This window comes from uncultured Pseudoflavonifractor sp., assembly GCF_944387805.1.
Taxonomy (GTDB): Bacteria; Bacillota; Clostridia; order Oscillospirales; family Oscillospiraceae; genus Pseudoflavonifractor.
Genome location: NZ_CALXGI010000015.1, coordinates 1 through 50,023, shown reverse-complemented (window position 1 = coordinate 50,023; position 50,023 = coordinate 1). Strand labels below are relative to the sequence as shown.

44 protein-coding genes and 1 other annotated feature are annotated in these 50,023 nt (G+C 61.7%); of the genes, 29 read left to right on the top strand and 15 right to left on the bottom strand.

Annotation, left to right across the window (positions count from 1 at the left end):
* From feoB to Q0K06_RS06115, 3 genes are all read right to left on the bottom strand, one after another.
* The coding region (feoB, locus tag Q0K06_RS06125) for a ferrous iron transport protein B (protein ID WP_294549953.1) at window positions 1–2,168 on the bottom strand (2,168 nt) is incomplete at its 3' end.
* An 85-nt stretch (window positions 2,169–2,253) separates the two neighbouring features.
* Window positions 2,254–2,475, bottom strand: coding sequence for a FeoA family protein (locus Q0K06_RS06120; protein WP_294520151.1), 222 nt, complete (start codon window positions 2,473–2,475; stop codon window positions 2,254–2,256).
* A 13-nt stretch (window positions 2,476–2,488) separates the two neighbouring features.
* On the bottom strand, window positions 2,489–2,701 hold the full coding sequence (locus tag Q0K06_RS06115) for a FeoA family protein (protein ID WP_294535224.1): 213 nt from the start codon (window positions 2,699–2,701) through the stop codon (window positions 2,489–2,491).
* A gap of 464 nt (window positions 2,702–3,165) precedes the next feature.
* Here Q0K06_RS06115 and glnA point away from each other — a divergent pair, with 464 nt between their 5' ends.
* From glnA to Q0K06_RS06090, 5 genes are all read left to right on the top strand, one after another.
* Window positions 3,166–4,503, top strand: coding sequence for a type I glutamate--ammonia ligase (glnA, locus tag Q0K06_RS06110; protein WP_294549949.1), 1,338 nt, complete (start codon window positions 3,166–3,168; stop codon window positions 4,501–4,503).
* 248 nt (window positions 4,504–4,751) lie between these two features.
* Entirely contained in the window at window positions 4,752–5,294 is a 543-nt protein-coding gene (locus Q0K06_RS06105) for an ANTAR domain-containing protein (RefSeq protein WP_294549947.1), read from the top strand.
* Between the two features lie 84 nt (window positions 5,295–5,378).
* Entirely contained in the window at window positions 5,379–6,176 is a 798-nt protein-coding gene (gene dapF, locus Q0K06_RS06100; protein WP_294549944.1) for a diaminopimelate epimerase, read from the top strand.
* A gap of 132 nt (window positions 6,177–6,308) precedes the next feature.
* On the top strand, window positions 6,309–7,526 hold the full coding sequence (locus Q0K06_RS06095; protein WP_294549940.1) for an LL-diaminopimelate aminotransferase: 1,218 nt from the start codon (window positions 6,309–6,311) through the stop codon (window positions 7,524–7,526).
* A gap of 298 nt (window positions 7,527–7,824) precedes the next feature.
* The gene (locus Q0K06_RS06090) at window positions 7,825–8,439 is read left to right on the top strand and encodes an NUDIX hydrolase (protein WP_294549937.1); all 615 of its coding nucleotides are present in this window, start codon (window positions 7,825–7,827) and stop codon (window positions 8,437–8,439) included.
* Window positions 8,440–8,492: 53 nt separating this feature from the next.
* On the opposite strand, the gene Q0K06_RS06085 is transcribed toward Q0K06_RS06090, so the two are convergent.
* The 4 genes from Q0K06_RS06085 to Q0K06_RS06070 form a co-directional block, all read right to left on the bottom strand.
* Window positions 8,493–9,875 (bottom strand): TrpB-like pyridoxal phosphate-dependent enzyme, encoded by a 1,383-nt coding sequence (locus Q0K06_RS06085; RefSeq protein WP_294549934.1) that lies wholly within the window; start codon window positions 9,873–9,875, stop codon window positions 8,493–8,495.
* A 442-nt stretch (window positions 9,876–10,317) separates the two neighbouring features.
* The gene (locus Q0K06_RS06080; RefSeq protein WP_294549933.1) at window positions 10,318–11,601 is read right to left on the bottom strand and encodes a helix-turn-helix transcriptional regulator; all 1,284 of its coding nucleotides are present in this window, start codon (window positions 11,599–11,601) and stop codon (window positions 10,318–10,320) included.
* 176 nt (window positions 11,602–11,777) lie between these two features.
* Complete coding sequence (gene alr, locus Q0K06_RS06075) at window positions 11,778–12,926, bottom strand: alanine racemase (protein ID WP_294549932.1); 1,149 nt, start codon at window positions 12,924–12,926, stop codon at window positions 11,778–11,780.
* A gap of 1 nt (window position 12,927) precedes the next feature.
* Complete coding sequence (locus Q0K06_RS06070; RefSeq protein WP_294549931.1) at window positions 12,928–13,176, bottom strand: hypothetical protein; 249 nt, start codon at window positions 13,174–13,176, stop codon at window positions 12,928–12,930.
* Window positions 13,177–13,342: 166 nt separating this feature from the next.
* Between Q0K06_RS06070 and Q0K06_RS06065 the strand changes: the two genes are divergently transcribed.
* Window positions 13,343–14,491 (top strand): VanZ family protein, encoded by a 1,149-nt coding sequence (locus Q0K06_RS06065; RefSeq protein ID WP_294549930.1) that lies wholly within the window; start codon window positions 13,343–13,345, stop codon window positions 14,489–14,491.
* Window positions 14,492–14,536: 45 nt separating this feature from the next.
* Here the strand turns inward: Q0K06_RS06065 and clpB are convergent, their stop codons facing one another.
* Window positions 14,537–17,167 carry an ATP-dependent chaperone ClpB gene (gene clpB / locus Q0K06_RS06060; RefSeq protein ID WP_294549929.1) on the bottom strand — a complete coding sequence of 877 codons (2,631 nt, stop codon included), beginning with the start codon at window positions 17,165–17,167 and terminating at the stop codon, window positions 14,537–14,539.
* Window positions 17,168–17,357: 190 nt separating this feature from the next.
* Entirely contained in the window at window positions 17,358–17,786 is a 429-nt protein-coding gene (locus tag Q0K06_RS06055) for an Hsp20/alpha crystallin family protein (protein WP_294549927.1), read from the bottom strand.
* A gap of 405 nt (window positions 17,787–18,191) precedes the next feature.
* On the opposite strand from Q0K06_RS06055, the gene Q0K06_RS06050 reads away from it, so the two are divergent.
* Window positions 18,192–19,583 carry an MATE family efflux transporter gene (locus tag Q0K06_RS06050; protein WP_294549924.1) on the top strand — a complete coding sequence of 464 codons (1,392 nt, stop codon included), beginning with the start codon at window positions 18,192–18,194 and terminating at the stop codon, window positions 19,581–19,583.
* Between the two features lie 115 nt (window positions 19,584–19,698).
* The gene (locus tag Q0K06_RS06045) at window positions 19,699–19,971 is read left to right on the top strand and encodes a hypothetical protein (RefSeq protein WP_294549922.1); all 273 of its coding nucleotides are present in this window, start codon (window positions 19,699–19,701) and stop codon (window positions 19,969–19,971) included.
* A gap of 65 nt (window positions 19,972–20,036) precedes the next feature.
* Here the strand turns inward: Q0K06_RS06045 and Q0K06_RS06040 are convergent, their stop codons facing one another.
* Together Q0K06_RS06040 and Q0K06_RS06035 are read right to left on the bottom strand one after the other, a co-directional pair.
* Window positions 20,037–21,344: a HAMP domain-containing sensor histidine kinase gene (locus Q0K06_RS06040; protein WP_294549919.1), complete on the bottom strand. Its 1,308-nt coding sequence runs from the start codon at window positions 21,342–21,344 to the stop codon at window positions 20,037–20,039.
* Between the two features lie 51 nt (window positions 21,345–21,395).
* Window positions 21,396–22,073 (bottom strand): response regulator transcription factor, encoded by a 678-nt coding sequence (locus Q0K06_RS06035; protein WP_294549917.1) that lies wholly within the window; start codon window positions 22,071–22,073, stop codon window positions 21,396–21,398.
* A 390-nt stretch (window positions 22,074–22,463) separates the two neighbouring features.
* Here Q0K06_RS06035 and Q0K06_RS06030 point away from each other — a divergent pair, with 390 nt between their 5' ends.
* The 16 genes from Q0K06_RS06030 to Q0K06_RS05955 all read left to right on the top strand — a co-directional run bounded on the left by Q0K06_RS06030 (window position 22,464) and on the right by Q0K06_RS05955 (window position 42,125).
* On the top strand, window positions 22,464–22,958 hold the full coding sequence (locus Q0K06_RS06030) for a small multi-drug export protein (protein ID WP_294549959.1): 495 nt from the start codon (window positions 22,464–22,466) through the stop codon (window positions 22,956–22,958).
* A 73-nt stretch (window positions 22,959–23,031) separates the two neighbouring features.
* Window positions 23,032–23,376 (top strand): hypothetical protein, encoded by a 345-nt coding sequence (locus Q0K06_RS06025; RefSeq protein ID WP_294549914.1) that lies wholly within the window; start codon window positions 23,032–23,034, stop codon window positions 23,374–23,376.
* A 54-nt stretch (window positions 23,377–23,430) separates the two neighbouring features.
* The gene (locus tag Q0K06_RS06020) at window positions 23,431–25,647 is read left to right on the top strand and encodes an ATP-dependent RecD-like DNA helicase (RefSeq protein WP_294549911.1); all 2,217 of its coding nucleotides are present in this window, start codon (window positions 23,431–23,433) and stop codon (window positions 25,645–25,647) included.
* An 89-nt stretch (window positions 25,648–25,736) separates the two neighbouring features.
* The gene (locus Q0K06_RS06015) at window positions 25,737–25,910 is read left to right on the top strand and encodes a hypothetical protein (RefSeq protein WP_198286291.1); all 174 of its coding nucleotides are present in this window, start codon (window positions 25,737–25,739) and stop codon (window positions 25,908–25,910) included.
* Window positions 25,907–26,569 carry a ComF family protein gene (locus Q0K06_RS06010; RefSeq protein WP_294549908.1) on the top strand — a complete coding sequence of 221 codons (663 nt, stop codon included), beginning with the start codon at window positions 25,907–25,909 and terminating at the stop codon, window positions 26,567–26,569. The genes Q0K06_RS06015 and Q0K06_RS06010 overlap by 4 nt, the downstream gene beginning before the upstream one ends.
* 181 nt (window positions 26,570–26,750) lie before the next feature.
* A complete protein-coding gene (mreB, locus tag Q0K06_RS06005) occupies window positions 26,751–27,773 on the top strand; it encodes a rod shape-determining protein MreB (protein WP_294549906.1) in 1,023 nt (340 codons plus the stop codon).
* 221 nt (window positions 27,774–27,994) lie between these two features.
* Window positions 27,995–28,912, top strand: a complete 918-nt coding sequence (gene murB, locus Q0K06_RS06000) for a UDP-N-acetylmuramate dehydrogenase (RefSeq protein ID WP_294549903.1) — start codon at window positions 27,995–27,997, stop codon at window positions 28,910–28,912.
* Between the two features lie 28 nt (window positions 28,913–28,940).
* Window positions 28,941–29,801 carry an RNase adapter RapZ gene (rapZ, locus tag Q0K06_RS05995; RefSeq protein ID WP_294549901.1) on the top strand — a complete coding sequence of 287 codons (861 nt, stop codon included), beginning with the start codon at window positions 28,941–28,943 and terminating at the stop codon, window positions 29,799–29,801.
* A gap of 16 nt (window positions 29,802–29,817) precedes the next feature.
* Complete coding sequence (locus tag Q0K06_RS05990) at window positions 29,818–30,834, top strand: gluconeogenesis factor YvcK family protein (protein WP_294549898.1); 1,017 nt, start codon at window positions 29,818–29,820, stop codon at window positions 30,832–30,834.
* Window positions 30,835–30,876: 42 nt separating this feature from the next.
* Window positions 30,877–31,806, top strand: coding sequence for a DNA-binding protein WhiA (gene whiA / locus Q0K06_RS05985; RefSeq protein WP_294549895.1), 930 nt, complete (start codon window positions 30,877–30,879; stop codon window positions 31,804–31,806).
* Window positions 31,807–31,859: 53 nt separating this feature from the next.
* Complete coding sequence (locus Q0K06_RS05980; RefSeq protein ID WP_294549892.1) at window positions 31,860–32,000, top strand: helix-turn-helix domain-containing protein; 141 nt, start codon at window positions 31,860–31,862, stop codon at window positions 31,998–32,000.
* 211 nt (window positions 32,001–32,211) lie between these two features.
* Window positions 32,212–35,697 carry a DNA polymerase III subunit alpha gene (locus Q0K06_RS05975; protein WP_294549889.1) on the top strand — a complete coding sequence of 1,162 codons (3,486 nt, stop codon included), beginning with the start codon at window positions 32,212–32,214 and terminating at the stop codon, window positions 35,695–35,697.
* A gap of 130 nt (window positions 35,698–35,827) precedes the next feature.
* Window positions 35,828–37,279 (top strand): cardiolipin synthase, encoded by a 1,452-nt coding sequence (cls, locus tag Q0K06_RS05970; RefSeq protein ID WP_294549956.1) that lies wholly within the window; start codon window positions 35,828–35,830, stop codon window positions 37,277–37,279.
* A gap of 83 nt (window positions 37,280–37,362) precedes the next feature.
* A complete protein-coding gene (locus Q0K06_RS05965) occupies window positions 37,363–38,805 on the top strand; it encodes an aldehyde dehydrogenase family protein (protein ID WP_294549886.1) in 1,443 nt (480 codons plus the stop codon).
* 193 nt (window positions 38,806–38,998) lie between these two features.
* Complete coding sequence (locus Q0K06_RS05960; protein ID WP_294549883.1) at window positions 38,999–39,601, top strand: helix-turn-helix transcriptional regulator; 603 nt, start codon at window positions 38,999–39,001, stop codon at window positions 39,599–39,601.
* A 70-nt stretch (window positions 39,602–39,671) separates the two neighbouring features.
* A complete protein-coding gene (locus Q0K06_RS05955; RefSeq protein ID WP_294549880.1) occupies window positions 39,672–42,125 on the top strand; it encodes a UvrD-helicase domain-containing protein in 2,454 nt (817 codons plus the stop codon).
* A gap of 77 nt (window positions 42,126–42,202) precedes the next feature.
* Here the strand turns inward: Q0K06_RS05955 and Q0K06_RS05950 are convergent, their stop codons facing one another.
* Entirely contained in the window at window positions 42,203–42,832 is a 630-nt protein-coding gene (locus Q0K06_RS05950) for an HAD family phosphatase (protein WP_294549877.1), read from the bottom strand.
* A gap of 59 nt (window positions 42,833–42,891) precedes the next feature.
* On the opposite strand from Q0K06_RS05950, the gene Q0K06_RS05945 reads away from it, so the two are divergent.
* The 4 genes from Q0K06_RS05945 to Q0K06_RS05930 all read left to right on the top strand — a co-directional run bounded on the left by Q0K06_RS05945 (window position 42,892) and on the right by Q0K06_RS05930 (window position 47,127).
* Window positions 42,892–43,815: a DMT family transporter gene (locus Q0K06_RS05945; RefSeq protein ID WP_294549874.1), complete on the top strand. Its 924-nt coding sequence runs from the start codon at window positions 42,892–42,894 to the stop codon at window positions 43,813–43,815.
* Between the two features lie 487 nt (window positions 43,816–44,302).
* Window positions 44,303–45,337, top strand: coding sequence for an ABC transporter substrate-binding protein (locus Q0K06_RS05940; RefSeq protein WP_294549871.1), 1,035 nt, complete (start codon window positions 44,303–44,305; stop codon window positions 45,335–45,337).
* A gap of 40 nt (window positions 45,338–45,377) precedes the next feature.
* Window positions 45,378–46,325: an ABC transporter permease gene (locus tag Q0K06_RS05935; protein WP_294549868.1), complete on the top strand. Its 948-nt coding sequence runs from the start codon at window positions 45,378–45,380 to the stop codon at window positions 46,323–46,325.
* A 1-nt stretch (window position 46,326) separates the two neighbouring features.
* Window positions 46,327–47,127 carry an ATP-binding cassette domain-containing protein gene (locus Q0K06_RS05930; protein WP_294549865.1) on the top strand — a complete coding sequence of 267 codons (801 nt, stop codon included), beginning with the start codon at window positions 46,327–46,329 and terminating at the stop codon, window positions 47,125–47,127.
* 46 nt (window positions 47,128–47,173) lie between these two features.
* Here the strand turns inward: Q0K06_RS05930 and Q0K06_RS05925 are convergent, their stop codons facing one another.
* The 3 genes from Q0K06_RS05925 to Q0K06_RS05915 all read right to left on the bottom strand — a co-directional run bounded on the left by Q0K06_RS05925 (window position 47,174) and on the right by Q0K06_RS05915 (window position 49,168).
* On the bottom strand, window positions 47,174–48,289 hold the full coding sequence (locus Q0K06_RS05925) for an SLC13 family permease (protein ID WP_294549861.1): 1,116 nt from the start codon (window positions 48,287–48,289) through the stop codon (window positions 47,174–47,176).
* A 74-nt stretch (window positions 48,290–48,363) separates the two neighbouring features.
* Window positions 48,364–48,612, bottom strand: coding sequence for a TIGR03905 family TSCPD domain-containing protein (locus tag Q0K06_RS05920; protein ID WP_294549858.1), 249 nt, complete (start codon window positions 48,610–48,612; stop codon window positions 48,364–48,366).
* A gap of 121 nt (window positions 48,613–48,733) precedes the next feature.
* Window positions 48,734–49,168 carry a hypothetical protein gene (locus Q0K06_RS05915; protein WP_294549855.1) on the bottom strand — a complete coding sequence of 145 codons (435 nt, stop codon included), beginning with the start codon at window positions 49,166–49,168 and terminating at the stop codon, window positions 48,734–48,736.
* Between the two features lie 153 nt (window positions 49,169–49,321).
* Window positions 49,322–49,536 (top strand) — a binding site (T-box leader).
* A gap of 68 nt (window positions 49,537–49,604) precedes the next feature.
* On the opposite strand from Q0K06_RS05915, the gene Q0K06_RS05910 reads away from it, so the two are divergent.
* Window positions 49,605–50,023, top strand: a 419-nt coding sequence (locus Q0K06_RS05910) for a class I tRNA ligase family protein (protein WP_294549852.1), incomplete at its 3' end; no start/stop codon positions are given.

Below are 50,023 nucleotides of genomic sequence, written 5' to 3'. Positions count from 1 at the left end.
GTCCACTTCCAGTTGTTCATCTCCCGCTTGATGGCGCCCATGGCGGCGAAGCAGGGGGCGCACAGCAGGTTGAAAATCATAAAGGAGTAGGCGGCAATCGGCGTGAAGGCAGCGGCCATATCCAGGGTAAGGTTGCCCGGGAACAGGACGCCGAAGGTGGAGACCACCTCCTCCTTGGCGATGAGGCCGGTGACCGTGGCCACGGTGGCCTGCCAGGTGCCGAAGCCCAGCGGCGCGAAGATAAAGGCAACGGTATGGCCCACGGCGGCCAGCAGGGAGTCGTTGTTGTCCTCCACCATCTGGAACACGCCGTCCACAAAGCCGAAGCCCTGGAGGAACCAGAGGATGATGGAGGAGAGGAGGATGACGGTGCCGGCCCGCTTGATGAAGGACCAGCCCCGCTCCCAGGTCGCCCGCAGCACGTTCACGGCGGCGGGGGCGTGATAGGCGGGCAGTTCCATGACAAAGGGGGCGGGGTCGCCGGCGAAAATTCTGGTCTTTTTCAGGATAATGCCGGAGACAATCACCGCTGCCACGCCGATGAAGTAGGCGGACACGGCCACCAGGGGGGATTGGCCGAACAGAGCCCCGGCGAACAGGCCGATGATGGGCATCTTGGCGCCGCAGGGGATGAAGCCGGTGGTCATGATGGTCATTCTCCGGTCCCGCTCCTGCTCAATGGTGCGGGAGGCCATGATGCCGGGCACGCCGCAGCCGGTGGCCACCAGCATGGGGATAAAGCTCTTGCCGGACAGGCCGAAGCGGCGGAAAATCCGGTCCATGATAAAGGCGACGCGGGCCATGTAGCCCACATCCTCCAGGATGGACAGCAGCAGGAAGAGAACCAGCATCTGGGGCACAAAGCCCAGCACCGCGCCTACGCCGCCGATGATGCCGTCCAGAATCAGGGACTGAAGCACCTCGTTGCAGCCGATGGCGGTCAGGCCTTTTTCCACCAGAACGGGCAGGCCGGGCACCCAGGTGCCGTAGTCGCTGGGGTCGGGTTCGGCCACGGTAAGGGCGGCCTGATAGGTCTCCTCATTGACCGCAAGGGCCGTGGTCTCGCCGGCTTCGTCATCATAGAGATAGGCCTCGGACTCGCCCGCGTCGTAGGCCGCGATAATGGCGCTGGCCTCCTCCCAGGCGCCGGAATCCTCCTCCCAGGCGTCCGTGTCGGCGGTGAAGGGGACAAACCAGCCGTCGCCAAACAGGCCGTCGTTGGCCCAGTCAGTGAGGTGGGTGCCGATTGAGACGGTCCAGCCGCCCATGGAGATGGCGTAAACCAGCAGCATGACAGCCACAAAGATGGGCAGGGCGGCGATGCGGTTGGTGACCACCCGGTCAATCTTGTCGGAGATGGACAGGCTGTGTGCCGCCCTCTTCTTTTTCACTGCTTTGTCTACTACGGAGCTGATGTAGGAGTAGCGCTGGTTGGTGATGATGCTTTCGGCGTCGTCATCCAGTTCGTGCTCACAGTCGGCGATATGCAGTTCCAGGTGCTTTTTCAGCTCGGGGGACAGGCCCAGCTGCTCCAGAACTTTGCTGTCCCGCTCAAAAACCTTGATGGCGTACCAGCGGAGATACCGGTCGTCCACCTTGCCCTGGATGGACTCTTCAATATGGGCGATGGCGTGCTCCACGCTGCCGGTGAACACATGGGGCAGCTCGCCGGTCTTATGGGTTTTGGCCAGCTCCAGGGCCTTCTCCGCGGCGGCCATGCCGCCCTCGCCCTTCAGGGCGCTCATCTCCACCACCTGGCAGCCCAGGGCGCCGGCCAGCCGGTTCAGGTCGATCTTATCTCCGTTTTTGCGGACCAGGTCAATCATGTTCACCGCAACCACCACCGGGATGCCCAGCTCGATGAGCTGAGTGGTCAGGTATAGATTGCGCTCAATGTTGGTGCCGTCCACAATGTTGAGAATGGCGTCTGGCTTCTCACCTACCAGATAGTCCCGGGCCACCACCTCCTCCAGCGTGTAGGGGGAGAGGGAATAAATGCCGGGCAGGTCCTGAATGATCACATCTTTGTGACCCTTCAGCCTGCCCTCCTTTTTCTCCACTGTGACACCGGGCCAGTTGCCCACATACTGACTGGAGCCGGTCAGGGCATTGAACAGCGTGGTTTTGCCGCAGTTCGGGTTGCCTGCCAGCGCGATTTTGTACTCCATCTTGCTACTCCCTTCCAATTAGCGTTTGCTAACTATGACCTCAAAAAACAGGCGGCATCTGCCGCCGGTGCTGAGGACGCACACATCATTGAATTTCGATCATCTCCGCGTCCGCCTTGCGCACGCTCAGCTCATAGCCGCGCACGTTCAGCTCCATGGGGTCCCCCAGCGGGGCCACCTTCCGCACATGGATGACCACGCCCTTTGTGATTCCCATGTCCATAATGCGGCGCTTGACGGCTCCCTCGCCGTGGAGTCTGGCGACAGTGACAGTGTCGCCCACCTTTGCATCTCTGAGTGTTCTCATATCCCTGCTCCTCTCAAATCATGATTCGGTTGGCCATGGTCTTATCCAGGGCAATCCGGCTGTCCTTGACCTGAAGAATCAGATTGCCGGCAATTTCACTGACCACCGTGACCGTACCGTCCACCACAAATCCCAGCTCCGCCAGATGCAGACGAACCTCATCCTTTCCGGTGATTTTCCGGATGGTGACTGTCTCACCGGCCTTTGCCATTGTAAGCGGCATCATAAACGCACCTCCCGGCTGAATTTCTCTGCTTATCCCGGAGATTAGCGAATGCTAACCTCCTTGACGGCATGAGTTTACAACAGCTAACTTAATTTGTCAAGAGGAAACTGGAAAAATTTCCGGCGCGGGGCGTCCGAGCCTTGTCAACAAGGACGGAAACTTTGGATATCTGATAAAAAAAGCAGATGAATTTGCCGATTGTCAACTTCCTTCGGGTGTGGTAAGATAAAAAAGAAAACTTGCGGGACAAAGTCGTCCTGCTGTCCGCTGGGGGAAAGAGGAAAGACTCCCACAGGCGCCGGCCTGACTGGAGGACAATACAGAAAGATAATCGGCGCCGAAGTGCTGATCCGCATATCATTGGCTGAGAACGAAGGCGTTCCGACCCCCCTTGGGGGACCGGAGCGCCTTTTTCGATTGGACGCAGAAAAACGATTTTTTGAGGATGAAAGGGGACGCGCACCATGACCCACCTTCAAACGAAGGAAGACATCATTCGTGCTGTTAAGGAGGAGGACATTGAGTTCATCCGCCTCCAGTTTACGGACATTTTCGGCCAGCTGAAGAACGTGGCCATTACGGCCTCGCAGATTGAGAAAGCTGTCAACAACCAGTGCATGTTCGACGGCTCCTCCATCGATGGCTTTGTTCGTATCGACGAGTCTGACCAGTATCTGTATCCCGACCTGCGGACCTTCCGTGTGTTTCCCTGGCGGCCGGGCCACGGCAAGGTGGCGCGGCTCATCTGCGACGTGTACAATACCGACGGCACCCCCTTTGTGGGCGACCCCCGGGACGTGCTGAAGCGGGCCATCCAGAAGGCCCGTGATATGGGCTTTGACACCTTTAATGTGGGCCCCGAGGCAGAGTTTTTCCTGTTCCAGACCGATGACGACGGCAAGCCTACCACCAAGACCAACGACGAGGCCGGCTATTTTGACCTGGGTCCTCTGGACCACGGCGAGTCTACCCGCCGGGAGATCTGCATGGCTCTGGAGCAGATGAACTTTGAGATTGAGGCCAGCCATCACGAGTGCGCCCAGGGCCAGCATGAGATTGACTTCAAGTACGCCGAGGCGCTCCACGCCGCCGACAATATCATGACCTTTAAGCTGGCGGTTAAGACCATTGCCCAGAAGAACGGTCTCCACGCCACCTTCATGCCCAAGCCCATCTTCGGCGTGGCCGGCTCCGGCATGCACACCAATATGTCTCTCTTCCGGGACGGCAAGAACGTGTTCTACGACCCCAACGACGAGCGGGGCCTGTCCCGGGAGGCATACAGCTTTATCGCCGGCCTGCTGCGCCATGTGCCCGGCATGGCCGCCATCACCAACCCTCTGGTCAACTCCTATAAGCGGCTGGTGCCCGGCTATGAGGCTCCCTGCTATCTGGCCTGGTCCGCGTCCAACCGCTCCGCCCTCATCCGCATCCCTGCCTCCCGGGGCCAGTCCACCCGGGTGGAGCTGCGTTCCCCCGACCCGGCCTGCAATCCCTATCTGGCCTTCGCTGTCTGCCTGACTGCCGGCCTGGACGGCATTGAGAAGGGCCTGGTGCCGCCGGCGGAGATCACGAAGAATATCTACGCCATGGACCCGGCTACCCGGGAGGCTCACGGCATCGCCAGTCTGCCCGGCTCTCTGGAGGAGGCTATCCGCCTGATGGAAGGCGACCGGCTGGTGCTGGACACCCTGGGCGAGCACGTGGCGAACAACTACATTGAGGGAAAGAAAAAAGAGTGGGACGAGTACCGTACCCGTGTATCCTCCTGGGAGCGGGAGAAGTATATCATCAACTATTGAGCCAACGGAACTGGTTCTCCCGGAAGGAGCGGCGCGGGCGCACAGCGCCGCATTTTCCGCAGAAAATGCCTGCCCCGAGGAGCAGCGTACCCGTGTGTCCTCCTGGGAGCGGGAGAAGTACATCATCGATTATGGAGTAAAATAAAATCAGAGCTCCGGCACTGCCGGCAAAATCGGGGGGACGGGGCGTTATGAGACGCGCCGTCCCCCCGGCGCATACTCCCCCATGAGAAGGAGAGGGGTGAAACATGGAAAAAATAATTGTGGCCTTTGCAAAGGAGGAGAGCGGCCGGCGCATCCGGGAGATTCTGGAGAGCTCGGGCACCGCTTCCTGCGTGGTCTGCCACAGCGCCGCTGAGGTAAAACGTGTGGTGAGCAAGCAGCATATTTCCGCCGTGGTCTGCGGCTACAAATTCCATGACGAGTCCGCCGAGCAGCTGTTTGAGGACCTGCCACCGGCCTGCGCCATGCTGATGGTGGCCAACCAGGGCATGCTGGACCTGTGCGAGAGTGACGACATTTTCAAGCTGGCCTCTCCGGTGTCCCGGGGAGATCTGATTGCGTCAGTGCGGCTGCTGCTCCAGGTGGGGCACCGGCTGGAGAGAATCACCCGGCCCCGCCGCAGCGAGGAGGAGAAAGCGGTGGTGGAGCAGGCCAAGGCGGTTCTGATGGACAGCCGCGGCTTTACTGAGGAGGAAGCCCACCGCTACCTTCAGAAGCGGAGCATGGACAGCGGCTCCCGCCTGCTGGAGACTGCCCGGCGGGTTCTCAGCGAGGACTGCGGCGCATAGGAATAAGGGGTACGGCCCCGCTCCGGGGGGCGGCCCCCGCAGGGCGTCCCGCCGGAAATCCGGCGGGGCGGCGGGGAGAGAGCCATGCGCTTTACGAAAATGCAGGGTCTGGGCAATGATTATGTGTATCTCAACTGTACCGGCGGCGTGCCGGACAATCTGCCTGAGCTGGCGGTCCGGCTGTCCGACCGCCACTTCGGCGTGGGGGCAGACGGGCTGATCTGCGTCTGCCCGTCGGAGCGGGCGGACTTCGGCATGCGGATTTTCAACGCCGACGGCTCGGAAGGCGCCATGTGCGGCAACGGCATCCGCTGTCTGGGCAAGTATGTGTACGACAAGGGACTGACCAGAAAAACCTCCCTTTTGACAGTGGAGACAGCTTCCGGGGTGCGCTACCTGGAGCTGTTTCTCCGGGAAGGGAAGGTGCAGTCGGTACTGGTGGACATGGGGCGGCCGGAGCTTTCACCGCCGGTGAAGCTGATGGCCGCAGGGAAAACCTGGCAGGCAGTCCCCGTGTCGGTGGGAAATCCCCACGCGGTGGTGTTCTGCGGCGAGGTGGACGCCCTGAATCTGTCTGAGCTTGGCCCGGCTCTGGAGCGGCATCCCGCCTTTCCGGACCGGGTGAACGTCGAATTTGCCCAGCTGGATGACCGGGGCGGCCTGAAGGTGCGTGTGTGGGAGCGGGGGAGCGGCGAGACCCTGGCCTGCGGCACCGGCGCCTGCGCCGCTGTGACTGCGGCCGCCCAGGCTGGGCTGGTGTCCCGCCACACCACCGTCCGCCTGCCCGGCGGTGAGCTGGAAATCCGCTGGGCGGAAGAGAACGGCCATCTCTACATGACCGGCCCGGCGGTGACGGTTTTTGAGGGAGAAATTTCCCTGTAACAGCAAAATAACCATTGTAACAGGCGGGAAAAAGCGATACAATAATGCAAGCATGTGTACTGCGTCAACAGTACCGCAAGAAGAAAAAGTCCGGCCCGGAGAACCGGGACGGAGCAGATACGGAGGATGCATATGACCACCATTAACCGCAACTACCTGAAGCTGCCCGGCAGCTACCTGTTTTCCGAGATTGCCCGCCGGGTGTCGGTGTACGCCGACGCCAACCCGGACAAGAAGCTCATCCGCCTGGGCATCGGCGACGTGACCCGTCCTCTGGTGCCCGCCGTCACCGCCGCCATGCACGCCGCTGTGGACGAGATGGCCACAGTTGAGGGCTTCCACGGCTACGGCCCTGAGCAGGGCTACGACTTCCTCCGGGAGGCCATTGCCGCCCATGACTACCGCGCCCGGGGCGTGGAGATTGAACCCTCGGAGATTTTTGTGTCCGACGGCGCCAAGAGCGACTGCGGCAACATCGGCGATATCTTCGGCACTGACAACGTGGTTGCGGTGTGCGACCCGGTGTACCCCGTATATGTGGACACCAACGCTATGGCCGGCCGCGCCGGTGACTTCAGCGAGGAGACCGGCAAGTGGAGCCGCCTGGTCTATATGCCCTGTGTGGCGGAGAACGGCTTTTCCCCCGCTATCCCTGCGGAGAAGGCGGACCTGGTCTATCTCTGCTTCCCCAATAACCCCACCGGTGCTGTGGCCACCCGCGCCCAGCTCCAGGCCTGGGTGGACTGGGCCAACGCCAACGGCAGCGTGATTCTCTTCGACTCCGCCTATGAGGCGTTTATCTCCGACCCGGAGATTCCTCACAGCATCTTTGAGATTCCCGGCGCCAAGACCTGCGCCATTGAGTTCCGCTCCTTCTCCAAGACCGCCGGCTTCACCGGCACCCGCTGCGCCTATACCGTGGTGCCCAAGGCTCTGGAGCGGGACGGCGCCAGCCTGAACGCCCTGTGGAACCGCCGTCAGTGCACCAAGTTCAACGGCGTGCCCTATGTGGTCCAGCGGGGCGCCGCGGCCGTCTACACCCCTGAGGGCCACGCCCAGGTTATGGAGAATATCGCCTTCTACAAGCGCAACGCCAAGGTTATCTATGACGGCCTGAAGGCGGCCGGCCTGACCGTGTCCGGCGGCGAGAACTCCCCCTATGTCTGGGCCAAGACCCCCGACGGCATGGGCTCCTGGGCGTTCTTCGACAAGCTGCTCCACCAGGCCAATGTGGTCACCACCCCCGGCGCCGGCTTTGGCCCCAGCGGCGAGGGCTATATCCGCCTCACTGCCTTTGGCGGCGCGGACGCCACCAAGGAGGCTGTGGAGCGCATCTGCAAAGTGCTCTGAACAGGACAAAGAAAAGTTACAATGAGGCCGGCGATGGATTCGCCGGTCTCAATTTTTTGTGTATTGATGTCATTTGGAGATAAAACACCAAAAATAGTACATTTTTTACATAGATATTTCTAAAAGAATGTATTATCATAAAATAAGAAAAACTTGGGAACAAAACAGCAAAAAACGTGGAAACACAGAGCTGGCCCCCTGCTCCTTTGGGACAGCCGGCGATGGCAGCAAAAGGACGTCCTGTGTCTTGGGGAGAATTCTATGAATGCCGCGCATTGCGGCGGAATGGGGGATTTTTATGCGCGAACCCTGGATCGACTGGGCCCGTGAACTGCAGTTCCTGGCTCAGGCTGGCCTGGCTTATTCCAAGGACCCCTACGATTTGGAGCGGTTTCAGCGTATTCGCGATATTGCCGCCGAGATAGTGAGCTATCAGGCCGATATTCCGCTGAGCAAAGTAACAGAGCTGTTCTGCTGTGAGACAGGCTACCAGACCCCAAAGCTGGAGACTCGGGCGGCGGTATTCCAGGGGGAGAAGATCCTCCTGGTGCAGGAGAACAACGGCCTGTGGTCCCTGCCCGGCGGATGGGTGGATGTGGACCAGAGCATTCGGGACAACACGGAGAAGGAGGTCCGGGAGGAAGCCGGGCTGACCGTCATGGCGGAGCGGATCATCGCGCTCCAGGACCGGAACCGGCACAATACCCCTGCCTTCCTCAACGGTATCTGCAAGGTGTTTGTGCTCTGCCAGCTGGTAGGCGGCGAGTTCCGGGACAATCTGGAGACTGTGGCCAGCGGCTGGTTTGACCAGGACAGCCTGCCGCCTCTGTGTGAGGACAAGACCACGGCGGAGCAGATTGCCCTGTGCTACCGGGCTGCCGCGGACGAGTACTGGCAGACGGAATTTGACTGATATGATGCAGAAAATCCCCTGGGCCGCAGCGCGGCCCAGGGGATTTTCTGTGCTCAGATGTTCTTGTTCTGGGGGATGTCGGGCAGGGAGTCGAAACCTTTCTGGAGCTCCTCGTCTGTGGGCACGTGGTCATTCATGGAGCCGTTGAGGTAGGACTCGTAGGCGGTCATGTCAAAGTAGCCCGTTCCGGTCAGACCGAAGAGAATGGTCTTTTCCTCGCCGGTCTCTTTGCACTGCAAGGCCACATCCATGGCACCCTTGATGGCGTGAGCCGACTCGGGGGCAGGGAGAATGGTCTCCAGCTTGGCGAAGCGGACGGCGGCCTCAAAGACTTCGGTCTGTTTGTAGCTTACCGCCTCCATATATCCGTCGTGGTAGAGCTTGGACAGAATGGGGCTCATGCCATGGTAGCGCAGGCCGCCGGCGTGGTTGGCGGAGGGGATGAAGCCGCTGCCCAGGGTGTACATCCGGGCCATTGGAGTGACCTTTCCGGTGTCACAGAAATCATAGGCGTATTTGCCGCGGGTAAAGGAGGGGCAGGAGGCGGGCTCCACGGCCACAATGCGGGGGTTTCTTATGCCGGTCAGCTTATCCCGCATGAAGGGGGCGATGAGACCGCCCAGATTGGAGCCGCCGCCGGCGCAGCCCACCACCACGTCGGGGTACTCGCCCAGCTGCTCCATGGCCAGGGCGCTCTCCAGGCCGATAATGGACTGATGGAGAAGCACCTGGTTGAGCACGCTGCCCAGCACATACCGGGAGTTGGGCGTGGAGACGGCGGACTCCACCGCCTCGGAGATGGCGCAGCCCAGGCTGCCGGTGGTGTCCGGGTTCTCGGACAGAATTTTCCGGCCCGCCTCGGTGGTCATAGAGGGGGAGGGAGTTACCCTGGCGTCAAAGACCCCCATCACCGCTTTGCGGAAGGGCTTCTGCTCGTAGGAGCACTTGACCATGAATACGTCCAGATCAATGCCGAAGTAACTGCACGCCTCGGCCAGCGCGGTCCCCCACTGGCCGGCGCCGGTCTCGGTGGTGAGTCGGGTGATGCCCTGTTCCTTGGCGTAGTAGGCCTGGGCCACGGCGGAGTTGAGCTTGTGAGAGCCGGAGGTATTGTTGCCCTCAAACTTGTAGTAGATTTTGGCCGGGGTGCCCAGGGCCTTCTCCAGGTTGTAGGCACGGATGAGGGGAGAGGGGCGGTACATCTTGTAGACCTCCCGGACCGGTTCCGGGATGTCAAAAAAGCGGGTCTGGCCGTCCATCTCCTGCCTGGCCAGGGCCTCGCAGAAGATAGGGTATAGCTCCTCGGTTCTGAGAGGCTCCAGGGTGCCCGGGTTCAGAAGGGGATCGGGCTGTTCCTTCATGTCGGCCCGAAGATTATACCACTGGCGGGGCATCTGGTCTTCGGTGAGATACAGGCGGTGAGGAATCTTTGTCATGGTAATCGCTCCTTCTCAGTGTTTTTCGCTGGGGCTGTTCTGGAAGAAGGCAACAAAAAAGACCCTCGTCCCAGAACTTCTGTTCTCTGGGACAAAGGCCGAAGACCTCTGCGGTACCACCCGGATTGACATACGGCGCGCCGTATGCCCGCTCACTTTCCCACGTCCAAAAACGCAGGCTCCCCTGATAACGGGCGGAGTCCCCGTCGCGCTACTGAGGCCGCGGCCTGTTCGCTGTGCCCTCGGAAGTCCATTCACCCGGCGTCCACCTGCCGCGATCCCACCATCCGCAGCTCTCTGGGAGGCTTTCCCTCCGGGCTACTCCTCTTCGTCATCGGTTTATCAATTTGACTTGCTAAATTATAAGCATAAAATCAGACAAATGTCAAGCATAAATTTCAGGGCGGGCGGAAATATTTTCCGCCCGCCCAAATGGGAGCGATTAGGTGTCTATGTTTGCGTGCTGGACCGGCACCGCCGCGCCGGCCAGGTGACGGAGGGTGAGGGCGGCGGCCAGGAGCAGATCGAACAGGCCGATCACCACCACAAAGAAAAAGTTGGCGGCGTTGGTGGCGTCAGGCGGACCGTTTACCTGAAGTGTTCCATAAAAGGGAGCTAGCCTAAACCAGAAGTCAAAGCAGCCCAGCACCAGGCCGGGGATGGCCAGATTGGCCAGACCGCACACCACGCTGCGCAGGTCCCGGCGGCGGACCATCCAGAACAGGTTGAGCAGGGCGCAGACCCCGATGCCGCCGAAGAGCGCGGGGGCCACGCCGGGCAGGCCGTACTGGAGGCCAGACACCAGGTAGTTGAGGTAGTCATAGCCGAGGAGCAGGCTGCTGTCCTCCCCCAGGTCGGGCAGGGGAGGCCGCTGGTACAGCCCCTGCTCCACCGCGTCCCACAGGAAACGGATCAGCAGGAGGGCGGCGGCCACGGTCGCAGCGGCGGTGAGCAGGGTGACGGCCATTTCCAGCCGGTCCGGCCGGTCGGGCCGCCGGTCGCCCCACCGGCGGATGGCCAGGTTGGCGGCAGCCAGCACGCAGGCGGCCACAATGGAGAGGTTGATGGTGCTGGATTTGAGGACAAACAGGTTTTCACCCTTGGCGTTGAGCACACTGCTGCCAACCATGGCGTCCAGGGTCAGGCTGGACAGCAGGAACAGCGCGGTGAGGGCGAAGAGCAGAACATAGGGGGAGAGGGTGCGGCTGTCGGTGAGGCCGGACATGGCGCGGTACTGCCGCCGGGAGGCGGAGAACTGCCCGGAGGCCAGAAACAGGAGCACCGCCCCTGCGATGCCCAGCAGGGCAGCGGCCCCGGGAGCCAGCCAGGGGAAGAGGACGCCCTCGCTGAGGCTGTTGCCGGAGAAGGCGTATTTGACCACAAAGGCCAGCACGGCCAGCAGCCAGGCCAGCAGGGCGCTGCGGGCGGCCTTCTCCCGGACGTTGTCCATCAGGAGGGGATAGAGGGATTGCTCCGGGGCACGGACGGGTTCAGGGGAGCCTGCGGGGGGCTGGGGCTTCCGCTCGCCCGCCATCAGCTCGTCGGCGGTGACGCCCAGAATGGCGCCTAGGGCGGGAAACAGGGTGACCTCGGGGTAACTCTCGCCACGTTCCCACTTGCTGACGGCCTTGTCGCTGACGCCCAGCAGGGAGGCCAGCTCCTTCTGGGTCATGCCTTTTTCCCGGCGGAGGGTGGCGATGAAGCTGCCGGTTTGAATGCTGTCCATATGTGGCACCTCCTTCTTTCTGTCTCCAGCATAGCGGAGCGGAGGAAATTTGGCAACCGCTTTGTGGTGGGAGGAGGTAAACCAACGGTAGAATTCCTGTATTTCCAATGGTTTGCGGGGTTAAAAGGGTCAAAACTCTGAGTAGTTTTCGACTGGAGACCGAGCAGTAAGAACGCTTATTCTTGTTGGATATATTTCTTAGGAATGCGATCCTTTAGCATGGTAAGTACTTCGCAGGGGTGTCCTCCATACAAATCAGCATAGTCCCAAACGGTGGGGCAGTCATTCCCAGAGCCAAAAACTGTTACAACATCCCCAACCTTTGCCTCGGGTACGGATGTAATATCAATTGCGGCAAAGGTCATAGAGAGTTTTCCTACCACCGGAACACGCTTTCCACATACGCTCATTTCCGCGCCTGACATGAGAGAGCGGACCAGACCGTCTCCGTAACCAACGCCTGCAATGCCTATCTTCATATCGCGGGGCGCGACGTAGCTCATCCAGTATCCGATGTTCGTGCCCTTGGGAACGTGCTTGACCTGAAGTAGCCGTGCTTTCATTGCGGCAACGCCCCGCAGTGAAAGAGATTCGCCGCCTTTTTGTATACCCAGCAGGACAGATGTGAGCCTGACATAGTCCATGTGGTACTCGGGATGAAGGAGAAAGAGAAGGCTGCTGGCACAGTGCTTTTTCAGGTGCCTCCCCGCTTCGCCCAAACGCGCGACGAATCCTCTGAAAAGCTCGGCCTGGCGGATATTCAGATAGTCCATCTCCGGCTCCATCATGCCGGAGATATGGGTAAAAATACCCTCGTTGGAGAGTCCGGGAAGGGAGAGAATACTGCGGACCTCGTCTGCAGCCTCTGCCTCTCTGCCGGGGATTGGTATCCCCAGCCTGGTAAGGCCCACGTCGAGCTTGATATGCGTCCGCAGGCGAAGGCCGCGGACGGAGGCCGCCGCTGACAGCGCGCGCCCATGGGTGGCGTCGGCAACCGGGACAATCACGTTCTCTTCCGCGGCAATGGCCGCGTCAGACGGCCCGATTGGACTCAGAAGAAAGAGCGGCGAACGGATGCCCGCCTGACGCAGCTCTAGCGCCTCCCCCAAATCGGCGACAGCAAAAATGGAACAACCCGTCTTTTCCAGCTCCTGGGCGATCCGAACAGCGCCAAGGCCGTACCCGTTGCATTTTACTACCGCCATAGGCTCGCAGTCCTTGGCGCAGCAGGAACGGATATGCGCCCAATTCCAGCGCAAGGCATTCAGGTCAATTTCCAGCCAGCAGCGGCTCTGCGGGCGCGGACTCATCCCGGACTTGTGCATATCAGCCCGCTCCGCTGTCCGTGGATTCTTCCAAGGGCGCTTGCTCGTCCGGAGCGATTGGAACACTGCTGTTTTGCTCAGACAGCTCCGCCACCTTCATCTCCAGATATCCATTGTAGATATTCATAAACTGCAGCGCCATATCCAGCATATCACTGTTCAGGCTCTGGAAGAACATCCGGTCGCGATCTTCCCAGTCTTGGTGGCGCAGGCGGTGCTGTTTAAAAATCTCCCGGCCATAGGGTGTCAAACGGTAATAGATCTCCTTCTGGTTGCTGGGCAATTGGTAGGACTGGATGGCGCCCTTGGAGACAAGCCGCCGCAAAATCTTGAAAAAATAATGTCTTTCTTAAGGATTCCTTGAATTTTTTCTGCTAAGCTGAGAGGCAAAGAAAAGAAGAGAGAAGGTACGTTTCATGAGCAGCTATCTGGAAGCGCTCCGGCAGGCGGCCATTCTGTTCCCCATTCTGGCGGTGCTGTTCACTGTCCCCTACATCGCGTTCAACTACCATAAGTACGGCTCCGTGCTCAGCATGCGCATCCTGGTGGTGTACTCCTTTGTGCTGTATCTCCTGTGCGTATATTGTCTGGTGATCCTGCCCCTGCCCAGCAGCGAGACGGCGGCCACACTCCATGGACATAAGGCCCAGCTGATCCCCTTTGCTTTTGTGGGAGATATCCTCCGCACCTCCCACGTTGTCTGGAACCGTCCGGAGACCTGGGTTTCCCTCTTCACCTGCGGGGCCTTCCTGACCACGGCGTTCAATCTCCTGATGACCATGCCCTTTGGCATGTATCTGCGCTACTACTTCCGCTGCGGCTGGAAAAAGACGCTGGTACTCTCCGCGCTGCTGTCCCTGTTTTTTGAGCTTACCCAGCTCACCGGGCTCTACTTCATCTATCCGGGCAGCTACCGCATCTTTGATGTGGACGACCTGATGGTCAACACCTGCGGCAGCATGATTGGATACCTGATTGCCGGAGCGGCGGCCAAAATCCTGCCCACCCGGGAGAAGATAGACCGGGCCAGCTTTGACCGTGGGCGGCGGGTCTCCTTTCCGCGGCGGCTGGTGGCGCTGCTGTATGACGGCGTTGTCCTGGCGGTGGCCGTGGTGCTGGCAAATCTGGTGTCCACAGCATTCCGCTGGCAGGTCCATCTGCCCGAACCGGCGGCGGAGCTGCTCTGCCTGGCCTATTTTGCCCTCTGCCCCCTGCTGCTGGGCGGCAGCACAGTGGGGCACCGCCTGACCAGAATGAGACTGGTCACAGCGGGAGGACAGCCGCCCAGGTGGTATCAGTACCTCCTCCGCTATGGGTTCCTGCTGGCCGCGGTTCGCTGGAGCCTCCCAGCGCTCCGGTGGCTGCTGGACCGGCTGGAGGGCTGGGGGCTGATGCCGGAGCTGGCGGGGCTGGTCATGGGCGGCGCTGCCGTGGTAGGGTATGTGGTGTTTTTGTTCCTGACTCTGGCCCAGATGATGGGGGGCGAACCGGCGTTTTATGAGCGCTGGTCCGGGACCCGGCTTGTAAGCACAGTGCCGGAGAAGGAACAGTCCTCAGGAACATAAAAAACGGCGGCAGCGCATTTCATGCGCTGCCGCCGTACTGCGGTGTTATTCGGTTACAACCTCGCCGGTGAGCACCTGATGGGCGTCCACCGTGAGCTCGCCGTTCCGGCAGTCCACGGTGATGGTGTCGCCCGGGGAGACCTGATCGGCGATGATCTTGCGGCTGATAAGGGTCTCTACCGTGTGCTGCACAAAGCGGCGCAGGGGCCGGGCACCGTAGACAGGATCGTAGGAGCTGTCGATGACGAAGTCCTTGGCAGCCGGGGTCAGCTCCACGGTGAGCTGCTTGTCGGACAGGCGCTGGTTCAGGTCGGCCACCAGCAGGTCGATGATGTGGGTGATGTTGTCCTTGGTCAGGGGCTTGTAGAACACAATCTCGTCCAGCCGGTTGAGAAACTCGGGGCGGAAGGAGTGTTTGAGCAGGTCGTTGACCTGGTCCCGGGCGGTCTGGCTGATCTCGCCGTTGGCGTCAATGCCATCCAGCAGGAACTGGCTGCCCAGGTTGGAGGTGAGGATGATGATGGTGTTCTTGAAGTCCACGGTGCGGCCCTGGCTGTCGGTGATCCGACCGTCGTCCAGCACCTGAAGGAGCACGTTGAATACGTCGGGATGGGCCTTCTCCACCTCGTCGAAGAGGACCACGGAGTAGGGGTGGCGGCGGACGGCTTCAGTCAGCTGGCCGCCCTCCTCATAGCCCACGTATCCCGGAGGCGCGCCGATGAGACGGGAGACCGAGAACTTCTCCATGTACTCGCTCATATCGATACGCACCATGTTCTTCTCGCTGTCGAACAAAGCCTCTGCCAGGGTCTTGGCCAGTTCGGTCTTGCCCACGCCGGTGGGGCCCAGGAACAGGAAGGAGCCGATGGGCTTATTGGGGTCGGCGATACCGGCGCGGCTGCGCAGGATGGCCTCGGACACCAGGCGCACAGCTTCGTCCTGGCCGATAACCCGCTTGTGGAGAATGTCCTCCAGGTGGAGCAGCTTCTCCCGCTCGCCCTCCATCAGCTTGGCCACGGGGATGCCGGTCCAGCGCTCAATGATGCGGGCGATCTCCTCCTCGGTGACCTTGTCCCGCAGCAGGGAGTCCTCTTTGCCCTGCTGGGCCAGAGCCTCCTCAGCCTCCAGCTGCTTGCGCAGCTCGGGGATCTTGCCGTACTGCAGCTCGGCGGCCTTGTTCAGGTCGTAGGAGCGCTGCGCCTTTTCCAGCTGGGCGTTGGCCTGCTCCAGCTCCTCGCGGAGCTTCTGCACCTTGCCGATGGCGTTTTTCTCATTCTCCCACTGGGCCTTCTTGGCCTTGAACTCCTCCCGCATGTCGGAGAGTTCCTTCTGGATCTCGGCCAGATGCTCCTGGGAGATCTTGTCGGTCTCCTTCTTCAGGGCGGCCTCCTCGATCTCGTGCTGGATGATCTTCCGCTGGATCACATCCAGCTCAGTGGGCATGGAGTCGATCTCGGTGCGGATCATGGCGCAGGCCTCATCAATGAGGTCAATGGCCTTGTCGGGGAGGAACCGGTCGGTGATATAGCGGTTGGACAGCGTGGCGGCGGCGATGATGGCGCTGTCGGTGATTTTTACGCCGTGGTACACCTCGTACCGCTCCTTCAGGCCGCGGAGAATGGCGATGGTGTCCTCCACGCTGGGCTCGTTGACCATAACGGGCTGGAACCGGCGCTCCAGGGCGGCGTCCTTCTCAATGTACTGGCGGTACTCGTTAAGGGTGGTGGCGCCGATGCAGTGGAGCTCGCCCCGGGCCAGCAGAGGCTTGAGCAGGTTGCCGGCGTCCATGGCGCCTTCGGTCTTGCCGGCGCCCACGATGGTGTGCAGCTCGTCGATAAAGAGGATGATCTTGCCCTCGCTCTTCTTTACCTCGTTGAGGACGGCCTTCAGCCGCTCCTCAAACTCGCCCCTGTACTTGGCGCCGGCAATCAGGGCGCCCATGTCCAGGGCAAAGATGGTCTTGTCCTTCAGGGAGCCGGGCACATCGCCCTTGACGATACGCTGGGCCAGGCCCTCGGCGATAGCGGTCTTGCCTACGCCGGGTTCGCCGATGAGGACGGGGTTGTTCTTGGTCTTGCGGCTGAGAATACGAATTACGTTTCGGATCTCATCGTCACGGCCGATGACCGGGTCCAGCTTGTTCTGACGGGCCCGCTCCACCAGGTCGGAGCCGTACTTCTTCAGGGCGTCATAGGTCTCCTCCGGGTTGTCGCTGGTGACCCGCTGGTTGCCCCGGATGGAGGAGAGGGCCTGAAGAATGCTCTCCCGGGTAATGCGGTAGGTCTGGAAGAGGTGCTTCAGACTGCTGTTGGCGCACTCCACCAGGGCCAGCAGCAGGTGCTCCACGGAGACGTACTCGTCCTTCATGGAGGCGGCCACCGACTCGGCGGTGTTCAGCGCCTTGTCCACATCCTGGGCCACATAGATCTTGCCCTGCTCCCGGCCGGAGCCGGACACCCGGGGCAGCTTCTGGACCTCATTCTTTACAGCTGCGGCAAAGGAGGGGACGGTCAGGCCCATCTTGGTCAGCAGCTGGGGGATCAGGCCGTTTTCGGTCTGCAGCAGGGCCAGCATCAGGTGGGGCTGCTCAATCTGCTGGTTGCTGTACTCTGTGGCGATGGCCTGGGCCTCCTGGATGGCCTCCAGGGATTTCTGGGTATATTTGTTGGCGTTCATATAGTAAGTCACATCCTCTCAGGGGGTAAAACAAATTCTGACTGGGGAGGTGGAAGGATTCTCCGCATCCTGTCACTAATCTACTATTTTTCGCTCCCAAAGTCCATAACTTTTTCTGGGACCGGGGTGAAAAAGAAGGAAGAGAAAGGGAGCCGGTCAGCTTTGGCTGACCGGCTCCCGGGGCTTGCCGTTACTCAATGGCGATTCTCCGCGCCTCGGGAACCACGGGCTGGGCCTTGGGCAGGTTCAGCTCCAGCACCCCGTTGTTATAGGCGGCGGTGATGCCGGCTTCGTCAATACCGGTGATGTCAAAGGAACGGGAGAAGGAACCATAGCGGCGCTCACGGCGCAGGTAGTTGCCCTTCTCGTCCTTCTTGTCGCTGTCCTCCTTGTGCTCGGCGGTGATGGTGAGAATGCCGTCCTTCACGTCCAGGGTGATATCCTCTTTATTGAAACCGGGGAGCTCAGCCTCCAGCACATATTTGTCGTTGACCTCGCGGATGTCGGTGCGGAAGGCGGGCAGGGAAGTGTTGCTGCTGCGGAAGAAGTCACGGGCAAAGCTGTCAAAAGCATCGAACATATTGTCATTGCTGCGCTCAAAAGGAAGCATACCAAACATAGAAATCTCTCCTTTGGATTTAAACTTGGAATTCTGTCTTTGGGGACCATAGGACTTTGGCAGTCGTACTATTACTCTGCTAATCACGGGTACCACGCATACTGCAAAACCCCTTTCAGAGGGCTGAGCCTTATTCCGCTCAACGCTCTATCTCTTTTTCTGTCCCTAAGTATACTGCCGGTCTATGAACAAATATACAATAATTTATGTCTAAATTGTAAATGTTAGCACTCTTTTATCGAGAGTGCTAAAACGGGATAAAGAAGAAAAATGAGTGCTGATAGAAAAAGAAGAGAGGAGAAAACAGAGAAAAATGAGGAAAATTCCCCTTTACGGCGGGGAGAGTATCGATTATAATGAGGCGGAATGAGCCTGTCCGTGGGGACAGAGAAGGGGAGAGATAGCGTGCGGCATCAAAACGATCTGGGAAAGGACCCTGTCGGTCCTCTGCTTCTCCGACTGGCTATCCCCACCATGCTGGCCCAGCTGGTGAATGTGCTGTACAGCATTGTGGACCGGATGTACATCGGCAATATCCCGGATATCGGCACTGTGGCCCTGGCGGGCGTGGGGGTGTGCGGACCCATTGTGACGCTGCTCTCCTCCTTTGCCACTCTGGTGGGCCTGGGGGGGTCTCCGAACCTGGCCATGCGCATGGGGGAGGGCAACCGGGAGGAGGCACAGCGGGTGCTCAACAACGGCTTCCTGATGCTGACGGTACTCTCAGTGGCCCTCACCGCCCTGTTCCTTCTGCTGCGGGAGCCGCTGCTCATGTGCTTTGGCGCCAGCGAGGTCACGTTTTCCTACGCCAACACCTACCTGACCATCTACACCGCCGGCACCTTCTTCGCCCTCATGGCCACGGGTATGAACAGCTTCCTTATCTGTCAGGGCCGCTCCGGGCTGGGCATGATAACCGTGCTGGTGGGCGCGGTGATGAACATTGCGCTGGATCCGGTTTTTATCTACCTGCTGGGGCTGGACGTGGCGGGGGCAGCCATTGCCACCGTCATCTCTCAGATGTGCTCCTGCGCCCTGGTGCTCTTCTTCCTGCGGCGCAAATCCATGCCGGTGCGGCTGGGCTGGGGTGGATTCCAGTGGCGGGTCATCGGGCGCATCGCCAGCTTCGGGCTGACGCCCTTCCTGATTATTGCCACAGACAGCGTGCTTCTCATCGTCCTTAACGCCATGCTCCAGCGGTACGGCGGGCCGGGGGAGGGGGATATTCTGGTCACCTGCGGCACCATTGTCCAGAGCTACATGTGCATCATCACCATGCCCATGGGGGGCATCACCGGCGGCTGCCAGAGTGTGGTCAGCTTTAACTACGGCGCCGGACAGCCCGACCGGATCAAAAAGGCCATCCGGTATATCTGCGCCCTGTGTCTGGCCTTTACCGCGCTTATGACCCTCTTTACCCATACGCTGTCTCCTCTGTTTGTCCGGCTCTTTACATCGGACGCCGCCCTGATGGCCCGTACAGTGTCCTATATTAAGGTGTATACCTTTGGTATCATCCCTCTGGCGGTGCAGTATACTCTGGTGGACGAGACCACCGCCATGGGCCATTTGCGGCTGGCTCTGTTCTGCTCCCTGTTCCGCAAGGCTACATTCCTCGCCGGGACGGTGCTTTTCCCCATCCTGCTGACCGCCGACGCGGCCTTCTACGCCGAGCCGGTGTGCGATATTTTCTGCGCCGTTGTGACCACCGTGCTGTTCCTGCTGTTCTTCCCGAAAATGATTGCAGGGCGGATGGAAAGCCTGCGCCAAGTGCAGAAAAATGGGGCTGGCAGTTGATTTTATTGTCGAAACGTGGTAGAATACGCAGACGGTTCGGTCACAAATTTCCACTTTCGTGTCCGGAACAGGGCGCGAAGCAAATTTGCTGATTCAGAAATGGAGGACGAGCGCAGTGGAAAGGACGGAGCGCAGACGTGAGGGGCTGCTGGACTATCTGGCGGATAAGAGCGGCTGTGCATATCTCTCCGATTTGCGCATTCCCTCGTCGTCGGCGCGGCTGGAGCAGGTGCTCCAGGGAACACCTTGGGGTGTGTGGACCGCGGAGGCGTGGCAGGAGGCCGCAAATTATATTACCGGGAAAGACAGCGGAACCGGCGAGGCGGAGGCAAGAGAGATTCTCATTGCCTGGTGCAGAAATTGCCAATGCCGGACCAGAGAAGATTAAATCAAAAAACAGCGCTATGGCCCCAGCTTTAGGGGTTCATAGCGCTGTTTTTATGCCTGGAGAAATCAGCTCAGGAAGGAGGGACAGAACTGGCGTCTGCCCTGGGGAAGCAGGACGGTGAAAACCGTGCCCTCCGCCTCGCTGCTGGCCACGGAAATCTGTCCCCGGTGGGACTGAACAATGGCCCTGGCAATGGCCAGGCCCAGACCATAGCCGCCGGCCTCCCGGGTGCGGGCGCTGTCGGAGCGGTAGAAGCGCTCAAAGAGATGCTCCAGATGTTCCGGAGGGATGGCGGGTCCGGTGTTGCGCACAGTGAGCTTCAGGCGGTCGGCGGCGCGGCTGAGCACGACGGCCACAGTTCCGCCCGCGCCGGCGTACTTGCAGGCGTTGTCAAGCAGAATGTAGACCAGCCGGTGGAGCTGGCCCTCGTCGCCGCTGACGCACAGCCCGGGGCGGATATCGCTCTCCAGAGTCACGCCTGCCTCAAAGGCCACCGACTCAAAGGGCAGCAGACACCCCTCCGTCAGCTCGCTCATGTCCACCGTCAGCCGGGCGGAAGGCAGCCGGGCGGCGTCGCTCTTAGCCAGGAAGAGCATGTCCTCCACCAGGCCCTTCATCCGCCTGGCCTCCTCCTGGATGTACTCAATCCACTTGGCCTGAGTCCCCACGCTGTCCTCCCTGTGGGAGAGAAGAATGCCCGAGTTGGCCAGAATGACGGTGAGAGGGGTCTTCAGCTCGTGAGAGGCGTCGGCCACAAACTGGCGCTGCTGCTCCCAAGCCTTTTCCACCGGCCGGGTGGCCAGCTTGGAGAGAAAGAGGCTGATGAGGAAAAAGCCCAGCAGAGCCCCCGCGCCCACCAGCAGGGAGGACAGCAGCAGACCGCGCAGGTTTTCCCGCTCCCAGCTCCGGTCGGCAAAGGCGATGCGGGTCGTACCGGCCGGACTGGTCTCCACCATATACCGCAGGCCCAGCTTGTTCAGAACACCCTCCGGAGCGCCTGACTCCAGAGCTTGAGAGACCGCCTCCTCCAGCACCTGGTCGGACACAGACACGCTGTCCTGGGCATAGACGGCATCCACCTGCCCATCCTCTGTCAGAGAGACGCAGAAGACGGGGATCATCATCACCTGCTGAAATGCTCCGCCGCCCCGGTTTTCCCATTTTCCCGGCGCCGTCTCGCTGGAGGGAGAGAACTCAAAGCGGGGCGGCTCCCGATCTTCTCCCCACTCCAGAGACATGCGCATGGCGGCCAGGCTCTGCCCGGCCAGGCGCTGGGAGGTGGAGCCCATCAGCACGGCGAACACCACAATCAGCACCAGGCTCACCAGCGCCATGTTGGTGAGAATAAACTTGATTCTCAGCTTGCGGATCAAAATCCAATCACGCCCCCGACAGAGAAGTACAGCGCTTCTGCTTTAGCGCCCTTATACAGCCGGGTACTCCAGGAAATACCCCACCTTCCGCATGGTGCGGATCTGAACTACAGAGTCCAGAAAGGCCAATTTCTTTCGCAGGAAGGACACATAGACCTCCACATTGTTGTCCTCTGCGTCGGACTCCAGGCCCCACACCCGGGCAATGATATCGTCCTTGGGCACCACGGCGCTGGCGTTGGCCAGCAGCAGCTTCATAACCTCAAACTCCTTGAAGCCCAGCCGTACCGACTTGTCCCCCCGGCTCAGGCACCGGGTAGACAATGTCAGCGTCAGGTCGGCCACCGACATGGTCTCGCCCAGCACCTCGCCCTGGCGGCGGGTGAGAGCCCGGATGCGGGCCATCAGCTCCTCCGGGTCAAAGGGCTTGGTCATATAGTCGTCGGCGCCGCAGTCCAGCCCGGTGACCTTGTCGGACGTCTCATCCTTGGCGGTGAGCATGAGGACGGGGGTGGAATTGTGGGCGGCGCGGAGCCGCCGCACCACCTCGAAGCCGTTGAGACCGGGGAGCATCACATCCAGCACAATGACGTCATATTGGCTGGTGAGGGCGTAGTCCAGCCCATCGGAGCCGGTATATACCACGTCGGTCTGGTAGCGCTGCTCGGCCATAATCTGAGAGAGAGCCTCCGCCAGACGCACCTCATCCTCCACAATTAAAATCCGCATAGGGCTTCACACCTTTCTCCCGCTGAAAACCGGCAGCGGGTACTGTCATCCGGCAGACAATATTGTAGAGCGGCAACCTTTAATTTACCTGAAAATTATATCAGGGGCGAAGGAAAAGTCCAGTTCCCCACGAAACATTTACAGAGTGTTCATATTTCGGGCCTGGAGGGTTTGGCATAATTTCAGCCTTTTTCAGCGGCAGTTCTGAAGGCCCTGTCCCATGCGGCGGGAGAAGGGACGGACGGCCGTACCTTTTAAGCGGAGAAAATTTAATAAAAACTTTATTGCCCTGCCCTGCCGATGGATGGTAAAATAACATCTGCGTGGGTGGACCTTGCGGATGCCGCCCCGGTATCAACGGAGAAGCAGGGTGATTTGATTTTGGATATCATGCAGTGGCTGACCAGCGCGCCTGTGGGCGAATTTGTGTTTACAGTGCTGGTCTCCATGATTCCCATTGTAGAGCTGCGGGGGGGCATCCCCTTCGGCGTGGCAACCCTGGGCCTGCCTTATGGGGCGGCCTTTGTGGCGGCCATTATCGGCAACATGATCCCCGTCCCCTTTATCGTGGTGTATATCCGGCGGATTTTCCTCTGGATGCGCCGCCATCTGCCCCGGCTCAACAATCTGGTGGACAAGCTGGAGAAAAAGGCCCACCTGAAGGGGCAGAAGGTGACAAAATACAAGTACCTGGGCCTGATGATTTTCGTGGCCATCCCGCTGCCCGGCACCGGGGCATGGACAGGCGCACTGGTGGCGGCATTTTTGGATATGCCCCTGCGCAAGGCGCTGCCCAGCATCTTTGCCGGCGTGCTGCTGGCTGGGGGCATCATGAGCCTGCTCACCGTCTTTGGCGTCAACCTGTTTTCCTCTGTTCTGGCCTGAACGGGAAGGAAAAGCAGCTTTTTCTGAACGCCCTTCACCTCCCGCGCATAGGATATGGCGGAGGTGAGGGGCGTTGTTCTATGTAATTGGCAAGGCTGTGCTGGCCCTTTTGGCGGCGGCGGGGCTGCTGGCCGTCGGCTGGCTGCTGCTGGGGGCCATGGTGGCCCCGGTGGGGCGGGGAAGAATATACGCCGTGGTACCCGCCGGCGGAGACGGCGAGCGGCTGGAGCAGGAACTGGCCGGGCTGCGCTGGCTGGAGAAGGGCGGCATGGCCCGCTTTACCGTGATCATTGCCGACTGCGGCCTGACCGAACAGGGGCGGCGTCTGGCCGCTCTGCTGGCTGGGCGTGACAGCGGGACGATTCTCTGCGCCATAGAGCGCCTTCCCGCTTGCCTTCAGGAAGAAAAGCAGGTATGATATAGAATATAACATATGTACGAATGAGACCGACAGGATAGGGGAAGAGACGCCATGGGAGAAGAACAGCTCAACTGTATTGAGGGCACCGTTGAGGCCGTCATCTACCAGAATGAGGAGAACGGCTACACGGTGCTCCGGCTGGACGCGGGAGACCAGGGGGGCATCACCGTGGTGGGGTGCATCCCCGGGGCCGCGCCGGGGGAGAGCATCACCGTCCGGGGCAGCTGGATGCGCCACGCCGCCTATGGCGAGCAGTTCAAGGCCGAGACGGTGGACCGGCGGATGCCTGCCGGCGAGCGGGCCATCTTCGACTATCTGGCCTCGGGCGCTGTGCGGGGGATCGGCGCGGCCACAGCCCGGAAGATTGTGGAGGCGTTCGGCAGCGAGGCCCTCACCGTGCTGGAGGAGCACCCGGAGCAGCTGACCAAAATCCACGGCATCACCCGCAAGCGGGCCCTGGCTATGGGGGAGAATTTCCGCCTTCAGCTGGGCATGCGCCGCCTGCTGGAGTTTCTGGGGGACCACGGTCTGCCCCTCCAGCTGGCCATGCCTCTCTACCGGCGGTATGGAGACCGGACCCTGGAGGTGCTGCGGTCCAATCCCTACCTGCTGGTGGACGAGGAGCTGGGGGTCCGGTTCGACCAGGCCGACGAGCTGGCCCTGGACCAGGGCATGGAGGGGGACGACCCCCAGCGGCTGGAGGCCGGACTGCTCTTTGAACTGAGCCACAACCTGAACAACGGCCACACCTTCCTGCCCCGGCGGAAGCTGCTGGCCGCCACCGCCCAGCTGCTGGGCCTGGAGGATCTGGACACGCTGGGGGACGGCCTGGAGGCCCTCATCGAGCGGGGCGAGGTCATCCAGGAGGAGACGGCGGGGGAGGAGGCGGTCTACCTCTTCGACCTGTACGAGGCGGAGTGCTTTGTGGCCCAGCGGCTGGCCGAGATGAGCCGGGAGGAGCTGCTGCCCCCGGAGGACATGGACAGGGTGATTGACCGCATCCAGCGTGACCAGGGCATCACATACGCGCCCCAGCAGCGCTCCGCCGTGGAACTGGCGACCCGGTCCCAGGTGATGCTGCTCACCGGTGGCCCTGGTACCGGCAAGACCACCTCTCTCCGGGGCGTGCTGGCCCTCTTCGATCACATGGGGTTGGACACCGCCCTGGCTGCCCCCACCGGCCGGGCGGCCAAGCGGCTGGGGGAGCTGTGCGGCATGGAGGCCTACACCATCCACCGCCTGCTGGAGACCCAGTTTGACCCGGGCACCGGCAAGCTGGTGTTCGCCCATGACGAGTCCGAACCCCTGAAGGCGGACGCGGTGATTGTGGACGAGACCTCCATGGTGGACGTGACCCTGATGCGGGCGCTGCTGTCCGCCCTGCGGGGGGAGTGCCGACTGGTGCTGGTGGGAGACCCGGACCAGCTGCCCTCGGTGGGGCCGGGGAACGTGCTCTCCGACCTCATCCGCAGCGGACGGGTGCCCACGGTGCGGCTCACCGAGATTTTCCGCCAGGCCGCCCAGAGCGCCATCGTCATGAACGCCCACAGCGTCAACCGGGGCGAGCTGCCCGACCTGCACAACAGAGCCGCCAAGGACTTCTTTTTCCTCCGCCGCACCGACCCGGTGCGGGTGGCGGACACCATCGTGGAGCTGTGCAAGACCCGTCTGCCTGAAAAGATGGGCATCCCCGCCGATCAGATTCAGGTGCTCTCACCCACCCGGCGGCATACCACGGGCACCGCGTCCCTCAACCGGAGCATCCAGGAGGCGGTGAATCCGGCCCAGCCCGGCAAGGGGGAGCGCCGCTTCGGCGAGTACATCTTCCGGGAGGGGGACCGGGTGATGCAGGTGCGCAACAACTACGACATCATGTGGCGGGGCAAGGACAATACCGACACGGGCATGGGCATCTTCAACGGGGATATCGGCGTGATTATTAAAGTGGACAACCGGGACGAGGTCATCACTGTGGACTTTGAGGGGCGGACGGTGGAGTACACGCCGGATATGCTCTCCGAGCTGGAGCCCGCCTACGCCATCACAGTACATAAGGCCCAGGGCAGCGAGTACCGGGCGGTGATTCTGGCCGCCCTGGACGGCGCGCCCATGCTGCTCACCCGGGGCGTGCTCTACACCGCCATCACCCGGGCCAGGGAGCTGTTCATCATAGTGGGGGACGAGGGCAAGGTGGCCCAGATGGTGGCCAACAACCGCCAGCAGCGGCGGTATTCCGGTCTCCGGGCCAGGCTGGCCGCCGTTGAATAGCGGAAATTTTAAGCCGTAAAAATGCCGTAAGAATTAACTAGGAATTTGTGCAAAAGATATGCTTTGTCTACCGGAAGGAGACGAGGCATATGGAAAAGAATCATCTCAGCATTCGGACAGACAAGGCCATTCATGACAAACTCCAGTATATTGCAGCCTATGAAGGCCGCTCTATGAGTGGACAGATCCTGTACCTCATCAACACCTGTATCCGTGATTTTGAGAAGGAACACGGGCCTATCCGGCCGGAGGACCTGAAATGAGGGCGGGGCAGATTTTGATGGACCTGCTGTTCCCACCCAGGTGCGTGTTCTGCGGCCGGGTGCTGGGCACCGGGGAGCGGGAGATCTGCTCCCAGTGCCAGAGTACTCTGCCCTGGCTCACCGAGGAGGCGGCGGAACAGACGGGGGAGTTCTTTGAGAAGTGTGTCTCGCCCCTGCGCTATGAGAACTTTGTGCGGGATTCCATCCACCGTTACAAGTTCAAGGGCATGAGCCGGTATGCGGGCATCTATGGTATTCTGGTGGCTCAGTGCGTCCACGACCACCTGGCGGGGGCGTACGACCTCATCTCTTGGGTGCCCCTGTCTGACAGGCGCAAGAAGGAGCGGGGGTATGACCAGGCCTTTCTGCTGGCTCAGTCGGCGGCGGTGAACCTGAGCGACGCGGCGGTGGAAACGCTGCGCAAGCTGCGGGATACCGAGGCCCAGTCCGGGCTGGAGCACGACGAAAGCCGCCGGGCCAACGTATTGGGGGCCTATGCCTGCACCGAGCCGGAGCTGGTGGAGGGAAAGCGGATCCTCCTCATTGACGACGTAATTACCACCGGCTCCACCATCTCCGAGTGCGCCCGCACTCTGCTGACCGCCGGGGCAAAGGAAGTAGTGTGCGCCACCCTGGCCAGGGCCCGTTCCGGACGCTGACTGGACAATGTGCCCTGTATGAGAGAAAAAATTCCAATCCGGGCCAGGAAAATGTGAAAAATCTATAAAATTTGGGAAAAGCGTTGAAATAGCCCAACCGCCACATTATAATGTAGAGGATTAAGATATGGGATTCTGGTCCAAACTAAAAGAAATGCTAAAAAAGCTTAGAGGTGCGGGTATGTTCAGTAAAGATATCGGAATTGACCTGGGAACAGCGTCAATCCTCGTTTATGTAAAAGGCAAGGGCGTGGTGCTGCGGGAGCCCTCCGTGGTGGCCATGGACAAGGATACGGGCAAGCTCCTGAAGGTGGGCACCGAGGCGCAGCAGATGCTGGGCCGTACCCCCGGCAATATTGTGGCCATCCGGCCTCTCCGCGAGGGCGTTATCTCCGACTTTGATATGACCGAGCGGATGCTCAAGGAGTTTATCCGCAAGGCCGCCGCATTCCGGTTTTTCAAGCCTCGTGTGGTCATCTGCGTGCCCTCCGGCATCACCGAGGTGGAAGAGCGGGCCGTCATCGACGCGGGCATCCAGGCCGGCGCCCGCCGGGTGTATCTGATTGAGGAACCCCTGGCCGCCGCCATCGGCGCGGGCATCGATATCACCAAGCCCGACGGCCATATGGTGGTGGACATTGGCGGCGGCACCACCGACATCGCCGTTATCTCCCTGGGCGGCATTGTGGAGTCCACCTCCATCAAGATCGCCGGCGACCAGTTTGACGAGGCGATTGTCAAGTACATCCGCCGCAAGCACAATGTACTCATCGGCGACCGGACCGCCGAGGAGATCAAAATGCAGATTGGCTGCGTGTTTCCCCGGCCTGAGGAGCAGAGCTACGAGGTCAAGGGCCGCTGCCTGATGACCGGTCTGCCCCGCACCTTCACGGTTACCTCCAGCGAGATGATTGAGGCATTTGAGGAAGTTTCCACCCGCATTTTGGAGGCGGTCCACGGCGTGCTGGAGCGCACGCCCCCCGAGCTGGTGGCCGATATCTCCACCAATGGCATCGTCATGACCGGCGGCGGCAGCCTGGTCTGGGGCTTTGACAAGCTCATCGAGTCCCACACCGGCATCGAGACCCATGTGGCGGACGACGCCATCTCCTGCGTGGCCTATGGCACGGGCAAGAGCCTGGATAACGTGAGCGACATGCAGGACGGCACCATGAACCTGTCCCGCCGCAAGCAGATGAACTGAAATTGTGCTCCCTCTGGGGGAGGAAACGCCGGAATGCAGCTGCATTCCGGCGTTTTTGCATCGTCCCGGACGGGACTGCTTTTCTGACTTCTGGCTATTCTAATCGGCCGAGGTTTCTGTTATAATATCCATTGGACGGCGTACGCCGCCTGCCGAAAGCTGATATATTTTACCGGCATTTCAACCGGTATTACCCATAAACTCAACTATTGGAGGTCAAAATGGACATCTATTACGCGCTGAGTGAAGAACTGCGCAAGGCGTGTCCGGAGCTGGAGCTGCGCAGGGAAGAGCCGATGGCCCGCCACACCACCTTCCGGGTGGGCGGCCCGGCCCGGCTGATGGCGCTGCCCAGAGAGAAAAAAGAGATCAAGGCGGCGGTGCAGGCTGCCGCTGCACTGGGGGTCACCCCCTTTTTCCTTGGCAACGGCAGCAATCTGCTGGTGGCCGATGCGGGATACGACGGCTTTGTCATCAAGACCGGCGGTCTGCACCAGACCCGGGAGATCAACCGCCGCCTGCGGGCGGAGTGCGGCATCCCTCTGTCCCGGCTGGCCATGGCCGCTCTGGGCCGGGGCCTGACCGGCCTGGAGTTTGCCCACGGCATCCCCGGCAGCCTGGGCGGCGCGGTGGTGATGAACGCCGGCGCCTACGGCGGAGAGATGGTTCAGGTCCTCACCGCCGTCACTTACCTGGACGAGCACGGCCAGGAGCACAGCCTGCCTGCGGAAGAGTGCCATCTCACTTACCGCCACAGCATATTTACCGACCACCCGGCATGGCTGGTGCTGGAGGCGGAGATGGAGCTGGAGCAGGGAGATGCCGGGGAAATCCGGGCCAAAATGGAGGACCTGGCCCAGCGCCGCAAGAGCAAGCAGCCCCTGGAGTACCCCAGCGCGGGGAGCACCTTCAAGCGGCCGGCGGGACATTTCGCCGCCGCCCTCATTGAGCAGTGCGGCCTGAAGGGCCTGACTGTGGGCGGCGCCCAGGTGTCGGAGAAGCACGCCGGGTTTGTCATCAACCGGGGGGGCGCCACCTGCGCCGACATCCTGAAGCTGACAGAGCAGATCAAGGAGACCGTCCTCCGGGAGACCGGGGTGACCCTGGAGCTGGAGATCCGGACCCTGGGCTGCGTATAGAGAAAACCATTGGCAGAGGTGTGGAATTATGGAATTTGTGATCATTTCCGGCCTGTCCGGCGCGGGAAAGAGTAAGGCGGCCTCTTTTATGGAGGATATGGGCTTCTATGTGGTGGACAACATGCCCTCAGCGCTGATTCCCAAGTTTGCCGAGCTGTGCATGGCCAGCCCGGGGAAGTATGAGCGGGTGACCTTAGTTACTGACATCCGGGGCGGACAGACCTTTGACGGCCTGTTCGACGCGCTGGACGCCCTTCAGAGCATGGGCTGCCAGTACAAGATTCTCTTTGTGGAGGCCACCACTGAGACCATCATCAAGCGCTACAAGGAGACCCGCCGCATCCATCCTCTGCTTCGGCCTGGGGAGACGCTGGCTGAGGCGGTAAGCCAGGAGCGCAAGGACCTGGAGCCGGTGCGCCGCCGGGCGGAGTATATCATTGACACCTCCGCCCTCTCCACCTCCAAGCTGCGGGGCGAGGTGCTCCGCCTCTTCGGCAAGGACAGCCCCGTGCCCGTCATGGGCGTCAACGTCATCTCCTTCGGCTTCAAGTACGGCATTCCCATTGAGGCCGACCTGGTGTTTGACGTGCGCTTTCTGCCCAATCCCTACTACATCGCAGAGCTGCGGCACCAGACCGGGCTGGATAAGCCGGTGTATGACTTTGTGTTCGGCTACCAGGAGACCCGGGATTTTATGACCCATTTGGAGAACCTGATCGGCTTCCTGCTCCCCAAGTATGTGGAGGAGGGAAAGACCATGCTGGTCATCGGTATCGGCTGTACCGGCGGCCAGCACCGGAGCGTGGCCATCACCAGGGCCCTGGCCGACTTTATCCGCCGGAAGGGCTATCAGGCCACGGACAACCACAGGGACATGACGAGAGCGTAGGAGGTGCGCCTGATCTATGACTGATTATTCCGCCGACCGCAGGTGGGAGTATGAGCCGCGGATTGTCGCCATCGGCGGCGGTACCGGCTTGTCCACCATGCTGCGGGGCCTGAAGAGCTATACCCACAATCTGACCGCCATTGTCACCGTGGCCGATGACGGCGGCGGGTCCGGCGTGCTGCGCCAGGACCTGGGCATGCCGCCGCCGGGGGACATCCGCCACTGCATGGAGGCCCTGGCCAACGTGGAGCCAGTCATGGGGGAGCTGCTGTCCTACCGCTTCCCCAAGGACTCGGGCAGCCTGGCCGGCCAGTCCTTCGGAAACCTGATTCTGGCCGCCCTCAACGGCATCTCCGGCTCCTTTGACCAGGCGGTAGCCCGTATGAGCCAGGTTCTGGCCATCACAGGCCGGGTGCTGCCGGTGACCAACGCCGATGTGCAGCTGGAGGCTACCTTTGAAAATGGAACCGCTGTGGTGGGGGAGTCCAAAATCAGCGCCTTCAAGAAGGAACAGGACTGCCGCATCAAGCAGGTGCGGCTGCTGCCCGAGCGGCCTGCCGCCCTGCCTGAGAGCCTGAAGGCCATCAGCGAGGCGGATATGATTCTCCTGGGGCCGGGCAGCCTGTACACCAGCGTTATCCCCAACCTGCTGGTGGAAGGGATTGCCGACGCGGTGCGCCAGTCCAAGGCGCTGAAGATGTATATCTGCAACATCATGACCCAGGACGGCGAGACAGAGGGCATGACGGCCTCCGACCATGTGAAGGCCCTGCTGGCCCACTCGGGCCCCGGGCTTATCGACCTGTGCCTGTGCAATTCCGCGCCGGTGCGGCCCCGTCTGGTGGAGCGGTACAAGGAGGAGGACGCGGCCCCCATCGTGGTGGACACGCCCGCCATCGAGGCCCTGGGGGTGGAGGTTATCACCCGGCCCCTGGCCTCCGAGACCTCCAACTATGCCCGGCACTCCATCGCCCGGCTGGCCGCCGCAGTCATGGAGATTTACGAGGACCGGGCCCAGACCAAAGTGTTCTGAGCCGCCGGGACGGATATCAAATAACAAGCGAGGGAATGTTCCATGTCCTTTTCCAGCCAGACCAAGGAGGAGCTGTGCCGCGCTCCCCTGGCCCGGAAGTGCTGCGCCCAGGCTGAGGCCTACGGCGTGCTCCTCTTCTGCAACGCCTTTTCCAACCGGGAGGTCCGTATCATCACGGAGAGCGGCGCCTTTGCCGCCCGGCTGCCCCTTTTGTTCCGCAAGGCCTTTCAGCTGGACTTTGACAGCCTGCCGGAGAACCCAGGCGGCAAGCGGGTTTTTGCCATCACCGATGGGGGCAAGCTCCGGCGGATTTTCGACGCCTTCGGCTTTGACCCGGCGGACAGCCTGGCCCATCACATCAATTTTGCCGTGCTGGAGGAGGACCACTGCCGCACGGCCTTCTTCCGGGGAGCGTTCCTGGCAGGCGGATCGGTGACCGACCCGGCCAAGCGCTACCATCTGGAGCTGGTCACCTCCCATTACAGCGTCAGCCGTGAGCTGACCGCCCTGCTGCTGGAGGCGGGCTTCTCCCCCAAGGAGACCACCCGCAAGTCCAACTACATGACGTACTTCAAGCAGAGCGAATACATCGCCGACTTCCTCACCGCCATCGGCGCGCCGGTGGCGGCCATGGAGCTGATGAACGCCAAGCTGGAGAAGAATCTGCGGGGCAGCGTAAACCGCAGGGTGAACTGCGACGCGGCCAACCTGGACAAGGCGGTGGACGCGGCCATGGAGCAGATTGAGGCCATCCGCCGCCTGGAGGCGCGGATGGACCTGACCGAGCTGGGGGACAAGCTGTACGAGACCGCCCGGCTGCGGCTGGAAAACCCGGAGCTGACCCTGTCCCAGCTGGCGGAGCTGTGCGACCCGCCTGTCACCAAGAGCTGCCTGAACCACCGGCTGCGCAAGCTGCTGGCCCTCTCCCAGACGGGAGAAGGAGAGCGGGGCGCACAGGACGAACGGCAGTGAGCCGCGCCTAATGGCGCGGGAGCCTGACGGAATTCACTTCCGGCAGGCGATATATGAAAAATAAGGGGTCCCCATGGGGCAAAGCCGCATGGGGAGGCGACCCGCCTGTCACCAAGAGCTGCCTGAACCACCGGCTGCGCAAGCTGCTGGCCCTCTCCCAGACGGGAGAAGGAGAGCGGGGCGCACAGCAGTGAGTGGTGCTTGACAAAATTTTTTCGTGCTGTATGATAAACGGTAAGAACACGCGTTCTATATGGTGAGGCCCTATGGAACGCCCCGCCTGCGGCAGGGGCGGCGGTTTATGAGAGCTGCTGGCCCTGCCGCATGCGAAATCAGAGACACGGGGCACGACAAGGAAAAGCCGAAGAGCAGAAAGACGAGAGAAACGAAAAGGAGAAGTGCCTCATGAGCTTTGTTCACCTGCATGTCCATACCGAATTCAGCCTGCTGGACGGAGCATGCCGTATTCCTGCTCTGGCCGCCAGGGTCAGGGAGCTGGGGCAGACCGCGGTAGCTGTCACGGACCACGGGGTCATGTACGGCGCGGTAGATTTTTACCGGGCCTGTAAGGCAGAAGGAATTAAACCCATTATCGGCTGCGAGGTATATGTGGCCCCCCGGGGAATGACCGACCGGGTCCACGAGCTGGACGCCGAGGCCCGCCACCTGGTGCTCCTGTGCAAGAACGAGACAGGCTACCGCAACCTGTGCTATCTGGTGTCCCGGGCCTTCCTGGACGGGTTCTACATCAAGCCCCGCATTGACAAGGAGCTTCTCTGGCAGCATACGGAGGGGCTGATCGCCATGTCCGCCTGTCTGGCAGGCGAGGTGCCCCGGCTCATCCTGGGCAGCAACTACGAGGGGGCCAAGAAGGCCGCCCTGGAGATGAAGGAGCACTTCGGGGAGGACTACTACCTGGAAATCCAGGACCACGGCCTGCCTGTGGACGCCGAGGTGGTGCGGGGCATTGTCCGCATCCACGAGGAGACGGGCATCCCCCTGGTGGCCACCAACGACGCCCACTACACCCGGCGGGAGGACGCCGCCATGCAGGACACCCTCATGTGCATCCAGATGGGCAAGACGGTGGACGACCCGGGGCGCATGAAGTTCGAGACCGACGAGTTCTATATCAAGTCGGAGGAGGAGATGGCCGCCCTGTTCCCCGACTGGCCGGAGGCCATTGAGAACACGGCAAAAGTGGCGGAGAAGTGCAACATGGAGTTTGAGTTCGGCAAGTACCACCTGCCTGAATTCAAGCTGCCCGAGGGCTGGACCGACCCCGACGCCTACTTCGAGCACCTGTGCTGGGAGGGCTTTGCCCGCCGCTACCCGGAGGGAAGCGAGAAGAACAGGGCCCAGCTGGAGTATGAGATGGGGGTTATCCGGCAGATGGGGTTTGTGGACTACTTCCTCATCGTGTCCGACTTCATTGGCTACGCCAAGAGCCACAACATCCCCGTGGGCCCGGGCCGCGGCTCGGCCGCCGGGTCCATGGTGTCCTACTGTATGAACATCACCGATGTGGACCCGGTGAAGTACGACCTGTTTTTCGAGCGCTTCCTCAACCCGGAGCGGGTCACCATGCCCGATATCGACATCGATTTCTGCATCCGCCGCCGCCAGGAGGTCATCGAGTACGTCCAGCGGAAGTACGGCGAGGACCACGTGGCGCAGATTGTCACCTTCGGCACCATGGCCGCCCGGGGCGCTATCCGGGACGTGGGCCGGGCGCTGAACATCCCCTACGCCGACGTGGACGCCGTGGCCAAGCAGGTGCCCAGCGGCCCCGGCGCGCTGCACATTACCCTGGACGAATCCCTCAAGCTGTCCAAACAGCTGCGGGACTCCTACGAGGGGGATGAGCGGATTCACAACCTCATCGACACCGCCAAGGCCATCGAGGGCATGCCCCGCCACGCCTCCACCCATGCCGCCGGCGTGGTCATCACCAAGCGGCCGGTGTACGAGTACGTCCCCCTGGCGAAAAATGACGAATCTGTGGTAACCCAGTACGTCATGACCACCCTGGAGGAGCTGGGCCTCTTGAAGATGGACTTCCTGGGCCTGCGGAACCTGACTGTGCTGGACGACGCGGTGCAGCTGGTGCGCCGCCGCATCCCGGACTTTGACCTCCATGCAATCCCGGAGGACGACCCGGCGGTGTTCAAGATGCTCTCCGACGGCAAGACCTCCGGCGTGTTTCAGATGGAGTCGGCGGGGATGACCGGCGTGTGCGTGGGGTTGAAGCCCCAGAACATCGAGGATATCACCGCTATTATTGCGCTCTACCGCCCCGGCCCCATGGAGTCCATTCCCCGGTTCATCGCCTGCAAGCACAATCCGGACAAGGTCAAGTACAAGCACCCTCTGCTGGAGCCCATTCTGAAGGTCACCTACGGCTGTATTGTCTACCAGGAGCAGGTCATCCGTATCTTCCAGGAGCTGGGCGGGTACTCCCTGGGGCAGGCCGACATGGTGCGCCGGGCTATCTCCAAAAAGAAGAAGGCCCAGATTGAGAAGGAGCGTCAGACCTTTATTTACGGCGACAGCGAGCGGGGCATTGAGGGATGTATCGCCCGGGGCGTGCCCGAGCAGACCGGCATGGACATCTATGACGAGATCTACGACTTCGCCAACTACGCCTTCAACAAGGCCCACGCCGTGTCCTACGCCATTGTGGCCTACCAGACTGCGTATTTTAAGTGCCATTACACGAGAGAATATATGGCAGCCCTCCTCACCTCCGTGCTGGACTCCAGCGAGAAGGTGGCGGAGTACATCGCCGAGTGCAAGGAGTGCGGCATCTCCCTGCTGCCCCCTGATATCAACGAGTCGGGGGCCAGCTTCACCGTCACCGGAGACAATATCCGCTTCGGCCTGGCGGCGGTGAAGGGGGTGGGCTGGGGCTTCATCCAGTCCGTCCTGGACGAGCGGGAACGGGGCGGCGCCTTCCGCTCCCTGTCCGACTTCTGCTCCCGCATGATGGACGCCGACCTGAACAAGCGGGTGCTGGAGAATCTCATCAAGTGCGGCGCCTTCGACAGCACCGGAGCGCACCGGTCCCAGCTGCTGAAGGTATTTCCCCAGGTGGTGGATACCATCGCCCAGGCCAGGCGGAAGAACCTGGAGGGCCAGTTTGACCTGTTCGGAGGCGGCGGGGACCAGCCTCAGACCGCTCCGGAGGCGGAGCTGCCCGATATTCCTGAGTTCTCCCGCCGGGAACTGATGGCCATGGAGAAGGAGACCACCGGACTCTATCTCACGGGCCACCCCATGGATGAGTACCGGGAGACTGCCCGCCGGTACCACGCCGTCCCCATCGGAGCCATCCTGTCCGACTTTGCCCAGGAGGAGGGAAATACTGACTTCCAGGACGGCCAGAAGGTGAATATTGCCGGCGTTATCTCTTCGGTCAAGACCAAGACGACCCGGAATAATACCCTCATGGCTTACGTCACTCTGGAGGATGACACCGGCTCCATGGAGCTGCTGGTGTTCGCCCGGGTGCTGGGGGAGAACGGCAGCTACCTCAAGGAGAACATGCCCGTGCTGGCCGCCGGGCGCATCTCGGTTCGGGATGAAAAGGCCCCCCAGCTGATGGTGGACTCGGTGCGGCCTCTGCTTCAGGACGGCGGCGACCCGGCCCAGGAGCCGGACGGCCCTAAGGGAAAGAAACGTCAGAAGCTCTTTGTCCGCCTGCCCAGCGCCCACGACCCCCGCTGGCGGAAGATCCAGCTGATTCTGGAGCTCTTCCCCGGGGACGAGCCCTTTAAGGCCAAGTTTCTGGACACGGAGCAGTGGGCGCCTGCCATTCCCTGCGTGGTCCATCCCACCCTGGTGCGGGAGCTCAACGAGATGCTGGGTGCGGAAAATGTGGTAGTTCGGTAAGCAGCAGGAAAAAGCGGCGAACGGAGGGAAACTTACGGGATTTCTAAAAAAAGCGGCCTCTATTCTCTTCCACCGTACCGTCCTGGTAGGGGCCCTTCTGGCGCTCCAGGTGGTAATTCTAGCGGTGGTGATGGTGGAGTTTGCCAACTATTTCGTCTACTTTTATCTCTTTTGTGTGGTGGTCTCCATTCTGGTGGTGCTGTGGATTGTCAACGCCCGCACAGACCCGGGATATAAAATCGCCTGGATTGTGCCCATTCTTCTGGCCCCTGTGTTCGGCGGACTGGTGTATCTCCTCTCAGGCGGCAACCAGCTCTCCGCCCGGATGCGCCGGAAGATGGAGGGGATGGACCGCCGGCTGACCGAGGTGCTCAGCGGCGACTGCAAGGCGGACATACTGGAGGAGAAGTACGGGGCGGACGCCGTCAATCAGGCCCGCTATCTGGAGCGGTTCGCCCACTGCCCACTCTATACCAATACCGAGGCAAAATACTATCCTCTGGGGGACGACGTGTTCGCCGATATGCTGGAGGCCCTGCGGGGAGCAGAGCGGTATATCTTCCTGGAGTACTTTATCATTGGCCGGGGCCTGTTCTGGAACTCTATCCTGGAGATTCTGGAGGAGAAGGCCAGAGCCGGGGTGGACGTGCGGGTTATCTACGACGACGTGGGCTGTCTCTATACGCTGCCCAAGAACTATCCCCGGGAACTGGAGCGCAAAGGCATCCGCTGCCAGGTATTCAACCGGTTTATCCCAGTGCTGTCTGTGCGGCTGAACAACCGGGACCACCGGAAATTCTGCATTGTGGACGGCCATACCGCCTTTACCGGCGGCATCAACCTGGCCGACGAGTATATCAACCGGCGGCAGCGGTACGGCCACTGGAAGGACAGCGCCATCCGGGTGTCCGGCGAGGGGGCCTGGAGCATGACGGTCATGTTCCTCACCATGTGGGAATATATCTGCGGCGGTGAGGAGGACTACAACAGCTACCGCCCCGCTGCCCTGCCACCCGTCCCGGCAGAGCGGAACCCGGGGTACGTCCAGCCCTATACCGACAGCCCTCTGGACGGGGAGCCGGTGGGGGAGACGGTATACCTCAATCTCATCAGCAAGGCCCGCCGTTATGTGTATATCACCACGCCCTATCTCATTGTCAGCGACAGCGTGAACACGGCCCTGTGCAACGCCGCCAAGTCGGGCGTGGATGTGCGCATCATGACGCCCCATATTCCGGACAAAAAAATCATCTTCGAAGTCACCCGGGCCCACTACGAGCCCCTGCTGGAGGCGGGGGTGCGGATTTACGAGTACACCCCTGGTTTTGTCCACGGAAAAAACTTCGCCGTAGACGACTGTTACGCCACCGTGGGCTCCATCAACATGGACTACCGCAGCATGTTCCTCCACTTTGAGGACGGCGTCTGGCTGTGCGGCGCCCCCGCCGTGCTGGATGTGAAGAAGGACTTTCTGGACACCTTGCCCGTCTGCCAGGAGATCACCCTGGCCCGGTGCCGGGAGCGGTCTGTGCTCCGGCGGCTGCTGCGGGCGGTGCTGCGTGTGTTCGCACCCCTGATGTAAGCCAAAGCCGCTCAGCCCCGGCGGGCGGCTGCCCAATGATTATTGTACAGCATGCGGCGCTTATGCCGGAAAGGGGAGAGACGATGAGAGAATATCTGCTCTATATTGGTGGGAAATGGGTGCCCCAGACTGACGGCGAGGTGATGGAGGACCGGAATCCGGCCGACGGGTCGGTGATGGCCATGGTCCACATGGGCGGACGTCAGGACGCGGAGAAGGCCCTGGCGGCGGCCTATGCCGCCCGGGGCGATTGGGCCTCCGCAGCCCCCGACGTCCGGGAGCGGCTGCTGCTCCGGGCTGCCGATGAGATGGAGGCCCGGGCCGCCGGGCTGACCGACCTGATGATTGCCGAGAGCGGCTCCGCCCGGTACAAGGCCCGGGGGGAAGTCATGGGCAGCGCGGGTATCCTGCGGGTGGCGGCGGGGGAGTGCCGCCGCCTCCACGGCGAGGTGCTCCAGCCCGGCGGGCCGGGGCAGATGTCAATGGCAGTGCGCGCGCCCCTGGGCGTAGTGCTGGGCATCACGCCCTTCAATTACCCCATGATTCTGGCCATCAAGAAGCTGGCCTACGCCCTGGCCGCAGGCAATACCTTCATCCTCAAGCCGTCCCCCATCACCCCCGCCACCGGCCTGGCTATCGCGGAGGTCTTTGAGGCGGCGGGACTGCCTGCCGGCGTGCTCAACGTGGTACCCGGCCGCAGCGAGGTCATCGGCGACCTGCTGGTGGACGACCCCAGGGTGCGGATGGTCACCTTCACCGGCTCCAGCGCCGTGGGGCGGTCCATCGCCGTCCGGGCAGCCCGGGACCTGAAAAAGGTGGCCATGGAGCTGGGGGGCAAGAACCCCCTCATTGTCCTGAAGGACTTCGACCCGGTCCAGGCGGCGGACATCGCCGCCTACGGCGCCTTCTGTCACCAGGGGCAGGTGTGCATGGCCACCTCCCGCATCATCGTGGAGAGGGACGGCTACCAGCCCTTCTGCGGCGCCCTTGTCCACCGGGCAGAGGGCCTGAAGGTGGGCGATCCCCGGGAGGAGGACACCATCATCGGTCCCCTCATCCAGCCGGAGAAGTGGAAGTTCATTGACGGGCAGATTGAGGACGCCCTGTCCAAGGGCGCAAAGCTCCTCACCGGCGGCCGCCATGAGGGCCCCTGGTACTGGCCCACGGTGCTTGCCGGGGTGACCCCCGAGATGCGGATTTTCCACGAGGAGACCTTCGGCCCGGTGACGTCGGTGATGCGGGCCAAGGACCCGGAAGAGGCCCTGGCCCTGTGCAATGACAACGAGTACGGCCTCTCCGCCGCCCTGCTGACCCACAACCTGGAGCTGGCCTGGTCCCTGGGCCTGCGGATGGAGGCGGGCATGGTGCACATCAACGACACCACCTTCCTCAGCGGCACCACCGCCCCCTCAGGCGGCGTGAAGTTCAGCGGCTTCGGCCGGGAGGGCGGCCGGTACTCCATGGAGGACTTCACCGAACTCAAGTGGCTGACCATGCAGGTGGAGCCGAAGAAGATGCCCTTCTGAGCATCAGAGCATACAAAAGCGCGTCCCGCAGGAGCTCCCACGGGGCGCGCTTTTCCAGTTTTATGGTATGCCGGAAGCGGGAATTTCAGTGAAAATATCCGATGGAAGCCTTGGTTGACAAAAGGGAAGGCATATTTGGTGGACGGCGGGAGAGAAGACCGGGTATGCTGGAGGAGGAAGGAGGGAGCGGACCATGACACTGGGACAGCGGATTGCCGCGCTGAGAAAAGAGAAAGGCCTCTCGCAGGAGGGGCTGGGGGAGCTGGTGGGGGTGTCCCGCCAGGCCGTCAGCAAGTGGGAAGCGGACAAGACGGTGCCCGACGTGAACAACTGCATTGCCATGAGCCGGGTCTTCGGCATCTCACTGGCCGGCCTGCTGGAGGTGGAGGAGTCCCAGGGCGATGGGGCGGAGCACAGGAGAGGCGAACAGCTCAGCGAGGAACAGCTGGCCATGGTGGAGGCGGTAGTGACCCGCTATCTGGAGCAGCGGAAGCGGCGCATCCGGCCCGGCGTGCTGATTTTGGGCGGAATTCTGGTGCTGACGGTGGTGCTGCTGCCTGCGTGGGAGTGGCTCACCCAGCTGGAACAGAGAATGTCAAGCATAAGCCAGGAGATGGAGGAACTGGAGTGGAAGATCGTCTCCGGCGTGGGGGACAAGGCCACAGCCACCCTGGAGGCGGAGAGCAGCCTGGTCACGGACTGGAGCTGCATCCTGTCGGCAGTGGACCTGGAAGCGTGGAAGCAGCGCGAAAAAAGACAGCCGCCACGCCTTGACCTGACCGGCATTTTCCGATAAAATAGAACACACAAAACTGGAGGAAGCCGTCCACGGTGTGGACGGCTTCCATATTGCCGAGGAGAAGAACATGCTGAATCGAGAAGAAGAACTGCGCTTCTGCAAGGCCCGCAGAGCCGCCATAGAGCTGGACTATCAGAATCTGAACCCCGAGCAGCGCAAGGCTGTACTGGCCACCGAGGGTCCTCTGCTGCTGCTGGCGGGCGCGGGCAGCGGCAAGACCACCGTACTCATCCACCGCATCGCCAACCTGATGAAGTACGGCCGGGGCTCCGACTGCGACGGGGTGCCCGAGTGGGTCACCGCCGAGGACCTGGCTTTCCTGGAGGGCTATGTGGCCCATCCCGACCCGGAGAAGAAGGCGGAGCAGGAGCGGCTGTGCCGGGTGGACCCGGCGGTGCCCTGGTCCATTATCGCCATCACCTTCACCAACAAGGCCGCCGGGGAGCTGAAGGAGCGGCTGGAGCGGATGCTGGGGCCCGCGGCCAACGACATCTGGGCTTCCACCTTCCACTCCGCCTGCGTGCGCATTCTCCGGCGGGACATTGACCGGCTGGGCTTCTCCAAGTCCTTTACCATCTACGACACCGCCGACGCCGAGCGGGTCATCAAGGACATCATCAAGGACTTCAACCTGGACGACAAGGCCTTTCCCGCCAAGAGCATTGTGGGCTACATCTCCCGGGCCAAGGACGCCATGAAGCTGGGGGCGGACTACCTGGCCGAGTGCGAGAAGGCGGGGGACTACCGCCTCATCAAGATTGCCAAGGTGTACGTGGAGTACGAGAAGCGGCTGCGGGACGCCAACGCCCTGGACTTTGACGACATCATCCTCCACACCGTCCGCCTGCTCAAGGAGTTTGACGAGGTGCGGGAGTACTACCAGCGGAAGTTCCGCTATGTGCTCATTGACGAGTACCAGGACACCAACAACCTCCAGTACCTGCTCTCCTCCACCCTGGCGGGCGGATATGAGAACATCTGCGTGGTGGGCGACGACGACCAGTCCATCTACCGCTTCCGGGGCGCGACGATTGAAAACATCCTCTCCTTTGAGAAGCAGTACAAGGGCGCTCGGGTTATCCGGCTGGAGCAGAACTACCGCTCCACCAAGAACATCCTGGAGGCCTCCAACGCGGTCATCCGCAACAACCAGGGCCGCAAGGGCAAGGAGCTGTGGACCGATCACGGCGAGGGCGACAAGGTACAGTGCTACACCGCCATGAACGAACACGACGAGGCCCAGTATGTGGCGGCCCAGATTCTGGGCAGCTTCTCTGCCGGCCGGCACTGGAAGGACCACGCCGTCCTCTACCGGATGAACGCCCAGTCCAACCAGATCGAGCAGGCCTTCAAGCGCAATGGCATCCCCTACCGCATCATCGGCGGTATCCGCTTCTTTGACCGGGCCGAGGTCAAGGACATGCTGGCCTACCTGTGCGTCATCAACAACCCCGGCGACGACCTGCGTCTCCAGCGCATCATCAACAACCCGCCCCGGGGCATCGGCGCCACTACCATTGAGCGGGCCCAGACCATCGCCGCCCAGGAGGGCCGCTCCCTGTGGGAGATCATCTCCAACGCCCGGGTCTATCCGGAGCTGCAGAAGGCGGCGCCCAAGCTGGCCGCCTTCACCGACATGATTGCTGAACTGCGCAGGCTCTCCGGCGAGATGGAGCTGCCCGCCTTCTATGAGGAGCTGGTGGCCCGCACCGGGTACGCCGTCATGCTGGAGCAGAAGAACACCATTGAGGACCGCACCCGGCTGGAGAACGTGCAGGAGCTGCTGACCTCCATCAACGGCTACCTGGAGAACGCGGACGAGCCCAGCCTGTCCGGCTTCCTGGACGAGATCGCCCTGTATACCGATTTGGACAGCCACAACCCGGAGGAGGACTGCGTGGTCATGATGACCATGCACTCGGCCAAGGGCCTGGAGTTCCCGGTGGTCTTTGTGGTAGGCGTGGAAGAGGGCATTTTCCCCGGCATCCGGGCCATCGGCGAGCCGGAGGAGATGGAGGAGGAGCGCCGCCTGTGCTATGTGGCCATGACCCGGGCCAAGGAAAAGCTGTACATGACCTGCGCCTCCCAGCGCATGCTCTTCGGCCGCACCAACAACAACCGGCCCTCCCGCTTCCTGGGTGAAATCCCGGAGGAGTACGTGGAGAAGTCGGGCCGTCTGCCCCGCAGCGAGCGGGCCGAGGAGCACCAGGACGGAGAGCCGCCCAAGAAGAAGACGCCCGCCTGGCGCAAGCCCGCCGAGCGGGGGTACTCTCTCGGCGGCGGCTACACCACCTACCCCAAGGGGACGGCGGTGGAGCCCAGGATTGGCGGCGCCAGTTCTGCCGCCGCCCTGGCCGACTTCCACAAGGGCGATATGGTCCAGCACAAGGCCTTCGGCAAGGGCATGGTGGTCAACCTGATGCCTATGGGCGGCGATGTCCTCGTTGAGATTGCCTTTGACAATGTGGGCACCAAAAAGCTGATGCTCAAGTCGGCCTCCCAGCACATGACCAAGCTGTAAAGAACGCAAAAAGGCGCGCACCCGCTGTAAAGGGTGCGCGCCATACAACAGATGGAGTGCAGAGGATGGGGAGAAAATCAGCCTAAAAGCTCTGTAAAGCTGTAAACATAACGGTCGCAGAGCCGCCGCATTTTCTCCTCATGGGCGGCGTAGAAGCGGTCGTACACCCCCACCACCGTCAGGCCGGCGGTCTTGGCCGCCGCGCAGGCGCCGGGGGAGTCCTCATACATGGTGCAGGCGCTGGCCGGCACCCCCAGCTGCTCCAGAGCCAGCCGGAAGGATTCGGGGTTGCGCTTCTCCAGCCCCATCTCCTGGACGTAGATTACCCGGGAAAAGTATTTCGTCAGGCCGTGGCGGTCCAGGGCCGCCCGGCACAGCTCGGGTACGCAGGCGGTGAAGAGGGCCATGGGCGTCCCCTCCGCGGCGCACTGGGACAGATACTCCGCCGCCCCCGGCTTCAGGGGCACCTGGTGCTCATAGGCGTCCCGGGCCATGGAGAGCCACTCGTCCATGATGGCCTGGGGCTCCATGTCCAGATGATAGTACTCCCGGGTGAACTGGGCGGCGATGGGAAAGATGGAGTGGCCCACTGTCTCACAGTACTCCCGGGTGGGGGTCAGCCCCCGGCGCTGGAGAAAGCGGACGTCGATCTCCTCCCAGACGCCGTTGGAGTCCACCAGCGTGCCGTCAAAATCAAAGAGTTTCATAGCGACCTCCAAAGTGAGATTCCCAACCATTTTATCACAACCAAAGGAGCGGGGCAACCGTGCAGGAACAGAACAGGGACCGGGCGCTGGCCCGGCTGTCAACACCTCTCATCATTCTGGCTACCATCATCTGGGGCAGCTCGTTTGTGGTCATGAAGAGCAGCGTGGACGTGCTGCCCACCTTCTGGCTGCTGGCCATCCGGTTCACGGCCTCAGCCGTGGTGCTGGGGCTGGTGTTCTGGAAGCGGTGGAAGCTGGTGGACAGGCAGTACTTTATCGGCGGCGGTATTATGGGCTTTTTTCTCTTCCTGGCCTATGCCTTCCAGACTTTTGGCCTGGAGCACACCACGCCGGGCAAGAACGCCTTTCTCACCGCCGTCTACTGCGTCATTGTGCCCTTCCTGTACTGGGCGGTGGCCCGGCAGCGGCCCGACCGGTACAACATTGCCGCCGCCGTGCTGTGCGTCGCGGGCATCGGGCTGGTGTCAGTTACCGGCGATAACGCCGCCGCCATCAGCATCGGCGACGGCCTGACCCTGGTGGGCGGCTTCTTCTTCGCGGCCCACATCGTGGCCGTGTCCCGCTTTTCCGAGGGCCGGGACATCTTCCTCCTCACCGCCATCCAGTTTGCCTCCTTTGCCGTTTTTTCCTGGCTGGGGGTGCTGGCGACCCGGCCTGTTCTGCCTGTGGAAGCTATGGACGGCGGCCTGGTTCTCTCCCTGGCCTACCTGGTGATCTTCGCCTCCTGTGGGGCCCTGCTGTTCCAGAACATCGGACAGAAGTACACTGCCCCCGCCACGGCGGCGGTGCTTCTGTCCCTGGAGGCCCCCTTCGGCGTGGTGTTCTCCATCCTTTTTGCCCACGAGCGCCCCACGCCCCTGATGGTGCTGGGCTTTGTGCTCATCTTTGTGGCAGTCATCTGCTCGGAGACCAAGTTCTCCTTCCTGCGTCGGGAGAAGGGGCGGAAGGTCCACGCGGAATAATGCAATGAGCGCCCTGCCGGCAGGGCGCTCATTGGTTGGCCGCCGAAAAAAAGAAAACAGGGGGTTGACAAATGTCCGCTGCCTGCGTATAATGCAATACAACAAAGCAATAAAGCAAACCTATGACGGAGAGTAGTAGCCGCTGCGGCTGATGCAAAGCGATTCCCGGACAGTGTGAGCGGGATCTGAGGCGGGCGCGTGAATGGACTCCGGAGGGCGGCTTGAACGGGGAAACCCAAGTAGATGCCGACGGGCTCCCACCCGTTACCCATCGGGCGCGCATGATGGTGCGCGAAGCGAGCGGACGCGCAAGCGTCAATTTGGGTGGTATCGCAGAAGCAGAAGCTTTTGTCCCATGTGGGGACAAAGGCTTTTTTTGTTTCTCAAATCAAGGCCGCTTGGCAGACGGCCCCTCCATCAACCATCCAAACACATTACAGTCCACCGGGGCAGAGACCGCCGGGGACGAGAATTTGGAGGAACTACCATGAAGAAGCTGAATCTGAAGTCCATCGCCGCCCTGACCGCCGCAACCGCCATGACCCTCTCCCTCACCGCCTGCACGCAGTCGACCGGCGGCGACACCGGCGGAGCGGAGAACACCCAGCAGCAGTCCGGCGACACCACCTATAACGTGGCTGTGGTCAAGCAGATGGACCACGCCTCCCTGGACGAGATCGCCAACGCCATCACCGCCCGGCTGGACGAGATTGCCGCCGAGCAGGGCGTGACCATCAACTACCAGGTGTCCTCCGGCCAGAACGACCAGAGCGTGCTGCGGCAGCTGGGTGACCAGGCTGTTGCCGACGGCGTGGACGTCATCATCCCCATCGCCACCACCGCCGCCCAGGTCATGGCCGTGTGCGCCGAGGAGACCCAGACCCCGGTGGTCTTCGCCGCCATCTCCTATCCTGAAACAGCCGACCTGACCGGCATCGACTATGTCACCGGCACCAGCGACGCCCTGGACACCAACCTGATTCTGGACATGATGCTGGCCCAGAACCCGGACGTGGACAAGGTTGGCCTGCTCTACTCCCTGTCCGAGCCCAACTCCCAGGTGCCCATCGCCGAGGCCAAAGCGTATCTGGACGGCAAGGGCATCGCCTATGAGGAGGCCACCGCCAACACCAACGACGAGGTCATCACCGCCGCCAGCACCCTTATCGCCGACGGCGTGGACGCGGTGTTCACCCCCACCGACAATGTGATTATGTCCGCCGAGCTGGCTATCTATGAGGACTTTATCGAGGCCGGCATCCCCCACTACACCGGCGCCGACTCCTTTGTCCGCAACGGCGCCTTCGCCACCTGCGGCGTGAACTACACCGACCTGGGCGCTCAGACTGCCGACCTGGCCTACAAGGCCATCACCGAGGGCATGGACGCCATGGAGGAGTGCTACCAGGTCTCCGGCGGCATCATCACCGTCAACTCCGAGACCGCTGAGGCCATGGGCATTGACTACTCCGTGTTCGACAGCATGGGCCAGGTCACCACGGTCACCACCACCCAGGACTAAATTAATCTCACACAGGCTGTCCCCCGGCTGAGGCTGGGGGATGGCCTTGCCTTTGGAAAGGAGCGGATTCCCTGTGCTCTACGTTGCGCAAACGGCCCTGGAGCTGGGCTTTCAGTATGCCCTGGTGGCCATGGCCCTGTTCCTCAGCTACCGGGTGCTGGATATCGCCGATATGACCACCGACGGCTGCTTTGTGCTGGGCTGTGCCGTGTCGGTCACCCTCACCGCCGCCGGCCACCCCTTCCTGGCCATCCCCGCCGCCATGCTGGCAGGTGCCTGCGCCGGATTTGTCACCGCCTTCCTCCAGACCAAGCTGGGGGTGCCCTCCATCCTGGCGGGCATCATCACCAACACGGGCCTGTACACCATCAACCTGATGGCCATGGGCTGGAAGGCCAACCAGAGCCTGCTCAAGCAGGATACCATCTTCACCCTCTTCCGCTCCACCGGCATCGGCGGCGACTGGTACGCCATCATCCTCTCCGGCGGCATCACGGTACTCATGGGTGTGCTGCTGGTGCTCTTCCTGAACACCCGGCTGGGCCTGTCCATCCGGGCCACAGGAGACAACCGGGACATGGTGCGGGCCTCCTCCATCAACCCCACCTTCACCATCACCACGGGGCTGTGCCTGGCCAACGCCCTCACCGGCCTGTCCGGCGCGGTGGTGGGTCAGGCCCAGAAGACCGCCGACATCAACGGCGGCACCGGCATCGTGGTCATCGGTCTGGCCTGCCTCATCATCGGTGAGACCATCGTGGGCCGTGGTGCCATGTTCCGCGGGGCAATTGCCGTGATTCTGGGCAGCATTCTCTACCGTTTTATCTATGCCATCGTGCTCTATACCAAGGTGGTGCCCGTCGACTGCCTCAAGCTGGTCACCGCCATTGTGGTGGCCCTGGCCATCGCCACCCCCGCCCTGAAGAGCTGGGCCGCCCTTCAGAACAGAAAGCGCCGCGCCATGGCGGAGAGAAAGGGGGCGCGCTGACATGCTGGAGCTGAATAACCTGTCTATGACCTTCAACCCGGGCACTGTCAACGAGAAGAAGGCACTGAACCATCTGTCGCTGAAGCTGGAGGCGGGGGATTTCGCCGCCATCGTGGGCTCCAACGGCGCGGGCAAGTCCACCATGTTCAACGCCATCGCCGGCGACTTCTTCCCCGACGAGGGGTACATCACCCTGGACGGGAAGGACATCACCTATCTGCCCGGCTACCGCCGCAGCCGGGAGCTGGGCCGCCTGTTTCAGGACCCCATGCGGGGCACCGCGCCCCACATGACCATTGAGGAGAACATGGCCCTGGCCTACCTGCGGGCGGGCAGGAGCCAGCGGGCCTATTTCAGCCGGGTGAGCCGGAAGGACAAGGAGCTGTTCCGGGAACAGCTCTCCCGGCTGGACATGGGGCTGGAGGACCGGATGAAGCAGCCGGTGGGACTGCTCTCGGGCGGCCAGCGCCAGGCCCTCACCCTGCTGATGGCCACCATGGTGCCCCCCAAGCTGCTGCTGCTGGACGAGCACACCGCCGCCCTTGACCCGGCCACGGCGGAGAAGGTGCTCCGTCTGACCCGGGAGATTGTGGAGCGGGACCACCTGACCTGCCTGATGATTACCCACAACATGCACCAGGCCCTGGAGCTGGGCAACCGGACCCTGATGATGGATTCGGGACGCATCGTGCTGGACGTGAAGGGGGAGGAGCGCAGGGGCATGACTGTGGACGACCTGCTCCGCCGCTTCCGGGAGAACGTGGGCAAGGGCCTGGATAACGACCGCATCCTGCTCTCCTGAACAAGCATAAGAAAAACGGCTCACACTTCGGTGTGAGCCGTTTTTGTTAAAGCAGAAAGACCAGGGACACGGCAATCAGAATTGCCAGCCCCGCCAGGTTGGCCAGAGTGAACACACCCAGGTACCGCAGGGGCCTGGCGCCGGGGGACTTGAGGTACAGCCGGAAGGAGATGAGGCTGGCCAGGGAGGCGATGAGGGTGCCCAGGCCGCCCACGTCGGTGCCCAGCAGCAGGCCCTTCCAGTCCTGGGTGAAGCCGGAGAGGAGCACCGCCGCGGGCACATTGCTGATGATCTGGCTGGCGCACAGGGAGGTGAGGAAGGTGTTCTCCGCCATGACGGCGGAGAGGAAGTCCTTCACCGCCGGGATATTGCCGATGTTGCCTGCAAAGATGAAGAAGCAGACGAAGGTGAAGAGCAGCCCGTAGTCCACGCGGGGGAAGAGGTGCCGGGCGAAGAGGAGCAGACACACCGCCACGATGGCCAGCAGCACGGCGTAGTGGAGCACGTGGAACACGGACAGCAGGCACAGCAGGAAGAGGACCGCCATCAGCCACAGCTGCCGGGGCCGCCGGATGGTCTGCTTCTCGGGGAAACGGACCTCAATGCTCTCCGGCTTGACGCACAGGGCGGCCACGGACAGCCCCACCAGGCTCACCAGGGTCAGAGGGACCATGACGGCGAAGAATTCCCCGGCGGGGATGCCGAAGGCGGAGTAGAGGTACAGGTTCTGAGGGTTGCCCACCGGGGTGGCCATGCTGCCCAGGTTGGCGGCCAGGGTCTGGAGCACCACCAAGTACAATGCCCGCTCCAGCCGTCCCACCAGCCCCAGCACCAGCAGGGTGAAGGGGACAAAGGTGATGAGGGACACGTCGTTGGTGATGAGCATGGAGGTGAAGAAGGGAAGAAGCACCAGTACCAGGGAGATAAACCGCATCCGCCGCCTGCCGGCGAGCAGCTTCTGGGCCAGCACGGCGAAAAGGCCGCAGTCCTGGAGCCCGGCCACCACCGCCATCAGGCAGAACAGCAGCGCCAACACCCGGAAGTCGATGTACCCCAGGTAGGCTGCCGAGGGCGGGACGAAAATCATGGAGACCAGGGCGCACAGCAGGGCGATGCAGCCCACCGCTTCCCGCTTGACAAAGGAAAAAATGGACGAAGCCATGGAGATCTCTCCTCACAGAAAGCGGCCCCACCGGCGGGAAGGCCGTTGGGACCGCTCCTTGGTATATACTGAGTTCAGGCCTTGACTGCCTGCTTGAGGGCCTGGGCCAGCTGGTCGGGGCAGGAGGTGGACTTGCCGCCGCAGCGGATGCCCTCTAATTTGGAGATGGCGTCGGTAACCTTCATGCCCTCCACCAGACGGGAGATGCCCTGGAGGTTGCCGTCGCAGCCGTTGAAAATCTTCACGGACTTGACCGTGTCGTCCTCCACGTCGATTACCATCCGGGTGGAGCAGACGCCTCTGGTTCTGTAATCAATGGTCATGAAAAAATGCCTCCGCATACAGCCCCGAAAGACAGGGGCAAAAATATCGGAAAATATTATACAGGACCAGCGGGAAAAACGCAACAGCTGAATGGAACTTTTTGGGGAAGCGGGTCGGGGCTTATTCGCCGTACACAATCAGGCAGGTGACGCCGCTGCCGCTGAGATACACGTCCTGACAGCCCCCAGGACCCCCCGCCGTAAAGAAGCAGACGTCCCACATGCCGGCCTCGCTGTCGTAGCGGCAGGTGACGGAGTCATAGGGAATGGTACACTCCGCCGCGGCCCGCTGAACGGCCTCCTCCGCGCTGCCGACTGCGAGGGGAGAGGTGTTTTGAAAGCCGTCCCGGAGAACGCCCGGAGCGTTTTCCTCATAGGCAGCCTGTACCTGGGCGTAGGAGAAGGAGAGAATTTCGGAAGAAGGTGGAGCGGTATCCTGCACCTCCGCATAGGAGGGGCCGGGACTTTCGGCGGACGGCGCAGCGGCGTCCTGTCCGCAGCCGGCCGGAAGCAGGGCCAGCGCCAGGGCCAGGCCCAACAGAGCAGATTTTTTCATCGTGTCAGCCTCCGTTCCTGTGGTGCTGCGTACCTTTTAGACGCACAGACGCTTGAGAAGTTCCGGGGATTTCCGGCGGCGAAAAAGCGGGGAAACCATTTGTTCTCCTTGACAATGTTCCGGGAAATGCATATACTAGAGAACGTTCATAGTAAAAAAGCCGCGAAGGGAAGGAGTACGCATTTTCCAGGGTGCAGAGAGGAGCCGGCCGGTGCAAGGCTCTCCGTTGGGAATGCGGAAGGTGGTCCCGGAGCTCCGCGCCTGAAGCAAGTAGGGGGCGGCGGGTTCTCCCGTTACCGAGACAATGAGTGTTCTCCCCCGGGAGAAAATTCAGGTGGTACCACGGACTGCATCGGTTCGTCCTGAGCAAAAGGCTTGGGGCGGACTTTTTTGTTGCGCATAAAGTTTGTTGCCCCGAAAAGGAGTGTTAAAAAGAATGAACAAAGAACTTCCCAAGGTCTACGAACCCCAGGAGGTGGAGGGCCGCATTTATGAGATGTGGGAGAAGAACGGCTGTTTTGTGGGCCATCGGGACCCGGACAAGAAGCCCTTCACCATCGTCATGCCGCCCCCCAACGTCACCGGCCAGCTCCACATGGGCCACGCCATGGACTCCACGCTTCAGGACATCCTCATCCGCTTCAAGCGGATGGAGGGCTACGCCGCCCTGTGGGTTCCCGGCACCGACCACGCCGGCATCGCCACCCAGATTAAGGTGGAGGAGGAGCTGCGCAAGAACGAGGGCCTGACCCGCTACGACCTGGGCCGGGACAAGTTTCTGGAGCGGGTGTGGGACTGGAAGAACAAGTACGGGGGCCGCATCGTGGAGCAGCAGAAGAAGCTGGGCGCCTCCTG

Coding starts and splice junctions, on each gene's coding strand:
- Q0K06_RS06120 (WP_294520151.1), bottom strand. CDS start 2,475: ATGAGAACACTCAGAGATGCAAAGGTGGGCGACACTGTCACTGTCGCC.
- Q0K06_RS06115 (WP_294535224.1), bottom strand. CDS start 2,701: ATGATGCCGCTTACAATGGCAAAGGCCGGTGAGACAGTCACCATCCGG.
- glnA (WP_294549949.1), top strand. CDS start 3,166: ATGACCCACCTTCAAACGAAGGAAGACATCATTCGTGCTGTTAAGGAG.
- Q0K06_RS06105 (WP_294549947.1), top strand. CDS start 4,752: ATGGAAAAAATAATTGTGGCCTTTGCAAAGGAGGAGAGCGGCCGGCGC.
- dapF (WP_294549944.1), top strand. CDS start 5,379: ATGCGCTTTACGAAAATGCAGGGTCTGGGCAATGATTATGTGTATCTC.
- Q0K06_RS06095 (WP_294549940.1), top strand. CDS start 6,309: ATGACCACCATTAACCGCAACTACCTGAAGCTGCCCGGCAGCTACCTG.
- Q0K06_RS06090 (WP_294549937.1), top strand. CDS start 7,825: ATGCGCGAACCCTGGATCGACTGGGCCCGTGAACTGCAGTTCCTGGCT.
- Q0K06_RS06085 (WP_294549934.1), bottom strand. CDS start 9,875: ATGACAAAGATTCCTCACCGCCTGTATCTCACCGAAGACCAGATGCCC.
- Q0K06_RS06080 (WP_294549933.1), bottom strand. CDS start 11,601: ATGGACAGCATTCAAACCGGCAGCTTCATCGCCACCCTCCGCCGGGAA.
- alr (WP_294549932.1), bottom strand. CDS start 12,926: ATGCACAAGTCCGGGATGAGTCCGCGCCCGCAGAGCCGCTGCTGGCTG.
- Q0K06_RS06065 (WP_294549930.1), top strand. CDS start 13,343: ATGAGCAGCTATCTGGAAGCGCTCCGGCAGGCGGCCATTCTGTTCCCC.
- clpB (WP_294549929.1), bottom strand. CDS start 17,167: ATGAACGCCAACAAATATACCCAGAAATCCCTGGAGGCCATCCAGGAG.
- Q0K06_RS06055 (WP_294549927.1), bottom strand. CDS start 17,786: ATGTTTGGTATGCTTCCTTTTGAGCGCAGCAATGACAATATGTTCGAT.
- Q0K06_RS06035 (WP_294549917.1), bottom strand. CDS start 22,073: ATGCGGATTTTAATTGTGGAGGATGAGGTGCGTCTGGCGGAGGCTCTC.
- Q0K06_RS06030 (WP_294549959.1), top strand. CDS start 22,464: ATGCAGTGGCTGACCAGCGCGCCTGTGGGCGAATTTGTGTTTACAGTG.
- Q0K06_RS06020 (WP_294549911.1), top strand. CDS start 23,431: ATGGGAGAAGAACAGCTCAACTGTATTGAGGGCACCGTTGAGGCCGTC.
- Q0K06_RS06015 (WP_198286291.1), top strand. CDS start 25,737: ATGGAAAAGAATCATCTCAGCATTCGGACAGACAAGGCCATTCATGAC.
- Q0K06_RS06010 (WP_294549908.1), top strand. CDS start 25,907: ATGAGGGCGGGGCAGATTTTGATGGACCTGCTGTTCCCACCCAGGTGC.
- mreB (WP_294549906.1), top strand. CDS start 26,751: ATGTTCAGTAAAGATATCGGAATTGACCTGGGAACAGCGTCAATCCTC.
- murB (WP_294549903.1), top strand. CDS start 27,995: ATGGACATCTATTACGCGCTGAGTGAAGAACTGCGCAAGGCGTGTCCG.
- rapZ (WP_294549901.1), top strand. CDS start 28,941: ATGGAATTTGTGATCATTTCCGGCCTGTCCGGCGCGGGAAAGAGTAAG.
- Q0K06_RS05990 (WP_294549898.1), top strand. CDS start 29,818: ATGACTGATTATTCCGCCGACCGCAGGTGGGAGTATGAGCCGCGGATT.
- whiA (WP_294549895.1), top strand. CDS start 30,877: ATGTCCTTTTCCAGCCAGACCAAGGAGGAGCTGTGCCGCGCTCCCCTG.
- Q0K06_RS05980 (WP_294549892.1), top strand. CDS start 31,860: ATGAAAAATAAGGGGTCCCCATGGGGCAAAGCCGCATGGGGAGGCGAC.
- Q0K06_RS05975 (WP_294549889.1), top strand. CDS start 32,212: ATGAGCTTTGTTCACCTGCATGTCCATACCGAATTCAGCCTGCTGGAC.
- cls (WP_294549956.1), top strand. CDS start 35,828: ATGGTGGAGTTTGCCAACTATTTCGTCTACTTTTATCTCTTTTGTGTG.
- Q0K06_RS05965 (WP_294549886.1), top strand. CDS start 37,363: ATGAGAGAATATCTGCTCTATATTGGTGGGAAATGGGTGCCCCAGACT.
- Q0K06_RS05960 (WP_294549883.1), top strand. CDS start 38,999: ATGACACTGGGACAGCGGATTGCCGCGCTGAGAAAAGAGAAAGGCCTC.
- Q0K06_RS05955 (WP_294549880.1), top strand. CDS start 39,672: ATGCTGAATCGAGAAGAAGAACTGCGCTTCTGCAAGGCCCGCAGAGCC.
- Q0K06_RS05950 (WP_294549877.1), bottom strand. CDS start 42,832: ATGAAACTCTTTGATTTTGACGGCACGCTGGTGGACTCCAACGGCGTC.
- Q0K06_RS05940 (WP_294549871.1), top strand. CDS start 44,303: ATGAAGAAGCTGAATCTGAAGTCCATCGCCGCCCTGACCGCCGCAACC.
- Q0K06_RS05935 (WP_294549868.1), top strand. CDS start 45,378: ATGGCCTTGCCTTTGGAAAGGAGCGGATTCCCTGTGCTCTACGTTGCG.
- Q0K06_RS05930 (WP_294549865.1), top strand. CDS start 46,327: ATGCTGGAGCTGAATAACCTGTCTATGACCTTCAACCCGGGCACTGTC.
- Q0K06_RS05925 (WP_294549861.1), bottom strand. CDS start 48,289: ATGGCTTCGTCCATTTTTTCCTTTGTCAAGCGGGAAGCGGTGGGCTGC.
- Q0K06_RS05920 (WP_294549858.1), bottom strand. CDS start 48,612: ATGACCATTGATTACAGAACCAGAGGCGTCTGCTCCACCCGGATGGTA.
- Q0K06_RS05915 (WP_294549855.1), bottom strand. CDS start 49,168: ATGAAAAAATCTGCTCTGTTGGGCCTGGCCCTGGCGCTGGCCCTGCTT.